66 protein-coding genes and 3 tRNA genes (2 of these 69 only partly in view) are annotated in these 54,319 nt (G+C 70.1%); 10 read left to right on the top strand and 59 right to left on the bottom strand.

Annotated features, from left to right (window positions below):
* Positions 1-246: the 3' portion of a hypothetical protein gene (locus RM445_RS03830; protein ID WP_311554571.1), read on the top strand. The gene continues 423 nt to the left of window position 1, outside the view; the window shows 246 of its 669 coding nt (coding positions 424-669); its start codon lies beyond the left edge, outside the window; its stop codon occupies positions 244-246.
* On the opposite strand, the gene truA is transcribed toward RM445_RS03830, so the two are convergent.
* From truA to infA, 8 genes are all read right to left on the bottom strand, one after another.
* A complete protein-coding gene (gene truA, locus RM445_RS03825; RefSeq protein WP_311554570.1) occupies positions 174-1,064 on the bottom strand; it encodes a tRNA pseudouridine(38-40) synthase TruA in 891 nt (296 codons plus the stop codon). The two genes, RM445_RS03830 and truA, sit on opposite strands and share 73 nt — an antisense overlap.
* A gap of 14 nt (positions 1,065-1,078) precedes the next feature.
* The gene (gene rplQ, locus RM445_RS03820) at positions 1,079-1,780 is read right to left on the bottom strand and encodes a 50S ribosomal protein L17 (protein WP_311554569.1); all 702 of its coding nucleotides are present in this window, start codon (positions 1,778-1,780) and stop codon (positions 1,079-1,081) included.
* A 2-nt stretch (positions 1,781-1,782) separates the two neighbouring features.
* A complete protein-coding gene (locus RM445_RS03815) occupies positions 1,783-2,829 on the bottom strand; it encodes a DNA-directed RNA polymerase subunit alpha (protein WP_311554568.1) in 1,047 nt (348 codons plus the stop codon).
* Positions 2,830-2,925: 96 nt separating this feature from the next.
* The gene (rpsD, locus tag RM445_RS03810) at positions 2,926-3,531 is read right to left on the bottom strand and encodes a 30S ribosomal protein S4 (protein ID WP_311554567.1); all 606 of its coding nucleotides are present in this window, start codon (positions 3,529-3,531) and stop codon (positions 2,926-2,928) included.
* A gap of 19 nt (positions 3,532-3,550) precedes the next feature.
* Positions 3,551-3,958 (bottom strand): 30S ribosomal protein S11, encoded by a 408-nt coding sequence (gene rpsK / locus RM445_RS03805; protein ID WP_311554566.1) that lies wholly within the window; start codon positions 3,956-3,958, stop codon positions 3,551-3,553.
* Entirely contained in the window at positions 3,958-4,338 is a 381-nt protein-coding gene (rpsM, locus tag RM445_RS03800) for a 30S ribosomal protein S13 (protein WP_311554565.1), read from the bottom strand. The genes rpsK and rpsM overlap by 1 nt, the downstream gene beginning before the upstream one ends.
* Before the next feature lie 194 nt (positions 4,339-4,532).
* Entirely contained in the window at positions 4,533-4,646 is a 114-nt protein-coding gene (gene rpmJ / locus RM445_RS03795) for a 50S ribosomal protein L36 (RefSeq protein WP_018682809.1), read from the bottom strand.
* A gap of 67 nt (positions 4,647-4,713) precedes the next feature.
* Positions 4,714-4,935 carry a translation initiation factor IF-1 gene (infA, locus tag RM445_RS03790; RefSeq protein ID WP_028929190.1) on the bottom strand — a complete coding sequence of 74 codons (222 nt, stop codon included), beginning with the start codon at positions 4,933-4,935 and terminating at the stop codon, positions 4,714-4,716.
* Positions 4,936-5,203: 268 nt separating this feature from the next.
* Between infA and RM445_RS03785 the strand changes: the two genes are divergently transcribed.
* From RM445_RS03785 to RM445_RS03775, 3 genes are all read left to right on the top strand, one after another.
* Positions 5,204-6,532, top strand: coding sequence for an MFS transporter (locus tag RM445_RS03785; RefSeq protein ID WP_311554564.1), 1,329 nt, complete (start codon positions 5,204-5,206; stop codon positions 6,530-6,532).
* Positions 6,533-6,782: 250 nt separating this feature from the next.
* Positions 6,783-7,886: a glycosyltransferase gene (locus tag RM445_RS03780; protein ID WP_311554563.1), complete on the top strand. Its 1,104-nt coding sequence runs from the start codon at positions 6,783-6,785 to the stop codon at positions 7,884-7,886.
* Positions 7,887-7,926: 40 nt separating this feature from the next.
* On the top strand, positions 7,927-9,207 hold the full coding sequence (locus RM445_RS03775) for a polysaccharide biosynthesis C-terminal domain-containing protein (protein WP_311554562.1): 1,281 nt from the start codon (positions 7,927-7,929) through the stop codon (positions 9,205-9,207).
* On the opposite strand, the gene RM445_RS03770 is transcribed toward RM445_RS03775, so the two are convergent.
* From RM445_RS03770 to rpsL, 32 genes are all read right to left on the bottom strand, one after another.
* Complete coding sequence (locus tag RM445_RS03770) at positions 9,189-10,328, bottom strand: carboxylate--amine ligase (protein WP_311554561.1); 1,140 nt, start codon at positions 10,326-10,328, stop codon at positions 9,189-9,191. The two genes, RM445_RS03775 and RM445_RS03770, sit on opposite strands and share 19 nt — an antisense overlap.
* A gap of 276 nt (positions 10,329-10,604) precedes the next feature.
* Positions 10,605-11,984, bottom strand: coding sequence for an NAD(P)(+) transhydrogenase (Re/Si-specific) subunit beta (locus RM445_RS03765; protein ID WP_311554560.1), 1,380 nt, complete (start codon positions 11,982-11,984; stop codon positions 10,605-10,607).
* Positions 11,981-12,340, bottom strand: a complete 360-nt coding sequence (locus RM445_RS03760) for an NAD(P) transhydrogenase subunit alpha (RefSeq protein ID WP_311554559.1) — start codon at positions 12,338-12,340, stop codon at positions 11,981-11,983. Before RM445_RS03760 ends, RM445_RS03765 begins: the two co-directional genes overlap by 4 nt.
* On the bottom strand, positions 12,340-13,482 hold the full coding sequence (locus tag RM445_RS03755; RefSeq protein ID WP_311554558.1) for an NAD(P) transhydrogenase subunit alpha: 1,143 nt from the start codon (positions 13,480-13,482) through the stop codon (positions 12,340-12,342). The genes RM445_RS03760 and RM445_RS03755 overlap by 1 nt, the downstream gene beginning before the upstream one ends.
* Before the next feature lie 51 nt (positions 13,483-13,533).
* On the bottom strand, positions 13,534-14,364 hold the full coding sequence (map, locus tag RM445_RS03750) for a type I methionyl aminopeptidase (RefSeq protein ID WP_311554557.1): 831 nt from the start codon (positions 14,362-14,364) through the stop codon (positions 13,534-13,536).
* Between the two features lie 30 nt (positions 14,365-14,394).
* Complete coding sequence (locus RM445_RS03745; protein ID WP_311554556.1) at positions 14,395-14,982, bottom strand: adenylate kinase; 588 nt, start codon at positions 14,980-14,982, stop codon at positions 14,395-14,397.
* 39 nt (positions 14,983-15,021) lie between these two features.
* A complete protein-coding gene (gene secY, locus RM445_RS03740; RefSeq protein ID WP_311554555.1) occupies positions 15,022-16,332 on the bottom strand; it encodes a preprotein translocase subunit SecY in 1,311 nt (436 codons plus the stop codon).
* Between the two features lie 174 nt (positions 16,333-16,506).
* Positions 16,507-16,950, bottom strand: coding sequence for a 50S ribosomal protein L15 (rplO, locus tag RM445_RS03735; protein ID WP_449619173.1), 444 nt, complete (start codon positions 16,948-16,950; stop codon positions 16,507-16,509).
* On the bottom strand, positions 16,950-17,147 hold the full coding sequence (gene rpmD, locus RM445_RS03730) for a 50S ribosomal protein L30 (protein ID WP_311554908.1): 198 nt from the start codon (positions 17,145-17,147) through the stop codon (positions 16,950-16,952). Before rpmD ends, rplO begins: the two co-directional genes overlap by 1 nt.
* A gap of 5 nt (positions 17,148-17,152) precedes the next feature.
* Complete coding sequence (gene rpsE / locus RM445_RS03725; protein WP_311554554.1) at positions 17,153-17,785, bottom strand: 30S ribosomal protein S5; 633 nt, start codon at positions 17,783-17,785, stop codon at positions 17,153-17,155.
* Between the two features lie 28 nt (positions 17,786-17,813).
* The gene (gene rplR, locus RM445_RS03720; RefSeq protein WP_311554553.1) at positions 17,814-18,218 is read right to left on the bottom strand and encodes a 50S ribosomal protein L18; all 405 of its coding nucleotides are present in this window, start codon (positions 18,216-18,218) and stop codon (positions 17,814-17,816) included.
* A gap of 2 nt (positions 18,219-18,220) precedes the next feature.
* A complete protein-coding gene (rplF, locus tag RM445_RS03715) occupies positions 18,221-18,760 on the bottom strand; it encodes a 50S ribosomal protein L6 (RefSeq protein ID WP_311554552.1) in 540 nt (179 codons plus the stop codon).
* 13 nt (positions 18,761-18,773) lie between these two features.
* Positions 18,774-19,172, bottom strand: coding sequence for a 30S ribosomal protein S8 (gene rpsH / locus RM445_RS03710; protein WP_311554550.1), 399 nt, complete (start codon positions 19,170-19,172; stop codon positions 18,774-18,776).
* A gap of 58 nt (positions 19,173-19,230) precedes the next feature.
* The gene (locus tag RM445_RS03705) at positions 19,231-19,416 is read right to left on the bottom strand and encodes a type Z 30S ribosomal protein S14 (protein WP_311554549.1); all 186 of its coding nucleotides are present in this window, start codon (positions 19,414-19,416) and stop codon (positions 19,231-19,233) included.
* A gap of 1 nt (position 19,417) precedes the next feature.
* Positions 19,418-19,981 carry a 50S ribosomal protein L5 gene (rplE, locus tag RM445_RS03700; protein WP_311554548.1) on the bottom strand — a complete coding sequence of 188 codons (564 nt, stop codon included), beginning with the start codon at positions 19,979-19,981 and terminating at the stop codon, positions 19,418-19,420.
* Positions 19,981-20,295, bottom strand: coding sequence for a 50S ribosomal protein L24 (gene rplX / locus RM445_RS03695; RefSeq protein WP_311554547.1), 315 nt, complete (start codon positions 20,293-20,295; stop codon positions 19,981-19,983). Before rplX ends, rplE begins: the two co-directional genes overlap by 1 nt.
* 3 nt (positions 20,296-20,298) lie before the next feature.
* Complete coding sequence (gene rplN, locus RM445_RS03690; RefSeq protein ID WP_311554546.1) at positions 20,299-20,667, bottom strand: 50S ribosomal protein L14; 369 nt, start codon at positions 20,665-20,667, stop codon at positions 20,299-20,301.
* Positions 20,664-20,933 carry a 30S ribosomal protein S17 gene (gene rpsQ / locus RM445_RS03685; protein ID WP_311554545.1) on the bottom strand — a complete coding sequence of 90 codons (270 nt, stop codon included), beginning with the start codon at positions 20,931-20,933 and terminating at the stop codon, positions 20,664-20,666. The genes rplN and rpsQ overlap by 4 nt, the downstream gene beginning before the upstream one ends.
* Positions 20,930-21,178, bottom strand: coding sequence for a 50S ribosomal protein L29 (gene rpmC, locus RM445_RS03680; protein ID WP_311554544.1), 249 nt, complete (start codon positions 21,176-21,178; stop codon positions 20,930-20,932). The genes rpsQ and rpmC overlap by 4 nt, the downstream gene beginning before the upstream one ends.
* Positions 21,178-21,597: a 50S ribosomal protein L16 gene (gene rplP, locus RM445_RS03675; protein WP_311554543.1), complete on the bottom strand. Its 420-nt coding sequence runs from the start codon at positions 21,595-21,597 to the stop codon at positions 21,178-21,180. Before rplP ends, rpmC begins: the two co-directional genes overlap by 1 nt.
* A 2-nt stretch (positions 21,598-21,599) precedes the next feature.
* Complete coding sequence (gene rpsC / locus RM445_RS03670; RefSeq protein WP_311554542.1) at positions 21,600-22,460, bottom strand: 30S ribosomal protein S3; 861 nt, start codon at positions 22,458-22,460, stop codon at positions 21,600-21,602.
* Entirely contained in the window at positions 22,460-22,888 is a 429-nt protein-coding gene (gene rplV / locus RM445_RS03665) for a 50S ribosomal protein L22 (protein ID WP_311554541.1), read from the bottom strand. The genes rpsC and rplV overlap by 1 nt, the downstream gene beginning before the upstream one ends.
* 28 nt (positions 22,889-22,916) lie before the next feature.
* A complete protein-coding gene (gene rpsS, locus RM445_RS03660; RefSeq protein WP_062397841.1) occupies positions 22,917-23,198 on the bottom strand; it encodes a 30S ribosomal protein S19 in 282 nt (93 codons plus the stop codon).
* 15 nt (positions 23,199-23,213) lie between these two features.
* Positions 23,214-24,047 carry a 50S ribosomal protein L2 gene (rplB, locus tag RM445_RS03655; protein WP_311554540.1) on the bottom strand — a complete coding sequence of 278 codons (834 nt, stop codon included), beginning with the start codon at positions 24,045-24,047 and terminating at the stop codon, positions 23,214-23,216.
* Between the two features lie 13 nt (positions 24,048-24,060).
* Positions 24,061-24,360, bottom strand: a complete 300-nt coding sequence (gene rplW, locus RM445_RS03650; protein WP_311554539.1) for a 50S ribosomal protein L23 — start codon at positions 24,358-24,360, stop codon at positions 24,061-24,063.
* Complete coding sequence (gene rplD / locus RM445_RS03645) at positions 24,357-25,043, bottom strand: 50S ribosomal protein L4 (RefSeq protein ID WP_311554538.1); 687 nt, start codon at positions 25,041-25,043, stop codon at positions 24,357-24,359. Before rplD ends, rplW begins: the two co-directional genes overlap by 4 nt.
* Positions 25,040-25,699: a 50S ribosomal protein L3 gene (rplC, locus tag RM445_RS03640; protein ID WP_311554536.1), complete on the bottom strand. Its 660-nt coding sequence runs from the start codon at positions 25,697-25,699 to the stop codon at positions 25,040-25,042. Before rplC ends, rplD begins: the two co-directional genes overlap by 4 nt.
* A gap of 13 nt (positions 25,700-25,712) precedes the next feature.
* Positions 25,713-26,018 (bottom strand): 30S ribosomal protein S10, encoded by a 306-nt coding sequence (rpsJ, locus tag RM445_RS03635; RefSeq protein WP_003938093.1) that lies wholly within the window; start codon positions 26,016-26,018, stop codon positions 25,713-25,715.
* A gap of 395 nt (positions 26,019-26,413) precedes the next feature.
* A complete protein-coding gene (gene tuf, locus RM445_RS03630; RefSeq protein WP_311554534.1) occupies positions 26,414-27,607 on the bottom strand; it encodes an elongation factor Tu in 1,194 nt (397 codons plus the stop codon).
* 107 nt (positions 27,608-27,714) lie between these two features.
* Positions 27,715-29,814, bottom strand: a complete 2,100-nt coding sequence (fusA, locus tag RM445_RS03625; protein WP_311554533.1) for an elongation factor G — start codon at positions 29,812-29,814, stop codon at positions 27,715-27,717.
* A 38-nt stretch (positions 29,815-29,852) separates the two neighbouring features.
* On the bottom strand, positions 29,853-30,323 hold the full coding sequence (rpsG, locus tag RM445_RS03620; RefSeq protein WP_311554532.1) for a 30S ribosomal protein S7: 471 nt from the start codon (positions 30,321-30,323) through the stop codon (positions 29,853-29,855).
* On the bottom strand, positions 30,323-30,697 hold the full coding sequence (gene rpsL, locus RM445_RS03615) for a 30S ribosomal protein S12 (protein WP_311554531.1): 375 nt from the start codon (positions 30,695-30,697) through the stop codon (positions 30,323-30,325). Before rpsL ends, rpsG begins: the two co-directional genes overlap by 1 nt.
* Before the next feature lie 611 nt (positions 30,698-31,308).
* Between rpsL and RM445_RS03610 the strand changes: the two genes are divergently transcribed.
* Entirely contained in the window at positions 31,309-32,706 is a 1,398-nt protein-coding gene (locus tag RM445_RS03610) for a flavin-containing monooxygenase (protein WP_311554530.1), read from the top strand.
* A gap of 176 nt (positions 32,707-32,882) precedes the next feature.
* On the opposite strand, the gene RM445_RS03605 is transcribed toward RM445_RS03610, so the two are convergent.
* From RM445_RS03605 to RM445_RS03585, 5 genes are all read right to left on the bottom strand, one after another.
* Positions 32,883-36,806 (bottom strand): DNA-directed RNA polymerase subunit beta', encoded by a 3,924-nt coding sequence (locus RM445_RS03605; protein ID WP_311554529.1) that lies wholly within the window; start codon positions 36,804-36,806, stop codon positions 32,883-32,885.
* A 61-nt stretch (positions 36,807-36,867) separates the two neighbouring features.
* Positions 36,868-40,383, bottom strand: a complete 3,516-nt coding sequence (gene rpoB / locus RM445_RS03600; RefSeq protein WP_311554528.1) for a DNA-directed RNA polymerase subunit beta — start codon at positions 40,381-40,383, stop codon at positions 36,868-36,870.
* A 673-nt stretch (positions 40,384-41,056) separates the two neighbouring features.
* A complete protein-coding gene (gene rplL / locus RM445_RS03595; RefSeq protein WP_311554526.1) occupies positions 41,057-41,443 on the bottom strand; it encodes a 50S ribosomal protein L7/L12 in 387 nt (128 codons plus the stop codon).
* 53 nt (positions 41,444-41,496) lie between these two features.
* Positions 41,497-42,132, bottom strand: a complete 636-nt coding sequence (gene rplJ, locus RM445_RS03590) for a 50S ribosomal protein L10 (RefSeq protein WP_311554524.1) — start codon at positions 42,130-42,132, stop codon at positions 41,497-41,499.
* A gap of 600 nt (positions 42,133-42,732) precedes the next feature.
* Positions 42,733-42,993 carry a hypothetical protein gene (locus RM445_RS03585; RefSeq protein WP_311554523.1) on the bottom strand — a complete coding sequence of 87 codons (261 nt, stop codon included), beginning with the start codon at positions 42,991-42,993 and terminating at the stop codon, positions 42,733-42,735.
* A 62-nt stretch (positions 42,994-43,055) separates the two neighbouring features.
* On the opposite strand from RM445_RS03585, the gene yczR reads away from it, so the two are divergent.
* Together yczR and RM445_RS03575 are read left to right on the top strand one after the other, a co-directional pair.
* Positions 43,056-44,531 (top strand): MocR-like transcription factor YczR, encoded by a 1,476-nt coding sequence (gene yczR, locus RM445_RS03580; RefSeq protein ID WP_311554522.1) that lies wholly within the window; start codon positions 43,056-43,058, stop codon positions 44,529-44,531.
* A gap of 32 nt (positions 44,532-44,563) precedes the next feature.
* On the top strand, positions 44,564-45,667 hold the full coding sequence (locus RM445_RS03575) for a CaiB/BaiF CoA transferase family protein (RefSeq protein ID WP_311554907.1): 1,104 nt from the start codon (positions 44,564-44,566) through the stop codon (positions 45,665-45,667).
* Positions 45,668-45,860: 193 nt separating this feature from the next.
* On the opposite strand, the gene rplA is transcribed toward RM445_RS03575, so the two are convergent.
* From rplA to RM445_RS03550, 5 genes are all read right to left on the bottom strand, one after another.
* Positions 45,861-46,583, bottom strand: a complete 723-nt coding sequence (rplA, locus tag RM445_RS03570) for a 50S ribosomal protein L1 (protein WP_311554521.1) — start codon at positions 46,581-46,583, stop codon at positions 45,861-45,863.
* Positions 46,584-46,671: 88 nt separating this feature from the next.
* Complete coding sequence (gene rplK / locus RM445_RS03565; RefSeq protein ID WP_311554520.1) at positions 46,672-47,106, bottom strand: 50S ribosomal protein L11; 435 nt, start codon at positions 47,104-47,106, stop codon at positions 46,672-46,674.
* Positions 47,107-47,160: 54 nt separating this feature from the next.
* A complete protein-coding gene (gene nusG / locus RM445_RS03560; RefSeq protein ID WP_311554519.1) occupies positions 47,161-48,042 on the bottom strand; it encodes a transcription termination/antitermination protein NusG in 882 nt (293 codons plus the stop codon).
* Positions 48,043-48,090: 48 nt separating this feature from the next.
* On the bottom strand, positions 48,091-48,432 hold the full coding sequence (gene secE, locus RM445_RS03555; protein WP_311554906.1) for a preprotein translocase subunit SecE: 342 nt from the start codon (positions 48,430-48,432) through the stop codon (positions 48,091-48,093).
* A gap of 63 nt (positions 48,433-48,495) precedes the next feature.
* Positions 48,496-48,568, bottom strand: a tRNA-Trp gene (locus tag RM445_RS03550).
* Between the two features lie 161 nt (positions 48,569-48,729).
* Here RM445_RS03550 and RM445_RS03545 point away from each other — a divergent pair.
* A complete protein-coding gene (locus RM445_RS03545) occupies positions 48,730-49,971 on the top strand; it encodes a pyridoxal phosphate-dependent aminotransferase (RefSeq protein WP_311554518.1) in 1,242 nt (413 codons plus the stop codon).
* Positions 49,972-50,054: 83 nt separating this feature from the next.
* Here the strand turns inward: RM445_RS03545 and RM445_RS03540 are convergent, their stop codons facing one another.
* The 6 genes from RM445_RS03540 to rpsR all read right to left on the bottom strand — a co-directional run bounded on the left by RM445_RS03540 (position 50,055) and on the right by rpsR (position 51,674).
* Positions 50,055-50,432, bottom strand: a complete 378-nt coding sequence (locus RM445_RS03540; RefSeq protein WP_311554905.1) for a MaoC/PaaZ C-terminal domain-containing protein — start codon at positions 50,430-50,432, stop codon at positions 50,055-50,057.
* A 59-nt stretch (positions 50,433-50,491) separates the two neighbouring features.
* On the bottom strand, positions 50,492-50,941 hold the full coding sequence (locus RM445_RS03535) for an FAS1-like dehydratase domain-containing protein (protein WP_311554517.1): 450 nt from the start codon (positions 50,939-50,941) through the stop codon (positions 50,492-50,494).
* A complete protein-coding gene (gene rpmG, locus RM445_RS03530) occupies positions 50,938-51,105 on the bottom strand; it encodes a 50S ribosomal protein L33 (protein WP_311554516.1) in 168 nt (55 codons plus the stop codon). The genes RM445_RS03535 and rpmG overlap by 4 nt, the downstream gene beginning before the upstream one ends.
* 39 nt (positions 51,106-51,144) lie before the next feature.
* Positions 51,145-51,220: transfer RNA gene (locus RM445_RS03525), tRNA-Met, on the bottom strand.
* Between the two features lie 40 nt (positions 51,221-51,260).
* Positions 51,261-51,333 (bottom strand) — tRNA-Thr (locus RM445_RS03520).
* A 101-nt stretch (positions 51,334-51,434) separates the two neighbouring features.
* Positions 51,435-51,674, bottom strand: a complete 240-nt coding sequence (rpsR, locus tag RM445_RS03515) for a 30S ribosomal protein S18 (protein WP_311554515.1) — start codon at positions 51,672-51,674, stop codon at positions 51,435-51,437.
* Positions 51,675-51,852: 178 nt separating this feature from the next.
* Here rpsR and RM445_RS03510 point away from each other — a divergent pair, with 178 nt between their 5' ends.
* Positions 51,853-52,170: a hypothetical protein gene (locus RM445_RS03510; protein WP_311554514.1), complete on the top strand. Its 318-nt coding sequence runs from the start codon at positions 51,853-51,855 to the stop codon at positions 52,168-52,170.
* 13 nt (positions 52,171-52,183) lie between these two features.
* On the opposite strand, the gene RM445_RS03505 is transcribed toward RM445_RS03510, so the two are convergent.
* A complete protein-coding gene (locus RM445_RS03505; RefSeq protein ID WP_311554513.1) occupies positions 52,184-52,399 on the bottom strand; it encodes a hypothetical protein in 216 nt (71 codons plus the stop codon).
* A gap of 197 nt (positions 52,400-52,596) precedes the next feature.
* Between RM445_RS03505 and tenA the strand changes: the two genes are divergently transcribed.
* Positions 52,597-53,289, top strand: a complete 693-nt coding sequence (gene tenA, locus RM445_RS03500) for a thiaminase II (RefSeq protein ID WP_311554512.1) — start codon at positions 52,597-52,599, stop codon at positions 53,287-53,289.
* 5 nt (positions 53,290-53,294) lie between these two features.
* Here the strand turns inward: tenA and RM445_RS03495 are convergent, their stop codons facing one another.
* On the bottom strand, positions 53,295-53,687 hold the full coding sequence (locus RM445_RS03495) for a phage holin family protein (RefSeq protein WP_311554511.1): 393 nt from the start codon (positions 53,685-53,687) through the stop codon (positions 53,295-53,297).
* On the bottom strand, positions 53,687-54,319 hold the 3' portion of the coding sequence (locus tag RM445_RS03490; protein WP_311554510.1) for a serine hydrolase domain-containing protein. It continues 597 nt past the right edge of the window; the window shows 633 of its 1,230 coding nt (coding positions 598-1,230); the start codon falls outside the window, past its right edge — the gene reads right to left on this strand; the stop codon is at positions 53,687-53,689. Before RM445_RS03490 ends, RM445_RS03495 begins: the two co-directional genes overlap by 1 nt.

The raw sequence follows: 54,319 nt of genomic DNA, 5'->3' as shown, positions 1-54,319 counted from the left end.
CTCGCGGCGGTGGCGGTGCTGCGGTCGGGGGTCCTGCCCCGCGGGGGAGGTGCCGCGTTCGCCGTCGGGTTCGCGCTGTATCTGCCGCAGTTCTTCGCCGCCCCGGAGCTACGCATCGCGCACGGCGTGCTGGTCGCGGCCGGCTGCGTGCTGCTCGCCGCAGCGGTCGCCGCCTACGCGCCGCCGGGCACCCGCAGCCGACGGGTGACCTCCGCCCGCGCCGCCAGCTCGTCGTCCGGCGGGTAGTCGACGCCGACGAGCGTGAGCCCGTGGGCGGGAGCCACGCCCACGTCCGAGGCCCGCTCAGCGCGGCTGAGGAGCGCGGCGGGCCAGGTGACGGCCCGCCGGCCGCGGCCCACGTCGAGCAGCGCCCCGACGAGACTGCGCACCATCGAGTGGCAGAACGCGTCGGCCGACACCGCCGCCTCGACGACGCCGTCCGGCCCACGCGTCCAGTCCAGGCGCTGCAGGGCTCGCACGGTCGTCGCGCCCTCCCGGCGCTTGCAGAAGGCGGCGAAGTCGTGCTCACCGAGCAGGCCGGCGGACGCGGCGGCGACGGCGTCGAGGTCCAACGGATGCGGCCAGGCCAGCGTGTCGCGGGCGCGCAGCGGGTCGGCACCCCACGGCGCGGTGGCGATGCGGTAGCGGTAGTGGCGGCGGAGCGCCGCGAACCGGGCGTCGAACTCCGCCGGAACGGGCCTGACCGCGGTGATCCGGACGTCCGACGGCAGCAGCCGGGCCAGCCTGCGCACGAGCCGGGTGGGGTCGACCTCGGCGGGCAGGTCCGTGGAGGCGACCTGCCCCGTGGCGTGCACGCCGGCGTCGGTCCGCCCCGCGACGGTCAGCGCGACGGACTCACGCAGCACGACCGCCAGCGCATCGGTGAGCACCCCGGCGACGGTGCGGCGTCCGGGCTGGGCCGCCCAGCCGGAGAAGTCGGTGCCGTCGTAGGCGATGTCGAGCCGGAACCGGGCGGTGCGGCGTCGCTCGGGCACCGGAGCCTCGGGGAACGGGGCCGGAACGGCGACGAGCCCGCCGTCCGGGGGGACGGCGGGCTCGCGCATGTCGTGCAGTGGGGTCAGGACTCGCGTCCGGGCCCCACGGGCCCCGAAGAGCCCTCCTCGGAGTCCGTGCGGGCCGCCGCCGAACCGGGTGCCGACGCCGTGGTCGGCGCCGACTCCTGCTCGTCGGCAGGCTCCGCCGCCGACCCCTCGGCCTCGTCGACCGCGTTGCGGTCGGCGGTGACCTCGGTCGTCGACCCCGCGGTGGAGTCGGCGCTCGACGTGTCGTCAGCGGCCGGGGCCGCCTCCGTCGCGGTGTCGTCCGCGGCAGGAGCCGTCTCCGCCGGAGCCGCCGTGGCGGCCGGCCGACGGCTCTGCGACCCGGCGACGCGCCGAGCCCGGTCCGCCTCGTCCGTGACGGTCTTCTGCGACACCAATTCGATCACTGCCATGGGAGCGTTGTCGCCCTGGCGTGACAGCGTCTTGGTGATGCGCGTGTAGCCGCCGTTGCGGTCGGCGAAGAACGGGCCGATCTCGTGCATCAGACGGTGCACGGTCTCCCGGTCCCGGATCAGCTTCTGGATCTCGCGCCGGTTGTGCAGATCGCCGCGCTTGGCCTTGGTGATCAGGCGCTCGGCGTACGGCCGCAGGCGCTTGGCCTTGGCCGCCGTCGTGGTGATCTTGCCGTGCTGGAACAGCGAGGTCGCCAGGTTGGCCAGGATCAGCCGCTGGTGCGCGGGCGAGCCGCCGAGGCGGGCACCCTTGGTGGGCTGGGGCATGGCTAGAGCTGCTCCGTCTCTGCGTAGTCCTGGCCGTCGTCACCGAACGGCTGGTCCGGGTCGAACGTGTCCGTGGTGTAGTCCGCCGCCGCGACGGACGGGTCGAACCCGGGCGGGCTGTCCTTGAGCGCGAGGCCGAGGCCGACGAGCTTCATCTTGACCTCGTCGATCGACTTCGCACCGAAGTTGCGGATGTCGAGCAGGTCGGCCTCGCTGCGGCCCACGAGCTCACCCACGGTGTGGATGCCCTCGCGCTTGAGGCAGTTGTACGAGCGGACGGTGAGGTCCAGCTCCTCGATCGGCATCGCGAAGGCCGCGATGGTGTCGGCCTCCTGCGGCGACGGGCCGATCTCGATGCCCTCGGCGTCGACGTTCAGCTCGCGGGCGAGCCCGAACAGCTCGACCAGGGTCTTGCCGGCCGAGGCCAGGGCGTCCCGCGGGGTGATCGAGGGCTTGGACTCGACGTCCAGGACCAGCCGGTCGAAGTCCGTGCGCTGCTCGACACGGGTGGCCTCGACCTTGTAGGTCACCTTCAGCACCGGCGAGTAGATCGAGTCGACCGGGATGCGGCCGATCTCGGCGCCGGTGGTCTTGTTCTGCTGGGCGGGCACGTAGCCACGGCCCCGCTCGACGACCAGCTCGACCTCGAGGCGGCCCTTGTCGTTCAGGGTGGCGATGTGCAGGTCCGGGTTGTGCACGGTGACGCCGGCCGGAGGCACGATGTCGCCGGCGGTGACCGGGCCGGGGCCCTGCTTGCGCAGGTACATGGTCACCGGCTCATCCTCCTCGGAGCTCACGACGAGCTCCTTGAGGTTGAGGATGATGTCGGTGACGTCCTCCTTGACACCCGGCACGGTGGTGAACTCGTGCAGCACGCCGTCGATCCGGATGCTGGTCACGGCCGCGCCGGGGATGGACGACAGGAGGGTGCGCCGGAGCGAGTTGCCCAGCGTGTAGCCGAAGCCGGGCTCGAGCGGCTCGATGACGAACCTGGACCGCGTGTCGGTGACCGTGTCCTCGGCCAGAGCAGGGCGCTGAGAGATCAGCACAGGTGTTTCTCCATTCGGTTTGCCGCGGCACCCACTATTTGATGCCGCAGTGAGCCCCCGACCCCACTGCAGGGCCGGGGGATCGAGCACTACCCCTTACTTGGAGTAGAGCTCGACGATCAGCTGCTCGGTGACCTGCGTGTCGATCTGCGCCCGCTCAGGGAGCTGGTGCACGAGGATGCGCAGGTTGCTCGGGACGACCTGCAGCCACGCCGGGACGGGCCGGTCGCCGACCAGCTCCTTGGCGATGATGAACGGGTCGGTCGCCATCGACTTCGGCTTGACGTCGATGACGTCGTACTGCGAGACGCGGAAGCTGGGGATGTCGACCTTCTTCCCGTTGACCAGGAAGTGGCCGTGGTTCACCAGCTGGCGCGCCATGCGCCGCGTGCGGGCGAGGCCCGCGCGGTACACGACGTTGTCCAGGCGCGACTCGAGGATCTGCAGCAGGTTGTCGCCGGTCTTGCCCTGGCGACGGTTGGCCTCCTCGTAGTAGCGGCGGAACTGACGCTCCAGCACGCCGTACCCGAAGCGGGCCTTCTGCTTCTCCTGCATCTGCAGGAGGTACTCGGTCTCCTTGATCCGGATCCGGCCGTGCTGGCCGGGCGGATACGGGCGACGCTCGAACGCCTGGTCGCCGCCGACGAGGTCGACCTTGAGTCGGCGGGACTTGCGGGTCATGGGGCCGGTGTAACGAGCCATGAGTTGTTACTCCCTTTCCCTAGACCCGGCGCCGCTTGGGCGGACGGCAGCCGTTGTGCGGCTGGGGGGTGACGTCGGAGATGGTGCCGACCTCGAGGCCGGCGGCCTGGAGGGAACGGATCGCGGTCTCCCGGCCGGAGCCGGGGCCCTTCACGAACACGTCGACCTTCTTCATGCCGTGCTCAGCGGCCTTGCGGGCGGCGCTCTCGGCGGCCATCTGCGCGGCGAACGGCGTCGACTTGCGCGAGCCCTTGAAACCGACGTGACCTGCGGAGGCCCACGCGATCACCGCACCGGTCGGGTCCGTGATGGACACGATGGTGTTGTTAAAGGTGCTCTTGATGTGCGCGTGGCCGTGCGCGACGTTCTTCTTCTCCTTGCGGCGGACCTTCTTCGGTCCGGCCGCCGTACGGCTGCGGGGCGGCATTACTTCTTACCTGCCTTCTTCTTGCCGGCGACGGTCTTCTTCGGACCCTTGCGGCTGCGGGCGTTGGTCTTGGTCCGCTGGCCGCGCACCGGCAGGCCCCGGCGGTGCCGGATCCCCTGGTAGCAGCCGATCTCGATCTTCCGGCGGATGTCGGACTGCACCTCGCGGCGCAGGTCGCCCTCGACCCGGAAGTTGGTCTCGATGTACTCGCGCAGTGCGACGAGGTCTTCGTCGGTGAGATCCTTGGTCCGCTGGTCGTAGCCGATCCCCGTGGCGTTGAGGATCTCCTTCGACCGGGTGCGTCCGATCCCGTAGATGTAGGTGAGCGCGACCTCCATCCGCTTGTCGCGGGGGAGGTCGACGCCGGCGAGACGTGCCATGCGGCGGGGTGCTCCTGTCGTGTGCCGGGTACTCCCGACGACCGTCCCGGCCGCACGAGCGGCCGGGCCCCGGCCCGGTTCCGGGAGAGAGCCGCGCCCGTGTGGCGCGGCAGGTTCGTCGGGTTCCGCGGTGGTTCTTGTCGTGCTGTGCTGCGGTCAGATGACCGCGACGTGCAGGCTGCTGTGAGAGGAGCTCAGCCCTGGCGCTGCTTGTGGCGCAGGTTCTCGCAGATCACCATGACCCGGCCGTGACGGCGGATCACCTTGCACTTGTCGCAGATCTTCTTGACGCTCGGGTTGACCTTCACGTCGTCGATCCCGTCTTGGTTGTCGCTGTGTAGGTGGTGCTCCCGGAAAGTGCGGGGAGCGTCGGCGTCACTTGTAGCGGTAGACGATGCGGCCGCGGGTCAGGTCGTACGGCGACAGCTCCACCACCACCCGGTCCTCGGGGAGGATCCGGATGTAGTGCTGCCGCATCTTCCCGCTGATGTGGGCCAGAACCCGGTGTCCGTTCTCCAGCTCCACGCGGAACATCGCGTTCGGCAGGGGTTCGACGACCCGGCCCTCGACCTCGATCGCCCCGTCCTTCTTGGCCATGTCCTCCGCGTTCCGTGACAGATGGTGTGTCGGTACTGGCTCTCGGGCACGCCACGAACCGATCCGTGAAGTGCGGGAGGCACGACAGGACGAGCCCAGAGGGCGCGCGCGAAACACCAGTGTACGTCGCTTGCACGACCTGCTGCGCGTGGGGTAGGAGCCGTGCGCGACCGCGACCGTCGACGGCCTGTCCGGTCGGGATCCAGCGTAATCCCGGCGAGTTCTGTCGGGGTTCCCGGCTAGCTTGTCGGCGGAGGAGAGGCGAGCGATGTCCGACGAGCGGGTTCCCCCGGACGGCAGCACCCGGAAGGCGGAGCGGCACGGGCCGCGGGCGCTGCGGCCGTTGCGGCACCGCGAGTACCGCCTGCTGATCGCCTCGGGCTCAGGGTCCCTGCTCGCCGACGGCCTCTGGCTCGTCGCGCTCGTCTGGCAGGTCATCGAGATGGGTGGGGGCCCGTCGGACCTGTCGGTGGTGGCGACGGCGACCAGTCTCGGGCTGGTCGTCGCCGTGCTGATGGGCGGAGTGGCGGCCGACCGCTTCCCCAAGCGGGCGGTGCTGGTGGGCGTCGAGGTGGTGCGCACGGTCGTCCCGCTCGCCACCGGTGTCCTCGCCCTCGTCGGTGCACTGCAGATGTGGCAGCTCGCGGCGCTGGCGTTCGTCGTCGGCGCCGCGGGAGGCTTCTACTACCCCACGTGGTCGGCCGTGGTGCCGGTTCTGCTCCCCGCCGACGAACTGCTGGCCGCGAACGGTATCGAGGGGATGCTGCGCCCGCTCGCCCAGCAGGCCGCAGGCCCGGCGCTGGCCGGACTGCTGGTGGCCGCGTTCTCCCCGGAGGTCGCGCTGCTCGGGGCCGGGGTCGCGTACCTGGGTGCGCTGCTGCCGCTGACGGCGATGCGGGCCGTGGCGCGGACGCTCCCGGGCGGCGGCCCGGAAGCTCTCGCGCCGTCGGTACGCCGCCAGCTCGCCGAGGGCTTCGCCTACCTGTTCCGCACCGGCTGGCTGTTCGCCACGCTGGCCTTCGCCATCCTCTACGTGCTGGTGGTCATGGGCCCGATCGAGGTGCTCCTGCCGTTCGCGATCCGCGACCGGGTGGGCGCCGGACCCGCCGCGCTGTCGCTGGTGCTCGCGGCCTACGGAGTCGGCAGCGCAGTGGGTGCACTGCTCGTGTCGTCGGCGCGCCTGCCCCGCCGGTACCTGACGGTGATGCTGCTGTGCTGGGGCCTGGGCGCGCTGCCGATGGTCGCGTTCGGGCTGTCGACCCTGCTCTGGGTGATGGTCCTGGCGAGCCTCGCCGTGGGTCTGACCGACGCCGCCGCGATGGTCATCTGGGGCACCCTGCTGCAGCGCCGGGTGCCGGCCCACCTGATGGGGCGGGTGTCGAGCCTCGACTTCTTCGTCTCGCTCGCGCTCATGCCCGTGTCGATGGCCCTGGCCGGCCCGGTGGGCGAGCGGATCGGGATACCCGTGACGTTCGTCGTCGCCGCGATCGTGCCCCCGGTGCTCGCGGTGATCGCACTCGTCGCCTGGCGGCTCCCCCGCGACGAGCTCGCCCATCCGCTCGACGTCGATCGGCGGGCGCCGGTCGCCGCGTCGTGACCCGGCACCGCTCCCACCGGTTCGTCGGTGCTGTGGGGGCGCCCGGTACCGTCGGATTCCGACGAGCCGACATCCGGCACGAACAGGTGGCGTCGGCACATTCGGAGGGGGCGGGATGGTTCGGCCGTGGAGACGTGGGCGACGCCCGGAGCGCCTCGATGACGCCTCGACCGGCGCAGCGGCGGGTGACGCACCGCGTGCCGGCGAGATCGACCGCCTGATAGTCCAGCAGCACGACCCGAACCGCGCCGTGACCATCGGGGGCATCGACACCTGCCTGCGGGGCGTCCTCAACTACGCCCCACCCGGCGTCGCGCTGGGTGTCGTGGGTATCGACACGTCGGGCTCGACGGATCGTCCGCTCGGGCGCTGGCAGCGGGTGCAGCGCGGCGAGCGGCAGATCTGGTTCCTGCCCGTCGCCCGCATCGACACCACCCGCCCCAAGGGCTACATCCCCTATTCCGCGCGCCTCATCGCGGGGTTGCTGCGCTACCGGTCCCGGATCCCGCGCGCCGCATCCGTGCAGGCGCACCGGGTGGACGTCGGCCTCTTCGCCCGCCTGCTGTTCCGTGGCCCGCTCGTCTACTGCATCCACACCCAGGAGCGCGGCCTGCTCGGACCGACGTCCGACTCCTTCTGGCGCCTCCTCGGCGACCTGCACGAGCGGCTGGACCGGTCGATCGTGCGGCGCGCGGTGCGGGTGATCGTGTTCAACCCGGCGTACGCCGAGAAGGTGCAGCGGTGGAACCCGCGCACGGTCTCCGCGCCCACCTGGTTCGACCCCGCCATCTCGGCGGCCCCCGCGGAGGAGCCCAATCCGTACGGCGTCGTGTGGGTCGGCCGGCTCGAGGTGCCCAAGGACCCCGAGCTGGCCGTCAGCGCCTTCGCGGCCCTGGCCCGCGACGAGGCCGCGGAACCGTGGACGCTCGAAGTGGTCGGCTCCGGGACCCTGCGTCCTGCGGTCGAGGCGCAGATCGCGGCGCTCCCGCCCGACGTGAGCCGCCGGATCACCCTCCGGGGCCGCCTCGCCCCCGTGGACGTCGCCGAGGCCCGGAGCCGCTCCGCGGTGTTCCTCATGACCTCCCACGCCGGCTACGAGGGCTTCCCCCGTGTGCTGGTGGAGGCCATGGCGGCCGGGCTGCCCGCGGTCGTGACCGACGGCAGCGACACCGGCGGCCTGATCCAGCAGGGCGTGTCGGGTTTCGTGTGCGGACGCGACCCGGAGGAACTCGCCCGGGCCATCTCCGACGCCCGGGGCCTCGACCGCGCGAAGGTGGTCGAGGCCGTGGCCGCGCTGAGTGCGCCGCGCGTGGTGCGGGAAGTCTTCTTCCCGGACGCCCGTTCCGCAGGATGAGCGGCCGCGGCGAGCCCTTCTCCCACCGTGACGGGCGCCGGTGAAGAAGGACCTGTCGAGCGCGGTGGCGGCGATCATCGGATCGCTCCCCGGCTTCACGCTCCCGTTCGTCGCCGCGCTGGTGCTGAGCCCGCGCGCCTCCGACCTCCTGCTGCTGGCCCTGTCGGTCGCGATCACCCAGTCGGTGATCGTCAGCTCGGCCGTCGACCTCACCACGATCGCCGAGTACGGCCGGCAGTTCGGCCGTGGCGCCGAACCCGGCCCGGCGGCGGTGCGCGCGTTCCGGTGGCGCGTCCTGCGGTTCGCGCTGCTGCTGACCCTGCTGGTCACTCCGGCGCTCGCCTTCGCCTACGCGAGCGGGTCGTCGGACCGCGGGGAGTTCCTCGCGCTCGTCGCCGTGGTCGCGGTGTCGCCCGTGCTGGCCGCGGTGGCCAGCATGCTGTCCGGGGAGTGTGTGGCCCGCGGTGCTCCGGTCGTCCCCGTCGCGGTCCAGGCCATGCGCTCGCTGGTGCCCGCCATGCTCCTCCTCGCCTGGCCGAGCGCCCCGCTGTGGCTGGTGGCGGCGGCGCTGCCGGCGGGTGAGGTGATCCGCGGCGTCATCCTCACGATCTCCTGCCGCCGGCTGCGCCGGATACAGACCCGTGAGGCTCAGGAGCAGGCGGAGGTCCTCCCCGCGCACGGACTGATCGCCCAGGCGGCCTCGTCGGGGGTCACGCAGCTCGGACCGGCCGTCGACCGGCTGTTCCTGACGTCGTCGGGCACGGGCTACATCTCCGCGTACGAGATGGCGGACCGGCTGATGTACGCGGCGGCGCAGTTCTTCTCCCTGACGTTCGTCTACCGCCGGGTCGCCACGTGGGCACGGCTGCCCACGATGGAGGCCGACCGGGCGGAGCGGATGCTGCGTCGCGACGCCCGGACGCTCGGCGTGGCGTCGGCGGTGCTCACCGTCGCCGGAGTGCTGGGGTGCGCGGCCGCACTGGCCTCCGGCCTGCTTCCCGCCGACTGGACCCAGGGGTTCTGGTGGGGTGCCCTGGTGATGCTGTCGGTGCCCGCGCACGGGTTCAACGTGGTGGGCACCCGGATGCTGGTGGTGAGCCGCAAGCAGCACTTCATGGTGTGGATCGCCATCGCCACCGCCGTGCTCAACGCCGCGCTCGACGCCGCCTTCTACCTCTGGATCGGGCCGATCGGGATCGTCGTGGCGACCGTGGCCGTCCGGTGGATCATGGCGGGGGTGTACCTGGTCCTGCTACGCAAGATCGTCCCGCGGACGATCGGCCAGGACCTCGACGACGTCCGTCACGCCACCGGTTCGTAGGCGGCGCGTCCACGCCTCCCCCGGCGGAGCCTGCTCCGGATCCTGTCCGCCGCGACCCGCACCGTGTCGACCCCCCGTGCCGCCGCCGGGCCAACATCACGACGGTCCATCACCGCGAACACACAACCCCGCCGATACGGCTCCGCGAACTCCGCCCACGAATAACCCGGGCGGCCCAGATAGTGCCGCAGGTTCTGCAGATCCCGGGTCACATCCACCCAGTACACGCCCTGCTCATAGCCACCCGGCTCGTAGCCGACCGGCTCGACCCCCTCGACGAGATGCCGGTACTGGATCCACGGGAAGTTCACCCCGCACCGGGTCGCCAGCAACGACGACAGGTTGTGCCGGGCGTTGACCTCCATCACCTTGTACGTGCCGTCACGCGGATCCCGCTTGAACTCCGTGCACGAGTACCCCGAGAACTTCGCCGCCCGCAACAACCGCCGGCCCTGCTCGGCGACCTCCGGCATCCATTCCGAGACCACCACCGACGGCGATCCCGTGTCCGGCGGAGAGTTCCGAATCTTTCGCGACGTGAACTCCACCAACGGCTCACCGTCACAGAAATAGGAGTTGTAGACCGCACCGCACCGCTCGTCACCCGGAATCAGCTCCTGGAGAACCACCTCCAGGCCGTGTGACCGCGCCACCCGGTACGCCTCCACCGCGTCGCGCGTGCTGTCCACCCGCGACCACTTCACCCCCACCAACTCGCGGTAGACGTGACTGAGCTCGGGTTTGAGCACCGCAGGGAACTCCGCGGACGCGCAGAACCGGCGCACGTCGTCCTCGTCGGCCACGGCGAAGGTCACCGGGGCGGGCACCCCCGCCGAGCGGGCCAGCGCGAACGTCGACGCCTTGTTCAGCAACGTCTCGGTCACCGGAGCGTCGTCGCTGGCGACCACCAGCCCGGCCACCTCCAGTGCCGGCTTGTGCCGGGCCACCGCCCCCAACGCCGCATCCGAGGCGGGAATCAACAACGCCCCCGGGAACCGGCGGGCCGCCTCCAGCAGGACCTGCACGAACCGCGGCTCGTCCCGGTCCGGGTGCGGAGCCCCGATCACCTGCCGCGCATACCGCGAACTCGACGCGATGTCGCGCTTGTCGTAGCTGACCACGACAACGCGAACACCCTGACGACCCAGACTCCGCACCACGCCCAAACCGTGGGTCGCTCCGGACACCACAATCGCCGTGGCCGTCACCGCGGCGCCGGCTTGCAGTGCAGATTGTCACGTCTCAGGTCGGACATGGGCGGAATGTTACCGCGACGAGGAATGGCTCAAACCCGCAGACCCTCCACCATTCGGCGTGTCGTGCATTTCGCAACGCCGTTTTGTCCGATTTACCGACTACCGACCGTGATCAGCCGCATCCGGAAACACGTTTCAGCTTTACAAGGCCTTGAGCTCCTCGGTGACCTCCATCACGGAGCTCTTGGCGTCGCCGAAGAGCATGACGGTGTTCGGGGCGTAGAACAGCGGGTTGTCGATGCCGGCGAACCCGCTGTTCATGGAGCGCTTGAGCACGATCACCGAGCGGCTGCGGTCGACGTCGAGGATGGGCATGCCGTGGATCGGCGAGCCGGGGTCGGTGCGGGCAGCGGGGTTGGTGACGTCGTTCGCCCCGATGACCAGGGCGACGTCGGTCCGCGGGAACTCGTCGTTGATCTCGTCCATCTCGCGGAGCGCGTCGTAGGGCACGTCGGCTTCGGCGAGCAGCACGTTCATGTGTCCGGGCATGCGGCCGGCCACGGGGTGAATCGCGTACTTGACCTCGACGCCGCGCTCCTCCAGGAGGCTGGCCATGTCCTTGACCGCGTGCTGCGCCTGCGCGACGGCCATGCCGTACCCGGGCACCACGATCACCTGCGAGGCGTAGGCCATGCGGATGGCGGCATCTGCCGCGGTGGTCGCCGTCACCTGGCGGTCCGCCGCACCCTCAACGCTGGGCGCCGTCGACGTCCCGCCGAAGCCACCCGCGACGATCGCCGGGATCGAGCGGTTCATGGCGGTGGCCATGAGGTTGGTGAGGATCGTGCCGGACGCCCCGACGATCATCCCGGCGACGATCATCGCGGTGTTGCCCAGCGCCAGGCCGGCCGCGGCGGCCGAGAGCCCGGTGAGCGCGTTCAGCAACGAGATCACCACGGGCATGTCGGCGCCACCGATGGGCAGCACCACCATCACGCCGAGCACCGCGGCGAGCACCAGCAAGCCGATCATCCACAGCTCTGCGCCACCGATCGCCGCCGACGTTGCGCAGGCCGCGGCGCCGGCGAGCAGCAGCAGGTTCACCACCTGCTGCGCGCGGCCGAGCCCGAGCGGGCGTCCGGGCAGGATCTCCTGGAGCTTGCCGAACGCCACCAGGGAGCCCCAGAACGACACCGAGCCGACGATGGCGCCGAACAGCGACGCGATCACCACGTAGAGCGGCTCACCGGCGAACGCGTCCGTCGTGCGGAACTCCGACCACGCGATCAGCGCGACCGCACCGCCACCGACGCCGTTGAACAGCGCCACCATCTGCGGCATCGCCGTCATCCGCACCCGCCGGGCCGACGGCACACCCAGCGCCCCGCCGATCACCAGCCCGACGAGGATCAGCAACCAGTTGTGGCGCACCGTGAGCAGCGTGGCGACGACGGCGACGACCATTCCGACAGCGGCGACCTTGTTGCCGCGCACCGCCGTCCGCGGTCCGGTGAGTCCGGACAGGCCGAGGATGAACAGCCCGAACGCGACGATGTAGAGCAGCGGGACGACGACGGTCACCGCCCGCCCTCCTTGGGCCCCGTGACGTCCCGCTCGAGCGACTTCTTGGGTTTGAACATCGCCAGCATCCGGTCGGTGACCAGGAACCCGCCCACCACGTTGATCATGCCGAAGACGATCGCCACCACGAGGATCACCACGTCGAGGAACGACGGGTTCTCCAGCCGCCCGAGCACGACGATGCCGCCGAGCAGGACGATCCCGTGGATCGCGTTCGTCCCCGACATCAGCGGCGTGTGCAGCGTGTTGGGCACCTTGGAGATCACCGCGAACCCGACGAACCCGGCCAGCACCAGGATCGCGAGGTCCGCCAGCAGGTCTCCGGTCGTGTCGCCGACCGACTGCCCCGGAATCATCAGGTCCGTCCCTCTCGCGTCACGCACGACCCCACCAGCACCTCGTCGTCGCCGCCCGCGATCCGCTCGGGCACGAGCGCACCCGAGTCGTCGAGCATCAGCTCCAGCAGGGCCACGACGTTGCGGGCGTACAGCTCGGATGCGTGCTCGGGCATGGATGCGGGCAGGTTCAGCGGCGACGTGACCGTCACGTCGTGGTGCACCACGGTCGCCCCCGGTGTCGTGAGCGCGCAGTTGCCGCCGCTCTCCCCCGCGAGGTCGACGACCACACTGCCCGGGCGCATCCCGGCGACGGCCGCGGCGGTCACCAGGGTGGGCGCCCGCCGTCCCGGAACGTTCGCGGTGGTGATCACCACGTCGAACCCGGTGATCGCCTCCTCCAGGCGCTTCTGCTGCTCTGTCCGCTCGTCCTCGGTCAGCTCGCGGGCGTACCCGCCCTCGCCAGCTGCCTCGATGCCCAGGTCGAGCCACTGCGCGCCCAGTGAGCGGACCTGCTCGGCCACCTCGGGACGGACGTCGTAGCCGGTGGTGCGGGCACCGAGCCGCTTGGCCGTCGCCAACGCCTGCAGGCCCGCGACCCCCACACCGAGCACGAGCACCGTGGCCGGCTTCACCGTGCCCGCCGCGGTGGTGAGCATCGGGAAGTAGCGGGTGAGGTACTCGGCCGCGACCAGCACGGAGCGGTAACCGGCGACGTTGGCCTGCGACGACAACGCGTCCATGCTCTGCGCACGCGAGATCCGCGGCACGGCCTCCATCGCGAAACCGTGCACGCCTGCCGCCCGCAGGTCGGCGACGGTCTCCGGTGCGGTGAGCGGTGCGAGGAAGCCGATGAGCACGGTGCCGGGCCGCAGCCGCGGCACCTGCTCGGACGTCGGCGGGGTGACGGTCAGGATGACATCGGTCGTCCAGGGATCACCAAGAACGGCACCGGCGGCGGCGTACGCCTCGTCCGGGATCAGCGCGCCGAGCCCGGCGCCCGGCTCCACCACCACGGTCAGTCCCCGCGACCGCAGCCGCCCCACGACCTGGGGGACGAGCGCGACGCGCCGCTCCCCCTCGGCGATCTCCCGCGGCACGCCGACGGTGACAGGCCGCTGCTTCCCGATCTGGCCGCTCTCGGCCTCGGCATCTGCGCCCATGAGCCGAAACCTAGCCCAGAGCAACCGGTGCGCGCGGGACGACGGGCGCGATCAACCGAGCGGGAGGGTGAGGATCCGCGGGCCGTCGTCGGTCACCGCGACCGAGTGCTCCCAGTGCGCCGCCCGGCTGCCGTCCGCCGTGACGACCGTCCACCCGTCGTCGAGCTCGCGCGTCTCCGCATCACCGCCCGTCAGCATCGGCTCGACGGCCAGCGCCATGCCCACGACGAGCCGCGGGCCGTGCCCGGGGGCACCGTGGTTGGGCAGGAACGGGTCCATGTGCATGGACGTGCCGATGCCGTGCCCGCCGTACTCCTCGACGATGCCGTACGGGGAGCCGTCGCGGCGCCCGGCGGCCTCCGCAGCGGCCTGCACGGCGTGCGAGACGTCGGTGAGGCGTGCGTCGGGCCGGACGGCCGCGATCCCGGCGTCCAGGGCCTCCCGGCACGCCGCCGACAGCGCCAGGTCGGCCGGCGCGACGGTGCCGACGGCGAGCGTGACGGCGGCGTCGCCGTGCCAGCCCTCGACGATCGCCCCGCAGTCGACCGACAGGAGGTCGCCGTCGGCGAGGACCTGCGTGCCTGCGGGGATGCCGTGCACGATCTGCTCGTTCAGCGATGCGCAGATCGACGCCGGATAGCCGTGGTAGCCGAGGAACGAGGGCACGCCGCCGCCGTCGCGGATGACCTGCTCGGCGATCGCATCGAGTTCCCCCGTGCTCACGCCGGGCCGGGCAGCCGCGGTGACGGCGGCCAGGGCCTGCGCCACGAGGCCGCCGGCGACCCGCATGGCGTCGATCTCGCCGGGACTCTTGAGCTCGATGTCGCGGCCACGCCAGCGCGCGAGTACCGCACGCACACCGGTCCGCGTGCCCTTGTTCACGAGTGGGTCCTGCTCACCGGACGAGGAGACTCACCGGCGCGGCAGCGCGTCCGCGAGCCGATCGGTGATCTCCTCGACCGAGCCGACGGCGTCGACGCTCACGAGCTTGTCGCGATAGTGCTCGAGCAGCGGTGCGGTCTCGTCGCGGTAGACCTTCTGCCGGTTGCGGATGACCTCTTCGGTGTCGTCGCTGCGGCCGCGGCCGAGCAGCCGCTGGACCACGACCTCGTCGGCCACCGCGAACTCCACGACGGCGTCCAGGTTCACGCCGAGTTCGTCCAGCATGATGTCGAGGGTGTCGGCCTGCGGGAGGGTGCGCGGGAAGCCGTCGAGGATGAAGCCCTTGGCGGCGTCCGGCTCGGCCAGGCGGGCGCGGACCATGTTGCTGGTGACCTCGTCCGGCACCAGGTTGCCCGCGTCCATGTAGCGCTTGGCCTCGACGCCCAGCGGCGTCATCTCCTTGAGATTCGCGCGGAACAGGTCTCCGGTGGAGATGTGGGGCACGTCCAACCGCTGTGCCAACCGCTCCGCCTGTGTGCCCTTGCCCGCACCCGGCGGACCCACCAGAACCAATCGCACGTTTCCTCCACACCTTCGACGCGACAGGAGCCTCGACATGACCCGACGGCTCGAACGCCGACGGTGGCCGTGCCGACGTTAGCGCAGGAACCCCTCGTAATTGCGCTGCATGAGCTGGCTCTCGATCTGCTTGACGGTGTCGAGCCCGACGCCGACCATGATCAAAACCGCCGTGCCGCCGAACGGGAAGTTCTGGTTCTGCCCACTGCCGGTGATGCCGAGGAAGAAGTTGGGCAGCACGGCGATGAGACCCAGGTACAGCGAGCCGGGCAACGTGATGCGGGAGAGCACGAAGTTCAGGTACTCGGCCGTCGGCCTACCGGGCCGGATGCCGGGGATGAACCCGCCGAACTTCTTCATCTCGTCGGCGCGCTCGTCCGGGTTGAACGTGATGCCGACGTAGAAGTACGTGAAGAAGATGATCAGGCCGATGTACAGGATGATGTGCAACCAGTTCGACTGGTCGACGAGATAGGTCTGGACGAACCGCTGGAAGGCCCCACCCTCCGTGCCCGCCAGCCGGGAGATCAGGTCGGGCAGGTACAGCAGCGACGACCCGAAGATCACCGGGATGACGCCGGCCTGGTTCACCTTGAGCGGCAGGTACGTCGAGGTGCCGCCGTACATCCGCCGTCCGACCATGCGCTTCGCGTACTGGACGGGGATGCGCCGCTGGCCCTGCTCGACGAACACGACGCTCGCGATGATGGCCAGACCGAACACGCAGACGCCCGCGAAGACCAGCCCGCCGGAGTTCTGCAGGATGTTGCGGCCCTCCGCGGGGATCCGGGCCGCGATCGAGGAGAAGATCAGGAGCGACATGCCGTTGCCGATGCCGCGCTCGGTAACCTGCTCGCCCAGCCACATGATCACCGCGGTGCCCGCCGTCATGGTGATCACGATGATCGACAGCATGAAGATGCTGGATTCGGGGATGACCGGCTGGGTGCAGTTGCCGAACAGCTGCCCGCGGTCCGCCAGCGCCACGATGCCCGTGGACTGCAGGATCGCCAAGGCGATCGTCAGGTACCGGGTGTACTGGGTCAGCTTGTTCTGACCCGACTGCCCTTCCTTCTTCAGCTGCTCGAACCGCGGGATGACGACGGTGAGCAGCTGGACGATGATGCTGGCGGTGATGTACGGCATGATGCCCAGCGCGAAGATCGACAGCTGGAGCAGCGCACCGCCGGAGAACAGGTTGATCAGCGAGTAGACGCTGGAGTTCTCGCCGCCCTCGACCTGCCGGATGCACTCCTGCACGTTCGGGTACGACACGCCGGGCGCCGGAATGGCCGCCCCTGCACGGTAGACCGCGACCATCGCGAGGGTGAAGAGAATCTTCTTCCGGAGGTCCGGCGTGGTCAGGGCCGACCGGAAAGCGCTGAGCACGGACATCCTCCTGTACTGACTCCGGGCAAAAGGCCCGTCGACCGGCGAGAAAGCCGGCGCACACCGGCGGGCCGACGGCCCGACCGACGGAAGCGACTCTAACAGCGGCTCCGGGGCCGATACGCCACGGACCGGCACTCCTGATGAAGTGCCGGTCCGGGCGGTGGTGACGGACTACAGCTCGGTGACCGAGCCGCCCGCACCCGTGATCTTGTCGCGGGCACTGCCCGAGAACGCGTGCGCGCTGATGGTCAGCGCGACGCCGATGTCGCCGTTGCCGAGGACCTTGACCGGCTTGTTGCGCCGGACGGCACCGGCCTCGGCCAGCTCCTCCGGGCCCACCGTGCCGCCGTCGGGGAACAGCGTTCCGAGGTCGCCGACGTTCACGACCTGGAACTCCACCCGGAAGCGGTTGCGGAAGCCCTTGAGCTTGGGCAGCCGCATGTGCAGCGGCATCTGCCCGCCCTCGAAGCCGGCCGGGACGTTCTTGCGAGCGCCCGTGCCCTTGGTACCGCGACCGGCGGTCTTGCCGCCCTTGCCGCCCTCGCCACGGCCGACGCGCCTCTTGGCCTTGTTGGCCCCGGCCGCCGGACGCAGGTCGTGGATTTTGATCGTCATCAGGACACCTCCTCCACGGTCACGAGGTGCCGGACCGTGCGGATCATGCCGCGGATCTGCGGAGTGTCGTCGCGCTCCACGGACTGGCGGATCTTGCGCAGGCCCAGGGAGAGCAGCGTGGCCCGCTGGTTCTGCTTGCCGCCGATCGTGCTGCGCACCTGGGTGATCTTCAGCCGTGTCGAATTCGTCTGGGCCAACGGGATCACCTCGAACCCTGCGCGGCCGCAGCACGGTCGCGCAGCATCTTGGCCGGGGCGACGTCCTCGAGCGGCAGGCCACGGCGGGCCGCGACCTCCTCCGGACGCTGGATCTGCTTCAGCGCGGCCACCGTGGCGTGCACGATGTTGATCGCGTTGTCGCTGCCCAGGGACTTGCTCAGGATGTCGTGGACGCCGGCGCACTCCAGCACGGCGCGCACCGGGCCACCGGCGATGACGCCGGTACCGGGGCTCGCCGGGCGCAGCATGACCACGCCCGCGGCGGCCTCGCCCTGCACGCGGTGCACGATCGTGCCGCCGATGCGCGGGACGCGGAAGAAGTTCTTCTTCGCCTCCTCGACACCCTTGGCGATCGCCGCAGGCACCTCCTTGGCCTTGCCGTAGCCGACGCCCACCAGGCCGTCGCCGTCGCCGACGATCATCAGCGCGGTGAAGCTGAAGCGGCGGCCACCCTTGACCACCTTGGCGACGCGGTTGATCGTCACCAGGCGCTCGATGTACGGGGTCTTGTCCTGGGCCGCCCCGCCACGGCCCCCGTCGCGGCGGTCCCGGCGGTCGCGGTTGTCACCGCTGCCGCCCGCGGGGCCCCCGCCGTCACGCCGTGCACGTCCCGGCATCAGGCGTTCCCTTCCATCTCGATACCCATCAGAACTCCAGGCCGCCCTCGCGGGCGGCATCGGCGAGCGCGGCGACCCGGCCGTGGTAGACGAAGCCACCCCGGTCGAACACCACCGCGGTCACGCCGGCTTCGCGGGCCCGGGCGGCGATCAGCTCGCCGACCTTGGCCGCCTTCGCCTTCTTGTCGCCCTCCAGCCCGCGCACGTCGGCCTCGAGCGTCGACGCCGAGGCGAGCGTGTGGCCCGCAACGTCGTCGATCAGCTGGACGACCATGTGCCGTGAGCTGCGGTTGACCACCAGACGCGGTCGCGCCGGCGTGCCGTTGACCTTCTTGCGCAGTCGGGCGTGGCGGCGGGTCCGCGACCGGCGGCGCTCCAGTGAGACGCGCGGCGCGGTGCGCTTCTTCGCGTTGGCGGAAATCGTGTCAGCCATGCTCACTTACCCGTCTTCCCGACCTTGCGGCGGACGTTCTCGCCGGCGTACCGCACGCCCTTGCCCTTGTAGGGCTCGGGCTTGCGGATCTTGCGGATGTTCGCGGCGGTCTCGCCGACCAGCTGCTTGTCGATGCCCGACACCGAGAACCGGGTGGGGGCCTCGACGGCGAAGGTGATGCCCTCCGGCGGCTCGACGACGACCGGGTGGCTGAAGCCGAGCGCGAACTCGAGCCTTCCGTCGCGCAACGCGACGCGGTAACCGACGCCGACGATCTCCAGCTTCTTCTCGTACCCGGCGGTGACGCCGGTGACGAGGTTCTGGACCAGCGAGCGGGACAGACCGTGCATGGCCTTGCTGCGGCGCTCGTCGTCCGGACGGCGCAGCTGCACCGTGCCGTCGTCGGCGCGTTCGACCGTGATCGGCTCGACCACGGTGTGCGACAGGGTGCCCTTCGGCCCCTTGACCGTCACCATGCGGCCCTCGATGGCCACGTCGACCCCGGACGGCACGGTGATCGGAAGCTTCCCGATGCGGGACATGATTTCTAACCCCTCACCAGACGTAGGCGAGGACTTCGCCGCCCACGCCGTTCTTGTGCGCCTGCCGCTCGGTCTGGAGACCGTTCGACGTCGAGATGATCGCGACGCCCAGGCCGCCAAGGACGCGAGGCAGGTTGGTCGACTTCGCGTAGACCCGCAGGCCGGGCTTGGAGACCCGGCGCAGGCCCGCGATGCTGCGCTCGCGGTTGCGGCCGTACTTGAGCTCGATCACCAGGACCTTGCCGACCTCGGCGTCCTCGGTGCGGTGGCCCGCGATGTAGCCCTCGCGCTGCAGGATCTCGGCGATCGAGACCTTGAGCTTCGAATGCGGCATCACGACCTGGTCGTGATAGGCCGAGTTCGCGTTGCGCAGACGCGTGAGCATGTCTGCGATCGGATCGGTCATCGTCATGGCGAACTACTTTCCCGCCGCGGTTCCCCGGCTCGGGGCCTACGGCGATCAGGGGGTGTTACCAGCTGCTCTTGCTGACGCCGGGCAGCTCACCGCGGTGCGCCATCTGACGCACGCAGATGCGGCACAACCCAAACTTGCGCAGCACGGCGCGGGGTCGCCCGCACTTCTGGCAGCGCGTGTATCCGCGGACCTTGAACTTCGGCTTGGCCGCGGCCTTGATGACGAGGGCCTTCTTGGCCATCTCACGCCTCCTTGAACGGGAATCCCAGACGGCGCAGTAGCGCCCGGCCTTCCTCGTCCGTCGTCGCCGTCGTGACGACGGTGATGTCCATGCCGCGTGGGCGGTCGATGCTGTCGGGGTCGATCTCGTGGAACATCGACTGCTCGTTGAGCCCGAACGTGTAGTTGCCCCGGCCGTCGAACTGGTTCGGCGACAGGCCGCGGAAGTCGCGGATACGCGGCAGCGCGATGGTCAGCAGCCGGTCCAGGAACTCCCACATCCGGTCGCCGCGCAGCGTGACCTTCGCGCCGATCGGCATGCCCTCACGCAGCTTGAACTGCGCGATGGACTTGGTCGCCCGACGGACCTGCGGCTTCTGCCCGGTGATCGTGGCCAGGTCGCGGACCGCGCCGTCGATCAGCTTCGCGTCGCGGGCGGCGTCGCCGACACCCATGTTGACGACGACCTTCACGACGCCCGGGATCTGCATGACGTTCCCGTAGCCGAACTGCTCCTGCAGTCCGCCCCGGATCTCGTCGCGGTAGCGCTGCTTGAGCCGCGGCGCGACCGTTTCTGCCGTGGTCATCAGATCTCCTTCCCGTTGCGCCGGGAGATCCGCACGCGCTTGCCGTCGTCGGTGGTCGTCTTGCCCACGCGAGCCGGCTTGCCGTCGGAGTCGACCACCATCACGTTGGACACGTGGATCGGCGCCTCCTGGGTGACGATCCCGCCCGACTGCGCCCCACGCTGGTTCTGGCTCACCCGGGTGTGCTTCTTGATCCGGTTGACGCCCTCGACCAGCACGCGGTCGCGCGTCGGGTAGGCCTGGATGACCTTGCCCTTGGCGCCCTTGTCCTTGCCTGCGATCACCACGACGGTGTCGCCCTTCTTGACCTTCATCAGCTACAACACCTCCGGCGCGAGGGAGATGATCTTCATGAACCGCTTGTCGCGGAGCTCACGGCCGACCGGTCCGAAGATGCGCGTCCCTCGCGGCTCGCCATCGGGCTTGATCAGCACGGCGGCGTTCTCGTCGAACCGGATGTACGAGCCGTCCGGCCGGCGCTTCTCCTTGACGGTGCGCACGATGACCGCCTTGACGACGTCACCGCGCTTCACCCCGGCGGCCGGGATGGCCTCCTTCACCGTGGCGACGATGACGTCGCCGATCCCGGCGTAACGCCGCCCCGAACCGCCCAGCACCCGGATGCAGAGGATCTCCTTGGCACCGGTGTTGTCCGCGACGCGCAGCCGCGACTCCTGCTGGATCACTTCGCCTTCTCCAGGATCTCGACCAGCCGCCAGCGCTTCGTCGCCGACAGCGGTCGCGTCTCCATCAGGCGGACCCGGTCGCCGACGCCGGCCGTGTTGGCCTCGTCGTGCGCCTTGACCTTGCTCGTCCGCCGGATGACCTTGCCGTACAGCGGGTGCTTCACCCGGTCCTCGAGGCTGACCACGATCGTCTTGTCCATCTTGTCGGACACGACCAGTCCCTCGCGGACCTTGCGCTCCCCGCGCGTGCTCGTTGTCTCACTCATGCCGCGCCCTCGTTGTCGCTCGGTGCGGCCGAGAGGCCCAGCTCGCGCTCGCGCATGACCGTGTAGATCCGCGCGATGTCGTGCCGGACGGTACGCAGCCGCCGGTTGTTGTCCAGCTGCCCGGTCGCCATCTGGAAGCGGAGGTTGAACAGCTCCTCCTTGGACTCCCGGACACGCAGCACGAGCTCCTCGTCGGTCAGCTCGCGCAGATCGGCGGCCGTCGTCGTCCCGGTACCGCGCGCCATCAGATGTCACCACCCTCACGGGTCACGATGCGGCACTTCATCGGCAGCTTGTGGATCGCGCGGCGCAGCGCCTCACGCGCGGTCTGCTCGTTCGGGTAGCTCATCTCGAACAGCACGCGCCCGGGCTTGACGTTCGCGATCCAGAACTCCGGCGAGCCCTTGCCGGAACCCATCCGGGTCTCGGCCGGCTTCTTGGTGAGCGGACGGTCCGGGAAGATGTTGATCCAGACCTTGCCGCCACGGCGGATGTGCCGGTTGATCGCGATACGCGCCGACTCGATCTGCCGGTTCGTCACGTACGCGGGCTCGAGCGCCTGGATGCCGAACTCGCCGAAGGTGACACGGGTGCCACCGGTGGCCGCACCGGTGCGGTGCGGACGGTGCTGCTTGCGGTGCTTGACCCTGCGGGGGATCAGCATGACTACGCCTCCCCACCCTGCTGCGGCTGCTCGGTGATCTGCTGAGCAGCCTGGTCCGCCTCGAGCGTCGCGATGCCGCCCTGGTTGTCCGGGGCGTCCGCGCGCTCGGCAGCGGCGCGACCGGCCTCGGTACCGCCGGACGTGGTGCCCGAGGCACCCGACCGACGGCGCTGCGGCCGCTCACGACGCGGAGCACGGTCCGCACTCGGTGCGGCGGGCGCGCCCTCGCGGCGACCGCCGACGACGTCGCCCTTGTAGATCCACACCTTCACGCCGATCCGGCCGAAGGTGGTGCGGGCCTCGAAGAGGCCGTAGTCGATGTCGGCACGCAGCGTGTGCAGCGGGACCCGACCCTCGCGGTAGAACTCCGAACGCGACATCTCCGCACCGCCGAGGCGCCCCGAGCACTGCACTCGGATGCCCTTGACCTGCGGGCTGCGCATCGCCGACTGGATCGCCTTGCGCATCGCGCGGCGGAAGGCCACGCGGTTGCTCAGCTGCTCGGCGACGCCCTGCGCGACGAGCTGCGCGTCGGACTCGCTGTTCTTGACCTCGAGGATGTTGAGCTGGACCTGCTTCTTGGTCAGCTTCTCGAGCTGGCCCCGGATGCGGTCCGCCTCGGCTCCACGCCGGCCGATCACGATGCCCGGACGCGCGGTGTGGATGTCCACCCGCACGCGGTCACGGGTGCGCTCGATCTCGACCTTGGAGATGCCGGCCCGCTCCATGCCCTTGGAGAGCATCTTGCGGATCTCGACGTCTTCCTTCACGTACTCCGCGTACTGCTTGTCTGCGAACCAGCGCGACTTCCAGTCGGTGGTAATCCCCAGCCGGAACCCGTGCGGGTTGATCTTCTGACCCATCAGCGGGCCCTCCCCTTCGCACCGCCGCGGCCGCCGCGCCCTGTCCTGGCGGGCACGGACTCGACCTCGACGGTGATGTGGCTCGTACGCTTGCGGATCCGGTAGGCGCGGCCCTGGGCACGCGGCCGGATGCGCTTGAGCGTCGGACCCTCGTCGGCGTAGGCCGCGGCCACCACGAGGGTGTCGCGGTCCAGGTCCAGGTTGTTCTCCGCGTTCGCGGCCGCACTGGCGACGACCTTGAACAGCGGGCGGGCCGCGGCGTGCGGGGTGAACCGCAGGATGTCGAGGGCCTCCTGCAGGGGGAGACCCTTGATCATCGCAACGACCCGTCGCACCTTCGTCGGCGACATGTGGACGTACTTCGCGGTCGCGCGGGCCCGAGCGGGCTCGAGCACCGCGGCGGGGGCGGTTTCGGCTGCTGCCGTCATGACTTCCCTCTCCTTCGTCTGCTCGGGCTCAGCGCCTGCGCGCCTTGCGGTCGTCCTTGATATGGCCCCGGAAGGTCCGGGTGGGAGCGAACTCCCCCAGCTTGTGGCCGACCATCGAGTCGGACACGAAGACCGGCACGTGCTTGCGGCCGTCGTGCACCGCGATCGTGTGGCCGATCATGTCCGGGATGATGGTGGACCGGCGGGACCAGGTCCGGATCACGGTCTTCTTGCCCGACTCGTTGAGGACATCCACCTTCTTGAGCAGGTGGTCGTCCACGAACGGGCCCTTCTTCAGGCTGCGCGGCATTGGTTACCTCCCTGCTCAGCGCTTCTTGCCGGTACGGCGCCGGCGGACGATCAGCTTGTCGGACGGCTTGGTGCGGCGGGTGCGGCCCTCGGGCTTGCCTGCCGGGTTCACCGGGTGGCGACCACCGGAGGTCTTGCCCTCACCACCACCATGCGGGTGGTCGACCGGGTTCATGGCGACACCGCGGACGGTCGGGCGCTTGCCCTTCCAGCGCATGCGGCCCGCCTTGCCCCAGTTGATGTTGCTGTGCTCGGCGTTGCCCACCTCGCCGACCGTCGCGCGACAGCGGACGTCGACGTTGCGGATCTCGCCCGACGGCAGACGGAGCTGGGCGTACGGCCCGTCCTTCGCTACGAGCTGCACACCCGAACCGGCCGAGCGGGCGATCTTCGCGCCGCCACCGGGGCGGAGCTCGATCGCGTGCACCACGGTGCCGGTGGGGATGTTGCGGAGCGGCAGGTTGTTGCCGACCTTGATGTCGGCCCGGGGGCCGGCCTCGACCTTGTCGCCCTGCCGCAGCCGCGCCGGCGCGACGATGTAGCGCTTCTCGCCGTCGGCGTAGTGCAGCAGCGCGATCCGCGAGGTGCGGTTCGGGTCGTACTCGATGTGCGCGACGGTGGCCGGCACGCCGTCCTTGTCGTTGCGACGGAAGTCGATCAGCCGGTACGCCCGCTTGTGGCCGCCGCCCTGGTGCCGGGTGGTGACCTTGCCGTGGACGTTACGCCCGCCCTTGGAGTGCAGCGGACGGACCAGCGACTTCTCCGGCGTGGAACGCGTGATCTCGGCGAAGTCCGACACGCTCGAACCGCGGCGGCCGGGGGTCGTCGGCTTGTACTTGCGAATACCCATTCTTGTCAGCCCCTCAGCTCGCCGGGCCACCGAACACGTCGATCGTCCGGCTCTCCTGCGAGAGCGTGACGATCGCGCGCTTGGTGTCCTTGCGCTTGCCGTAGCCGGTGCGGGTGCGCTTGCGCTTGCCCGGGCGGTTCAGCGTGTTGACGCTGAGCACCTTGACACCGAACACCTTCTCCACGGCGATCTTGATCTGGGTCTTGTTGGCGTCCGGCCGCACGACGAAGGTGTACTGGCGCTCTTCGAGCAGCCCGTAGCTCTTCTCCGAGACGACCGGCGCGAGCAGGATGTCCCGCGGATCGGCGATCACTTCGCAGCCTCCTTCTCGGCCTGGAGCGAGCGCCGTGTCGGCGCGGCGATCGGGCCGGCGAGGAACGTCTCCAGTGCGTCGCTGGTGAACAGCACGACGTCGTTGACCAGCACGTCGTAGGTGTTCAGCTGGTCCGGCCACAGGATGTGCACGTGCGGCAGGTTCCGCAGGCTCAGCAGGCCCACGCCGTCGTCGCGGCCGATGACCGCGAGCACGCGCGTGCGCTCCGCGGTGAACAGGCCCTCGACGACCTTGCGGGCCGCCTTCGTGGACGGCGCGTCGCCGTCGACGATCGAAGAGACGACCTGCACCGCGCCGGCGCGGGCCCGGTCCGACAGCGCACCGCGGAGGGCGGCCGCCTTCATCTTCTTCGGGGTCTTCTGCGTGTAGTCGCGCGGCACGGGGCCGTGCGAGATGCCGCCGCCTGCGAACTGCGGGGACCGCGTCGAGCCCTGACGGGCCCGGCCGGTGCCCTTCTGCCGGTACGGCTTCTTGCCGCCGCCCCGGACCTCGCCGCGGGTCTTCGTGGAGTGCGTGCCCTGCCGGGCCGCGGCCAGCTGGCCCACGACGACCTGGTGCATCAGCGCGATGTTCGCGGGCACGTCGAAGACGTGCGCCGGGAGCTCGACGGTGGTGCCCGCGGCACTGCCGTCGGCGTTCTTCACCTCGAGGCTGCTGGTCACTGCACACCGCCCTTCTTGGCTGCGGTCTTCACCAGCAGCAGGCCGCCGCGGGGACCGGGAACCGCGCCCTTGATGAGCAGCAGCCCGTTCTCCTCGTCGACACGGTGCACGGTGAGGTTCTGGGTGGTCACACGGGCGTTGCCCATGCGGCCGGCCATGCGCAGGCCCTTGAAGACACGGCCCGGGGTGGCGCAGCCGCCGATGGAGCCCGGCGAGCGGTGCTTGCGCTGGGTGCCGTGGCTGGCGCCGAGGCCCTTGAAGCCGTGGCGCTTCATGACACCCGCGGTGCCCTTGCCCTTGCTGGTGCCGACCACGTCGACCACCGAGCCGGCCGCGAACACCGTCGCGCTGATCTCCTGGCCGACGGTGTACTCGCCGGCGTCGCTGGTGCGCAGCTCCACGAGGTGGCGCCGCGGCGTGGTGCCGGCCTTGGTGAAGTGCCCCGTGGCCGGCTTGTTCACCTTGCGCGGGTCGATCGCGCCGAAGGCGAGCTGCACCGCGGGGTAGCCGTCCTTGTCCGGGGTGCGCACCTGCGTCACCACGTTCGGGCCCGCCTGGACCACCGTGACCGGGACGATCCGGTTGTTCTCGTCGAAGACCTGGGTCATCCCGAGCTTGGTGCCCAGGATCCCGGTTACCTGCCTGTCAGTCGTCATCGTCTCGTCAGCCTTACTGGATGTTGACGTCGACGGACGCCGGCAGGTCGATGCGCATGAGCGCGTCGACCGTCTTCGGCGTCGGGTCGAGGATGTCGATGAGCCGCTTGTGGGTGCGCATCTCGAAGTGCTCGCGCGAGTCCTTGTACTTGTGCGGCGAGCGGATGACGCAGTACACGTTCTTCTCGGTCGGCAGCGGCACCGGCCCGACGACCCGGGCTCCGGTGCGCGTCACCGTCTCGACGATCTTCCGAGCGGATGCGTCGATCGCCTCGTGGTCGTAGGCCTTCAGCCTGATGCGGATCTTTTGTCCCGCCATGGTCGTCGGTCGTCCTTCTCTTCCTGCCGCTTGGTACGCGTGTCCGGGTGGGACCTGCGCGAGGAGCCCTCGGCCAGATCCTGCAGTGCGAGAACCTGCAGGTCCTTGCCGGTGCGGTCTCACCCGCCGGCGGGCCTCCGGTCCACGAGGTCGGGCGTGTCGCCGTGTGGAGACATACGACACCGCTTCGCAGACTCGTCCCCGGACACCGGCACCCACGAGGGGAGCCCGTAGTTCGGGGGGCTGACGTGGATCCGGCGCACGCGGTGGCAGTGACATACCTGCACCGCGCGCGCCGGAATCCGACGTCCAACCCGTCAAGGATGCCACACGAAAGTGCAGCGCCCTCAACCGGGGGGTGCGACCCCCTTCCGGGGGCCGCACCAGTGGTATTGCTACTTGTTGATCTTGGTGACCTGGCCGGCGCCGACGGTCCGACCACCCTCGCGGATGGCGAACTGCAGGCCCTCCTCCATGGCGATCGGCTGGATCAGCGCGACGCTCATCGAGGTGTTGTCGCCCGGCATGACCATCTCGGTCCCGCTGGGCAGGGTCACCACACCGGTCACGTCCGTGGTACGGAAGTAGAACTGCGGCCGGTAGTTGTTGAAGAACGGCGTGTGCCGTCCGCCCTCGTCCTTGGACAGGATGTAGACCTGGCCCTCGAACTCGGTGTGCGGGGTGATGGAGCCCGGCTTGCAGACGACCTGGCCGCGCTCGACGTCCTCGCGCTTGATGCCGCGGAGCAGCAGGCCGACGTTCTCGCCGGCACGCCCCTCGTCGAGGATCTTGCGGAACATCTCGACACCGGTGACGGTGGTCGTGGTGTTCTTCTCGCGGATGCCGACGATCTCGACCGTCTCGCTGACCTTGACGATGCCGCGCTCGATGCGACCGGTGACCACGGTGCCGCGGCCCGTGATCGTGAAGACGTCCTCGACCGGCATGAGGAACGGCTTCTCGATGTCGCGCTCGGGCTGCGGGATCGCCTCGTCGACGGCGTCCATCAGGCCGAGCAGCTTCTCGCTCCACTCGGGGTCGCCCTCGAGCGCCTTGAGCGCCGAGACCTGGACGACCGGCAGGTCGTCACCCGGGTAGTCCTGCGCCGAGAGCAGCTCGCGGACCTCCAGCTCGACGAGCTCGAGGATCTCCTCGTCGTCGACCATGTCGGCCTTGTTGAGCGCCACCACGATGTAGGGCACGCCGACCTGGCGGGCGAGCAGCACGTGCTCGCGCGTCTGCGGCATGGGGCCGTCCGTGGCGGCGACCACCAGGATGGCGCCGTCCATCTGCGCCGCACCGGTGATCATGTTCTTGATGTAGTCGGCGTGCCCGGGGCAGTCGACGTGCGCGTAGTGGCGCTTCTCGGTCTGGTACTCGACGTGCGCGATCGAGATGGTGATGCCGCGCTGACGCTCCTCGGGAGCCTTGTCGATCTGGTCGAACGCCGAAGCCTCGTTGAGGTTCGGGTACTTGTCGTGCAGGACCTTCGTGATGGCCGCCGTCAGCGTGGTCTTGCCGTGGTCGATATGACCGATGGTGCCGATGTTGACGTGCGGCTTGGTCCGCTCGAACTTCGCCTTCGCCACTGGGGAATCCTCCTGGACTGAATTTTCTCCGCCGTGCTGACGGCAGGTCTGTGGGTGGTGCGAGTCTGCCGCGGGCCCGTTGAGGGGCCCGCGGCAGGGTGGGTCTTTTATTCGCCGGTGGCCTTGGCGATGATCTCCTTGGCCACGTTGGTCGGGACCTCCGCGTAGGAGTCGAAGACCATGGTGTAGTTCGCCCGGCCCTGGGTCCGCGACCGGAGGTCGCCGACGTAGCCGAACATCTCCGACAACGGCACCAGCGCCTTGACGATGCGGGCACCGGCCCGCTCCTCCATGGCCTGGATCTGGCCGCGGCGGGAGTTCAGGTCGCCGATCACCTCACCCATGTAGTCCTCGGGCGTGGTGACCTCGACGGCCATCATCGGCTCGAGCAGGGCCGGGTCGGCCTTGCGCGCAGCCTCCTTGAGGGCGATCGAGCCGGCGACCTTGAACGCCATCTCCGACGAGTCCACCTCGTGGTACTGGCCGTCGAGCAGCGTCAGCTTGATTCCCGTGAGCGGGTAGCCCGCGAGCACGCCGTACTGCATGGCGTCCTGCGCACCGGCGTCCACCGACGGGATGTACTCCCGCGGGATACGGCCGCCGGACACCTTGTTGTCGAACTCGTAGAGCGCCCCGTCCGCGGTGTCGAGCGGCTCGAGCTTGATGATCACGCGGGCGAACTGGCCCGAGCCACCCGTCTGCTTCTTGTGGGTGTACTCGTACTTGTCCACCGTGCGGCGGATCGTCTCGCGGTAGGCCACCTGCGGCTTGCCGATGTTGGCCTCGACCTTGTAGTCGCTCTTCATCCGGTTGACGAGCACCTCGAGGTGGAGCTCGCCCATGCCGGCGAGGATCGTCTGGCCGGACTCCTGGTCCAGGTGGACCTGGAAGGTCGGGTCCTCCTCGGCGAGGCGCTGGATCGCGATGCCCAGCTTCTCCTGGTCCGCCTTGGTCTTCGGCTCGACCGCCACCTGGATGACGGGGTCCGGGAAGGTCATCGACTCCAGGACGATCGGCGCCTGCGGGTCGCTCAGCGTCTCGCCCGTGGTCGTGTCCTTGAGACCGATCACCGCGTAGATGTGGCCCACCAGGGCCTCGTCGACGGGGTTCTCCTTGTTGGCGTGCATCTGGAAGATCTTCCCGATGCGCTCCTTGCGGTCCTTGGTCGAGTTGATGACCTGGGAACCCGAGGCGACCCGACCCGAGTAGACCCGGATGTAGGTCAGCTTGCCGAAGAACGGATGAGCGGCGATCTTGAACGCCAGCGCGGAGAACGGCTCGTCCTTGCTGGGCTTGCGGAACGCCGGGGTCTCCCCGTCCGGCAGCGTGCCCTCGACCGGGGGCAGGTCGTACGGCGACGGCAGGTAGTCGATCACGGCGTCGAGCATGGGCTGGACGCCCTTGTTCTTGAACGCCGAGCCGCAGAGCACCGGGTAGGCCAGGCGCTCGTTGACGATCCGCCGGATGCCCAGCTTGATCTGCTCGGTGGTCAGCTCCTCGCCGCCGAGGTAGGACTCCATGAGGTCGTCGTCGGTCTCCGCGACGGCCTCGACCAGCTTCTCCCGGTACTCGGCGACCACGTCGGCCATGTCGGCCGGGATCTCCTCGACGGTGTAGTCCTCGCCCTTCTGGACCTCCCCGCGCCAGGTCAGCGCGCGCATCTCGACCAGGTCGACGACTCCGATGAAGTCGTTCTCCGTGCCGATGGGCAGCTGGATCGGCAGCGGCTTGGCGCCGAGCCGGTCCTGGATCGTCCGCACGGTGAAGTAGAAGTCCGCGCCGAGCTTGTCCATCTTGTTGACGAAGCAGATACGCGGGACGTCGTACTTGGTGGCCTGCCGCCAGACCTGCTCGGACTGGGGCTCGACGCCTTCCTTGCCGTCGAAGACTGCGACCGCGCCGTCGAGCACCCGCAGGTTCCGCTCCACCTCGACGGTGAAGTCGACGTGCCCCGGGGTGTCGATGATGTTGATCTGGTGGTCTTTCCAGAAGCAGGTCGTCGCGGCGGACGTGATCGTGATGCCGCGCTTCTGCTCCTCCTCCATCCAGTCCATCGTGGCGGCGCCGTCGTGCACCTCACCGATCTTGTAGTTGATCCCGGTGTAGTACAGGATCCGCTCGGTGGTGGTGGTCTTGCCGGCGTCGATGTGCGCCATGATGCCGATGTTGCGGACCCGCGTCAGGTCCGTCAGCACGTCCCGTGCCACGTCTCAGCTCTCCTCGGTTGGCGCCGACGGTCGGCCGGTCACCAGCGGTAGTGGGCGAAGGCCTTGTTGGACTCCGCCATCTTGTGCATGTCCTCGCGCCGCTTCACGGCGGCGCCGAGGCCGTTGCTCGCGTCGAGCAGCTCGTTCATCAGCCGCTCGACCATGGTCTTCTCGCGGCGCTGGCCGGCGTAGCTGACCAGCCAGCGCAGGGCCAGCGTGGTCTGCCGCGGCGCACGCACCTCGACGGGAACCTGGTAGGTCGCGCCACCGACGCGGCGGCTCTTGACCTCCAGGGCGGGGCGCACGTTGTCCATCGCCCGCTTGAGCGTGACGACCGGGTCCGTGCCGGTCTTGTCGCGCGTGCCCTCGAGGGCCGCGTAGACGATGCGCTCGGCGAGACTGCGCTTGCCGTCCTTGAGCACCTTGTTCACCAGCTGGGTGACCAGCGGGGAACCGAAGACCGGGTCGTTGACCAACGGCCGCTTGGGAGCAGGGCCCTTGCGAGGCATCAGCTCTTCTCCTTCTTCGCACCGTAGCGGCTGCGGGACTGCTTGCGGTTCTTCACACCCTGCGTGTCCAGCGAGCCGCGGATGACCTTGTAGCGGACGCCCGGCAGGTCCTTCACCCGGCCGCCGCGCACGAGCACGATGGAGTGCTCCTGCAGGTTGTGGCCCTCACCGGGAATGTAGGCCGTGACCTCGATCTGGCTCGACAGCTTCACGCGGGCGACCTTGCGGAGCGCCGAGTTCGGCTTCTTGGGCGTCGTGGTGTACACGCGCGTGCACACCCCGCGGCGCTGCGGGCTGCCCTTGAGCGCCGCGGTCTTGGTCTTGGAGACCTTGTCCTGACGGCCCTTGCGGACCAGCTGCTGGATCGTGGGCATGGACCGTTTACTTCTTCCCTCTGTGCAGTCGAAACCGCGTGCTGTCGTGAACCGTTGGTACTCGGGTTGGTCGGTGCTCGACCTGGTCAGGAGGTCGGCTTCACCGGCCACCCTCCCCCGAGGTCGGGCGTGTCGCGCCCCTGCACACCGTACGGACCGGATCGGGGAACCTTCCCGAGGTGGCAGGACCTACGCGTCCACCGGCCTGCCGTTCCCACGCGAAGCGGGTGCAGTGGCCATCGGGCACGCAGATCGGCCCGACCAGGTCGAGCGCAAGACCACAGAGTACCCGTCCCTCGAAAGGGGGGTCAAAGCGGGTCCGGGGAGGCCTGGTCGGTGTGTGCACGCAGAGTGCCGCAGACCCGCGCCGCTTGCAAGGAACACGTCCGCTCGCCGCTCGTCGCCACCCGCTCGCCGCTGCCCCGTCCCGTTCCGTTCCGTTCCGCTCGAGTCACCGAACGCAGAACGGCCCCCACGGGAGCAGCTGGCTACGGGCTCTGGTCACGTCGTGTACAACACGGGCCTCCACAGGGGCATTCCCCGACGTCGGAGTGGCGGAGTCGACGTCGTCGAGACCTGCCGTGTGTCGATGCGCCCGTTACGGTCGATATATGACGACCAGGCCGAAGGTCGCGGTGATCGGAGCCGGCTTCGGTGGCATCGCCGCGGCCGTCGCCGTCCGGGACGACGGCGACCCCGTCGTGCTCGAACGCGGCTCGGACGTCGGCGGGGTCTGGCGGGAGAACAGCTACCCGGGTGCCGCCTGCGACATCCCGTCGCACCTCTACTCGTTCTCCTTCGCCCTCGAGCACCGCTGGAGCAGGCGGTTCGCCCCGCAGCCAGACATCCTGCGCTACCTGCGCCGCATCACCGACGAGTTCGGGCTGCGGCCGCGCCTGCGCCTGCGCACCGAGGTCACCGAGGCCCGCTACGACGACGACCGGTCCGTCTGGCGGCTGACGACGGCCACCGGCGACGCCCTGGAGGCCCAGATGCTGGTGGCGGCCTGCGGGCAGCTGACCCGGCCGACCCGGCCGGACGTGCCCGGCCTCGCCACCTTCCACGGCCCCGTTCTGCACTCGGCCCGCTGGGACCCCGACGTCGACCTGCGTGGGCGGCGCGTGGCCGTGGTCGGGACCGGGGCGAGCGCGGTGCAGATCGTGCCGGCGGTCGCCGACGACGTCGCGCACCTGACCGTGTTCCAGCGCTCGGCCGCCCATCTCGTCCCGAAGCCGGACCGTCGCTACTCCGCGCTGCACCACGCGCTGTTCCGGCGGGTGCCCGTATGGCGCCGCGGCGCCAGGGCGCTGCTGATGGCGGTGTTCGAACGCGCGGGTGCGGCACCGGTCGGGCCCGCCTCCGCCGCGGTGCGCCGGGCGTGGGAGCTCCTGCTGCGGGTCCAGGTCCCGGACGCGGGGCTGCGGGCACGCCTGCGCCCGGCCCATGCGCTCGGGAGCAGGCGGGTGCTCGTGTCGTCGGACTGGTACCGGGCCCTCCGGAAACCGCACGTCGACCTCGTGACGGCGGCGGTCGACGAGGTGACTCCCTGCGGCGTGCGCACCGTCGACGGTGCCCTGCACCCGGCGGACGTCATCGTCCTCGCCACCGGTTTCGAGTCCGACGTGTTCGTCACGCCGATGAAGGTGTTCGGCCGCGACGGGCGGGAGCTCTCCGACGAGTGGCGCGACGGCGCCGCCGCCCACCTCGGCATGGCCGTGCCCGGCTTCCCCAACCTGTTCCTGGTGCACGGGCCGCACACCGCGCTGCGGGCGGGCTCGGTGGTGCACATGATCGAGTGTCAGGCGCGCTACGTGCTGCAGGCGGTCCGCCGGATCGCCGGCGGCACCCACACGCTCGAGGTCCGCCGCGAGGTGGCGGACGCCTTCGCCGCCGAGATGGCGGAGCGCTCGGAACCCGGAACCCGGAACGCGCACGAGTGGCCCGGCACGATGCGCGAGTACGAGCGCCGCACCGCGCGGTTCGCGGACACGGACTTCCTGGCCACCTGACGCCGAACGGGGCCGGCCACCGCCACGGGAGAGCGGTGTCCGGCCCCGTCCGGACGAGGGTGTGAGGCGGCGGCCTTCGTCTTACAGGACCGTCAGCGCCGAGCTCCGCTGCCTCACACCCTCGGTGGTGCTGGTCCCGGCCCGCCGCCGTCGCGACGGGTCGGGACAGGACGTGACTAGCGGTAGTCCCTACCGAAGTCGTAGTCGTCCAGCGGCACCGCGGCACCGGTGCCCGTGCCAAACACGTCCGGGCTGTAGTAGCCGTCGTCGTAGCTCGGCAGCGCGTAGGCGGCCGCGCGGGCCTCCTCCGTCGGCTGCACCTGGATGTTGCGGTACCGGCTGATGCCCGTACCTGCCGGGATCAGCTTGCCGATGATCACGTTCTCCTTGAGCCCGACGAGCTTGTCGCGCTTTCCGTTGATCGCGGCATCGGTGAGGATCCGGGTGGTCTCCTGGAACGACGCCGCGGACAGCCACGACTCCGTCGCCAGCGAGGCCTTCGTGATCCCCATGAGCACCGGGCGACCCGAAGCCGGCTCGCCACCCTCGGCCACCACGCGGCGGTTCGAGGTTTCGAAGTCCATCCGGTCGATCAGGCCGCCCGGCAGGAACTCCGTGGAGCCCGAGTCGATGATCGTGACCCGGCGGACCATCTGCCGGACGATCACCTCGATGTGCTTGTCGTGGATGTCCACGCTCTGCGTGCGGTACACCTTCTGCACCTCACGCACCAGGTGCAGCTGCACCTCGCGCGGGCCCATGACGCGCAGCACCTCGTGCGGGTCCGCCGTGCCCTCGAGCAGCAGCTGGCCCACGTGCACGTGGTCGCCGTCCGCCAGCGGCCGCTCCTGACCGTCCACGACGGTCATCGCCAGCCACTGCCGCTTCGACAGCTTCTCGTAGACGATCTCCTCGCTCCCGTCGTCCGGGATCAGGGTGATCTTCCAGAAGCGGTCGCCGTCCTCGATCCGGATGCGGCCGTCGACGTCCGCGATGGGCGCCTTGCCGCGCGGCACGCGGGCCTCGAACAGCTCCTGGACACGGGGCAGACCCGTGGTGATGTCGTCGCCCGCCACACCACCGGTGTGGAAGGTACGCATCGTCAGCTGCGTGCCCGGCTCGCCGATCGACTGGGCCGCGACGATACCGACCGCCTCGCCGACGTCCACCAGCTTGCCGGTGGCCATCGAACGGCCGTAGCACATGCCGCAGATGCCGGTGGTCGAGGTGCAGGTCAGGGCGCTGCGCACCCGGATCTGCCGAACGCCGGCCTCGACCAGGGCGTCGAGTGCAGGATCGCCGAGGTCGTCGCCTCGGGACACCACGAGCTCGCCGTCCGGGCCGACCACGTCCTCCGCCGACGTACGGGCGTAGACGCTCGTCCGGATGTAGCGGTGCGGGATGAGCCGGCCGTCGCTGGTCTCCTCGGTGACCGGCATCGAGATCGCCCGCTCGGTGCCGCAGTCGACCTCGCGCACGATGACGTCCTGGGAGACGTCGACCAGGCGCCGGGTCAGGTACCCCGAGTCGGCCGTCCGCAGCGCGGTGTCGGCCAGACCCTTACGGGTGCCGTGCGTGGAGATGAAGTACTCCAGCACCGACAGGCCCTCGCGGAAGTTGGCCTTGATCGGACGAGGGATGTACTCGCCCTTCGGGTTGGCCACCAGACCACGCATACCGGCGAGCTGCCGGACCTGGGTCATGTTGCCCGCCGCGCCCGACTGCACGATCAGCGGGATCGGGTTGTCCGCCGGGAAGTTCTCCTCCATCGCCTTGGCGACCTCTTCGGACGCCTGGCTCCAGATCTTGACCATCTCGTCGTTGCGCTCCTGGTGCGAGAGCGCACCGCGCTGGTACCGGCGGTTGACCTGGTCGGCCTTGGCCTCGTACCCGTCGAGGATCGTCTGCTTGTTCGGCGGGACCACGACGTCGTCGATCGCGATGGTGACACCGGACCGGGTGGCCCAGTAGAAACCGGCGTCCTTCAGACGGTCGAGGACCTGCGCGACCTCCGTCATCGAGTAGCGCTCGGCCAGGTCGTTGATGATCGCGGCCTGGCGCTTCTTCGGCAGCGCGTCGTTGACGAACGGGTAGTCCGTCGGGAGCAGCTCGTTGAACAGCACCCGACCCAGCGTGGTCTCCGCCGTCCAGGTCTCGCCCGGCTCCCAGCCCTTCTCGCGCAGCGCCGGGTAGAGCTCGGCCGGCGGGACGACGCCCGACAGCCGGATCTTCACCGGTGCCTGCAGGTGGAGCACCTTCCGGTCGTAGGCCATGATCGCCTCGGCCGGGTTGGCGTAGGAGTGCCCCTCGCCCATCGCGCCGGGTCGCACGCGGGTGAGGTGGTACAGGCCGGTGACCATGTCCAGACGCGGCATGGCCAGCGGACGGCCCGACGCCGGCGACAGGATGTTGTTGCTCGAGAGCATCAGCACCCGTGCCTCGGACTGCGCCTCGGCCGACAGCGGCAGGTGCACCGCCATCTGGTCGCCGTCGAAGTCGGCGTTGAACGCCTCGCAGACCAGCGGGTGCAGCTGGATAGCCTTGCCCTCCACCAGCTGCGGCTCGAAGGCCTGGATGCCGAGGCGGTGCAGCGTCGGCGCCCGGTTGAGCAGCACGGGGTGCTCGGAGATGACCTCCTCGAGCACGTCCCACACCTGCGAGCGGCCGCGTTCGACCATCCGCTTGGCCGACTTGATGTTCTGCGCGTGGTTCAGGTCGACCAGGCGCTTCATCACGAACGGCTTGAACAGCTCCAGCGCCATCTGCTTGGGCAGGCCGCACTGGTGCAGCTTGAGCTGCGGGCCGACCACGATGACCGAACGGCCGGAGTAGTCGACACGCTTGCCGAGCAGGTTCTGGCGGAACCGGCCCTGCTTGCCCTTGAGCAGGTCGGACAGCGACTTGAGCGGGCGGTTGCCGGGGCCCGTGACCGGGCGTCCGCGGCGGCCGTTGTCGAACAGCGCGTCGACGGCCTCCTGCAGCATCCGCTTCTCGTTGTTGACGATGATCTCGGGCGCGCCAAGGTCGATCAGCCTCTTGAGGCGGTTGTTGCGGTTGATCACGCGGCGGTACAGGTCGTTCAGGTCGCTGGTGGCGAACCGGCCACCGTCGAGCTGCACCATCGGACGCAGGTCCGGCGGGATCACGGGCACGCAGTCGAGCACCATGCCCATCGGCGAGTTGCCGGTGGCCTGGAACGCCGCGACGACCTTGAGCCGCTTGAGCGCACGGAGCTTCTTCTGGCCCTTGCCGCTGCGGATGGTCTCCCGCAGGTTCTCGGCCTCGGCCGCGATGTCGAAGTTCCGGGCGAGCGTCTGGATCGCCTCGGCACCCATCGAACCGGTGAAGTAGTCGCCGTACCGGTCGTAGAGCTCGCGGTAGATCCCCTCGTCCGGGATCAGCTGCTGGACGTCGAGCTTGACGAACGTCGTCCAGATCTCCTCGAGCCGGTCCAGCTCGCGCTGGGCCCGGTCGCGGAGCTGGCGCATCTCGCGCTCGCCGCCCTCCTTGACCTTGCGGCGCACGTCGCTCTTCGCGCCTTCGCGCTCGAGCTCGGCGAGGTCCTGCTCCAGCTTCTGGGCACGGGCCTCGACGTCTGCGTCGCGCCGCTGCTCGACACGCTTGCGCTCGACGAGCGCCTCGTTCTCAAGCGTCGACAGGTCGGTGTGGCGCTGCTCCTTGTTGACCGACGTGATCACGTAGGCCGCGAAGTAGATGATCTTCTCGAGGTCCTTGGGAGCCAGGTCGAGCAGGTAGCCCAGCCGGCTCGGGACGCCCTTGAAGTACCAGATGTGCGTGACGGGAGCGGCCAGCTCGATGTGGCCCATCCGCTCACGACGCACCTTGGCGCGCGTGACCTCCACGCCGCAGCGCTCGCAGATGATGCCCTTGAACCGGACGCGCTTGTACTTCCCGCAGTAGCACTCCCAGTCGCGGGTCGGGCCGAAGATCTTCTCGCAGAAGAGCCCGTCCTTCTCCGGCTTGAGGGTGCGGTAGTTGATGGTCTCGGGCTTCTTGACCTCGCCGTGCGACCACTGGCGGATGTCCTCGGCGGTGGCCAGGCCGATGCGCAGCTCGTCGAAGAAGTTGACGTCGAGCACTATGTGAGTCCTCTGTTTCCCCGAAGAAATATTCTTCGTAATGCTTCAGCTACGGGCGGGGTCAGTTGACGACGTCGTCGACGGTCATCGAGTCCGTGCCGGGACGGCTGGACAGGTTGATGCCGAGGTTCGCCGCCGCGCGCTCGAGGTCCTCGTCGTCCGTGTCGCGCATCTCGATCGTGGCGCCGTCACTGGACAGCACCTCCACGTTCAGGCACAGCGACTGGAGCTCCTTGAGGAGCACCTTGAACGACTCGGGGATCCCGGGCTCGGGGATGTTCTCTCCCTTGACGATCGCCTCGTAGACCTTGACCCGGCCCACCACGTCGTCCGACTTGATCGTGAGCAGCTCCTGCAGCGTGTAGGCCGCGCCGTAGGCCTGCATCGCCCAGCACTCCATCTCACCGAAGCGCTGACCGCCGAACTGCGCCTTACCGCCCAGCGGCTGCTGGGTGATCATCGAGTACGGGCCCGTCGAGCGGGCGTGGATCTTGTCGTCCACCAGGTGCAGCAGCTTGAGGATGTACATGTAGCCCACGGCCACGGGGAACGGGTACGGCTCGCCGGAACGCCCGTCGAACAGCTGGGCCTTCCCGTCGGAGCCGACCATGCGCTCACCATCGCGGTTCGGCAGGGTCGAGCCGAGCAGACCGGTGATCTCGTTCTCCTTGGCCCCGTCGAACACCGGCGTGGCCGTGTTCGTGCCGGGAGGCGCGGAGTAGAGGTCGTCGGGCAGCGCGGACGCCCACTCGGGCCGGCCCTCGATCTCCCAGCCGGTCTTGGCGATCCACCCGAGGTGGGTCTCCAGGACCTGGCCGATGTTCATCCGTCGCGGCACACCGTGCGTGTTCAGGATGATGTCGACCGGCGTGCCGTCGGGCAGGAACGGCATGTCCTCGGCGGGCAGGATCTTGCCGATCACGCCCTTGTTGCCGTGCCGCCCGGCCAGCTTGTCGCCGTCCTGGATCTTGCGCTTCTGCGCCACGTACACGCGGACCAGCTCGTTCACGCCCGGCGCGAGCTCGTCGTCGTCGTCGCGGGAGAACACCCGGATGCCGATGACCTTGCCCGTCTCGCCGTGCGGGACCTTGAGCGAGGTGTCGCGGACCTCGCGCGCCTTCTCACCGAAGATCGCGCGGAGCAGCCGCTCCTCCGGGGTCAGCTCCGTCTCGCCCTTGGGCGTGACCTTGCCGACCAGGATGTCGCCGGGCTGGACCTCGGCGCCGATCCGGATGATGCCGCGCTCGTCGAGGTCGGCGAGGACCTCCTCGGAGACGTTCGGGATGTCCCGGGTGATCTCCTCGGCGCCCAGCTTCGTGTCGCGGGCGTCGATCTCGTGCTCCTCGATGTGGATCGACGTCAAGACGTCGTCCTGCACCAGGCGCTGCGAGAGGATGATCGCGTCCTCGTAGTTGTGGCCCTCCCACGGCATGATCGCCACGAGCAGGTTCTTGCCCAGGGCCATCTCACCGTCTTCGGTGCACGGCCCGTCGGCGAGCACCTGGCCCACCTCGACCCGCGCGCCCTCTTCCACGATCGGCTTCTGGTTCGTGCAGGTGCCCTGGTTGCTGCGGCGGAACTTGTGCAGCCGGTAGGTCTGGCGCGAACCGTCGTCCGCCATCACCGTGATGAAGTCGGCGCACAGCTCCTCGACGACGCCGGCCTTCTCGGTCACGACCACGTCGCCCGCGTCGACCGCGGCGCGCAGCTCCATACCGGTGCCGACCAGCGGCGACTCGGAGCGGAGCAGCGGCACGGCCTGACGCTGCATGTTCGCGCCCATCAGGGCGCGGTTCGCGTCGTCGTGCTCGAGGAACGGGATCATCGCCGTGGCGACCGACACCATCTGGCGCGGCGAGACGTCGATGTAGTCGACGGCCGTCGGCGGGATGTAGTCGACCTCGCCGCCCTTGCGACGCACCAGCACGCGGTCGCTGGTGAACGAACCGTCGTCGTTCAGCGGCTCGTTCGCCTGCGCGATGACGAAACGGTCTTCCTCGTCGGCGGTCAGGTAGTCGATCTGCTCCGTGGCGATGCCGTGCTCGACCTTGCGGTACGGCGTCTGGATGAAACCGAACGGGTTGACCTGCGCGAAGCTCGAGAGCGACCCGATCAGGCCGATGTTCGGGCCTTCCGGGGTCTCGATCGGGCACATGCGGCCGTAGTGGCTGTGGTGCACGTCGCGGACCTCGAAGCCCGCCCGCTCGCGGGACAGACCGCCCGGGCCCAGCGCGGACAGACGCCGCTTGTGCGTCAGGCCGGCGAGCGGGTTGGTCTGGTCCATGAACTGCGACAACTGGGAGGTCCCGAAGAACTCCTTGATCGCCGCCACGACCGGCCGGATGTTGATCAGGGTCTGCGGCGTGATCGCCTCGACGTCCTGGGTCGTCATCCGCTCGCGGACCACGCGCTCCATGCGCGAGAGTCCGACCCGGATCTGGTTCTGGATCAGCTCGCCCACGGTGCGCAGGCGCCGGTTGCCGAAGTGGTCGATGTCGTCGGTCTCGACGGGGATCTCGATCCCCGAGCCCTCCTGACCCTCGACCGCACCGGACACCATCGTCGTGTCGCCGGCGTGCAGCCGGACGAGGTACTCGATGGTGGTGGCGATGTCCTCCTCGGTCAGCGTGCCGACCTCGTTGGGGATCGTCAGCCCGAGCTTCTTGTTCGCCTTGTACCGGCCGACCTTCGCCAGGTCGTAGCGCTTGTCCTTGAAGAACAGGTTCTCCAGGAGCGTCTGGGCGCTCTCCCGCGTGGGAGGTTCGCCCGGGCGCAGCTTGCGGTAGATGTCGAGCAGGGCCTCGTCCTGGCCGGCCGTGTGGTCCTTCTCCAGGGTGGCCATCATCGTCTCGGAGAACCCGAAACGCTGCTGGACCTGCTCGTTCGTCCAACCCAGCGCCTTGAGCAGCACGGTGACCGGCTGGCGGCGCTTGCGGTCGATGCGGACGCCGACGGTGTCGCGCTTGTCGACGTCGAACTCCAGCCATGCTCCGCGGCTGGGGATGATCTTGACCGAGTAGACGTCCTTCTCGGTCGTCTTGTCGATGTTGTGGTCGAAGTAGACACCCGGCGAGCGGACGAGCTGGGACACGACGACACGCTCGGTGCCGTTGATGATGAACGTGCCCTTGTCGGTCATCACGGGGAAGTCGCCCATGAAGACCGTCTGGCTCTTGATCTCGCCGGTGGTGTTGTTGGTGAACTCCGCGGTGACGAACAGCGGAGCCGCGTACGTCATGTCCTTGTCCTTGCACTCCTCGACGGAGGCCTTGACCTCGTCGAAGCGTGGGTCGGAGAAGGACAGCGACATCGAACCGGAGAAGTCCTCGATCGGCGAGATCTCGGTGAGGATCTCCTCGAGACCGCCGGCCGGGTTCTCGTCGCCGGCCTCGATGCGACGCTGGAACCACGCCTCGTCGCCGACCAGCCACTCGAACGACTGGGTCTGCAGGTCGAGCAGGTCCGGCACCCGCAGAGGCTCGCGGATCTTCGCGAAGGAGACCCGGGTCGGCGCTCCGGGTAGCGCCAGGTGGTCCGATGTGGTCGCGGGGGTCGTGGTGGCGCGGGACGAAGCCAAGATGCGTCCTTCCGAGAACTACGCTCTCGTCTGGCGGACCGCGGAGACGCACGCTACTTTGGTCGCCTCGCCCGGTCGAGGGACCCGGGCAAGAGGCGTGGAGCGGTGCGGATCTACGTGCCTGCCGTCTGTTGTCGATACGCAGCCATCGACCAGGATTCCAGGCACACGTCGGAGCTCGACAGGCGAGAATCCCCCACACGCGCGCGCAGACCTGGACGAAGGCAGCGCAAAGAGGCAGTCTAGCCGCAAATGCAGCCGCTGTCGAGAGTGGTCGCCCGGACGATCAAACCTCGTCCGCCCAGGGAACCATCGAGACCTAAGAGTGACCTGAGCGGCGCACCGAGTCAAGACACTACGCGTCGGTAAGTGGTCCCTTTTGCGGGACGACCGGACGGTTCTCGACGTCAGGCACGGTGACAGGCAGTTCGTCGACACAGCGCGACGTCCGTTTCGTGACCTCGCCGACGACCACCGGTGGTGACCTGCGCCAACCTCCGAGGGTTCGCCGTTCGGCGCACGGACGCCGCGAGCACGCCGTCACAGCGGGTACGGCCCAGCGGGGCGTCCCCACACAAAGGCACGGCCGGGACGGCACCCTTCGTGGGCGCCGTCCCGGCCGGTGTGTCGTGCAGTGACTCCGGCCGTCGTCGCGGACGGCCGGAGCCGGCGATCAGGCCAGGCTGACCTTGGCGCCGGCGTCCTGCAGCTTGGCCTGCGCGGCCTCAGCGGCCTCCTTCGGCACGCCCTCCAGGATCGGCTTCGGGGCGGACTCGACGAGGTCCTTGGCCTCCTTGAGGCCCAGGCCCGAGACCAGCTCGCGGACGACCTTGATGACCTGGATCTTCTTGTCACCGGCGGCCTCGAGGACGACGTTGAACTCGTCCTTCTCCTCGGGAGCCTCGGCAGCGGCGGCCGCGGGGCCGGCGGCGGCCACGGCGACCGGGGCGGCCGCGGTGACCTCGAAGGTGTCCTCGAACTTCTTCACGAACTCCGAGAGCTCCAGCAGCGTCATGTCCTTGAACGCGTCGAGCAGCTCGTCGGTCGACAGCTTCGCCATCGTCTTCTCCTTCTGGTGCGCCGGAGGTACCGGCGCGAGTGGGGTGGGGTGTGTCAGCTCTCGGTAGCGTCGGACGTGGCGTCGGACGTGGCGTCGGACGTGGCGTCGGATACCTCAGCGGCGTCGGCGCCCTGGGCCGCCGCAGCGGCCTCGTCGGCCTCGGCAGGCGGGGCGTCGGCTGCACGCTTGTCGGCCAGAGCCTGAGCCAGCCGGGCGACCTGCGACGCCGGGGCGGCGAACAGGCCGGCCGCCTTGCTCAGGTTGCCCTTCATCGCGCCGGCCAGCTTGGCCAGCAGGACCTCGCGCGACTCGAGGTCCGCGATGCGGTTGACCTCGTCCACGGACAGCGCGTTGCCGTCCATGAAGCCGCCCTTGATAACCAGGGCCTTGTTGTCCTTCGCGAAGTCGCGAAGGGCCTTGGCCGCGTCGACCGGCTCGCCGGTGACGAACGCGATCGCGGTGGGACCGGTCAGCAGGCCGTCGAGGCCGTCGACGCCCGCGTCCTGCGCGGCCCGCTTCACCAGGGTGTTCTTGGCGATGCGGTACGACACGTCGGGGCCCAGTGCGCGGCGCAGATTGGTCAGCTGCGCCACGGTGAGGCCGCGGTACTCGGTCACCACCGAGGCGGACGCGCCCCGGAACTCGTCGGCGATCTCGTCGACCGCTGCGACCTTGTCGGGTCGTGCCATCCTTTGCCTCCTCTCGGGTTGCCAGAATGCTTGGCAGGGGCGAACCACCACGTCCGGACCCGGGAGAAGACGAACGCCCCGTGCGCAGGCACGGGGCGGAGGCAGGCACCGCAAGGAATGCGGCGCCCGGCAAGACCTCGTCCTCCTGCGCGGGCCGCCCGCTCGTGCGGGGCCTTCGTACATCCCTCGCGGAATGCAGACCTGCGGTCTCTGGTGGAACTGCGGACCAGTCTACGTCAGGTGAGGTGGGCGCCCTCCGGGGGGCGGAACCCGGCCGACACGATCGTGTGGCGCGGCGCGCCGGGTACGGCCGCCCCACCGATAGTCGACCCCGACAAGATCGACTAAGGGGGCGGCGCGGAGGAGGACATGGGCGTGGTCTGGATCGACGTCACGATGTCGTCGGGACTCAGCGGCGGCTTCCACCCGCTGGCCGAGGTCGCCTGCGACCTGCCGGAGCGCCGCCCACCACCATCGCCGGTTGGCAGCAGTGGGCGACGACCCAGCTGGGTGCGCTCGCCGCGCAGGAGGTCTGGCAACCCGGGCGGTACGGCTACACCGTCGAGCGCCGCGACCGCATGGGCAACACCGTGCAGCTGCTCAGCCGCGGTGTCTGGCAGCTGACTCCACTGCCGGCGCACTGACCGGGCCGCGCGAGGCCGGCCGGCGGATCAGTCGGGCGAGCGCGGCGAGGTCCGCAGCCGGGGTGGAGCGACGACGGGACGACATCGGCGGTGGCGGGTCGGGCGGACCGAAGCGTCGGTTCCAGTCGTAGCCGTCGCGGGAGTCCACCCCGTAGCGGGGTGCCGCGAGCGCGATCACGATGAGCAGGGCCGGGAGTAACCAGAGCGAGGTGTCCATGTGGCGAAGCATGCTCTCGACCGGCCTGGTCCTGTACAGCCAATTACGCAAGAGTGGACCACATGGCCCGTGACGACGTCGACCGCCGCATCGGCGCCCGCAGCTTCGCCCGGCTGCTCGGCGACTGGCGCCCACCCGGAGGGCGCGGGTTGACGGCGGCACTCGCCGACCGCGTCCGCCTGCTGGTGCTCGACGGTCGGTTGCCGCTGCAGATCCGCGTGCCGGCGGAGCGGGAGCTCGCCGTGGCCCTCGACGTCAGCCGGACGACGGTCGCAGCCGCCTACGAGGCGCTGCGGGAGGCCGGGATCCTGAACAGCCGACGCGGCGCCGGCAGCTGGACGCAGCTGCCGCCCGGGATCACGGCCTCGGGCGTGAGCTCACCGTTCTCCCCGCACGGTGACCGCACCCTCTTCGACCTCGCCCACGCCTCCCTCGCCGCACCGGCGACCGAACTCCGCGCAGCGGCGGCCGTGGCCGTCGAGGACCTCGACGCCCACCTGGGAGGGCACGGGTACGACCTGCTCGGGCTCCCCGTGCTGCGCGCGGCGATCGCCCGCCGCTTCACCGCCCGGGGCCTGCCCACCACGGCGGACCAGGTGCTGGTCACCGCGGGCGGGCAGGCGGCGATCTCGCTCGTGCTCGCCGCCCTCGTGACACCCGGCGACCGGGTGCTGGTCGAGCACCCGACCTACCCCAATGCGCTCGACGCCGTGCACGCTCGCGGTGCGCGGTGCGTTCCGGTGCCGCTCGACCTCGACACCCCCGGCGCCGACGCCTGGGACCTCGACCTGGTGACCTCGGCCGTCCGCGACGCGGCCCCGCGACTGGCCTACCTGGTGCCCGACCACCAGAACCCGACGGGCGCGCTGCTCGACGGCGCAGGGCGCGAACGGCTCGTCGCGCTGGCGCGCCGCACCGGTACTCCGCTGCTGATCGACGAGACGCTCGCCGAGCTGACGTTCGTGGGACCGGGCGAGGCGCCCGTCGCCACGCACGGTGCTCCCGACTCGGCGCTGGTCATCACCGTGGGCTCGGCTGCCAAGGTCCTGTGGGGCGGGCTCCGCATCGGCTGGATCCGCACCGCGGCCCCGACGATCCGGCGGCTGGCCGCGCTGCGCGCCGCGACCGACCTCGGCGGACCGGTGCTGGAGCAGCTCATCGCCGCGCGGCTGATCGACGACCTGGAACCGGTCGTGCTGGCGCGGCGGGCGGAGCTCGCCGCGGCCCGCGACCACCTGGTCGGCCGGCTCGGCAACGCCTTCCCGAGCTGGCGCCCGTCCCACCCGACCGGCGGCCTGAGCCTCTGGGTCGACCTCGGCGCGCCGGTGTCGAGCCGGCTGGTCGGCGCGGCCCGCCGGCAGGGCGTCCTGCTCGCGGCCGGCCCACGGTTCGGTCTGGCCGGCGCGTTCGAGCGCTACCTGCGGGTGCCCTACACCCTGCGGCACGACCGCGTGGAGCCCGCACTCGAGCGCCTCGTCACGGCCTGGCACACCCTCGACGAGGCGCACATCGAGACCGAGCCGGTCGCCGTCGCCTGACCGATCCCGAACACCGGAGGACGTTGATCGTGATGGGAACAGGGGCGGGGCCGCTGCGCGGGCTGCGGGTCGTGGAGCTGGCCGGCATCGGGCCCGGGCCGCACGCGGCGATGGTGCTCGCCGACCTCGGCGCGGACGTCGTGCGCGTGGACCGGCCGTCCGGCGCGCTGCAACTCGGCGACCCAGACCGGCCCGACCCCACCCTGCGAGGACGTCGCCGGGTCGCGGCCGACCTCAAGGAACCCGCCGGGCGGGAGGCGGTGTTGCGCCTGGTCGACCACGCGGACGTGCTGATCGAAGGCTACCGGCCGGGAGTGGCCGAACGTCTCGGGGTCGGGCCGGCCGACTGCCACGCCCGCAACCCCCGGCTGGTCTATGGCCGGATGACGGGGTGGGGGCAGGACGGCCCGATGGCGCAGCAGGCCGGGCACGACATCAACTACATCTCGCTGACCGGGGCCCTGCACGCGATCGGCCGGGCGGACGACCGGCCCGTGCTGCCGGTGAACCTCGTCGGCGACTTCGGCGGCGGCTCGATGCTGCTGCTCGTCGGCGTGCTCGCGGCGCTGCTGGAGGCCCGCTCCTCGGGCCGCGGGCAGGTCGTCGACGCGGCGATGGTCGACGGCGCGAGCCTGCTCATGCAGATGACGTGGGCGCTGTACGGCCAGGACCGGTGGACGGATGCCCGGGAGGCCAACCTGCTCGACGGCGGCACGCCGTACTACGACACGTATACGTGCGCGGACGGCAGGCACGTCGCCGTCGGCCCGCTGGAGCCGCGGTTCTACGCCCAACTGCTCGACGGGCTCGGCCTCGACCCGTCGACGTTGCCCGCCCAGGACGACGTCGCGGGCCATCCGGTGCTCCGGGAGCGGTTCACCGCAGCCTTCGCGACCCGCACGCGCGACGAGTGGGTGGCCGCCTTCGACGGCACCGAGGCGTGCGTGACGCCGGTGCTGGCGCTCGGGGAGGTCGCCGACCATCCGCATGTGAAGGCGCGGGGCACGGTCGTCGCGCAGGACGGCGTGCTGCAGGCCGCTCCTGCACCGCGGTTCTCGCGCACGCCCGCGACGCTGCCCGGGCCGCTGGCGGAAGCGGAGGACGTGGAGACGGTGTTGGCGGACTGGGTGCGCTGACCGACTACGGCCGGGGATGCCGGCGCACGAACCGCGGTCCGGGGGTTCGCAGCATGGTGGCTTTGCTGCGGTGCGAGTGCAGCAAAGCCACCATGCTGCACTCCGGGCACCCGCTCCCGGCACCCGCTGCGCCCCCGCAGAACGACGACACCCCGCCGCCCAGAGGGCGACGGGGTGCGGTCGGAGCGTCCGATCAGGCGGGCGGGTTCTCGTCCACCAGCAGGTTGCGGGTGCGGTTCGGGTCGACGGGGATGCCCGGGCCCGTCGTCGTCGAGACCGTGACCTTCTTCAGGTAGCGGCCCTTCGCGGCCGACGGCTTGGCCCGCAGGATCTCGTCGAGCGCCGCGCCGTAGTTCTCCACCAGCTTCTCGGTGGGGAACGACGCCTTGCCGATGACGAAGTGCAGGTTGGCCTGCTTGTCCACCCGGAAGTTGATCTTCCCGCCCTTGATGTCCTGGACGGCCTTGGTGACGTTCGGGGTGACCGTGCCAGTCTTCGGGTTCGGCATCAGGCCGCGCGGGCCGAGGATCCGGGCGATGCGCCCGACCTTGGCCATCTGGTCCGGGGTGGCGATGGCGGCGTCGAAGTCCAGCCACCCGCCCTGGATGCGCTCGATCAGGTCTTCCGCGCCGACGACGTCCGCGCCGGCGTTCTCGGCCTCAGCAGCCTTGTCGCCGGTCGCGAAGACGATCACGCGCGCGGTCTTGCCGGTGCCGTGAGGCAGGTTCACGGTGCCGCGGACCATCTGGTCCGCCTTGCGCGGGTCGACACCCAGCCGCATCGCGACCTCGACGGTGGGGTCCATCTTCGAGGTCGAGCCGGTCTCCTTCGCCAGGTTCGCGGCCTGGAGCGGGCTGTAGAGCTGCGTGCGGTCGACCAGGTCTGCGTTCTTGCGGTAGTTCTTGCTGCGCTTCATGGCTGTCCTCTGTGATTCAGGTCAGGTCGTGGTGCGAGCCGCGCCCGGCTCTTCCACGCGTTCGGGGTGGTACACGGGGTGGAACGAATCAGCCCGTGACCGTGATTCCCATGGACCGGGCGGTACCGGCGATGATCTTGGCGGCCTGGTCGATGTCGTTCGCGTTCAGGTCGGCCATCTTGGTCTGGGCGATCTGACGCACCTGATCCATGGTCACCGAGGCGACCTTGGTGCGGTGCGGCTCGCCACTGCCCTTGTCGACGCCCGCAGCCTTGAGCAGCAGGCGCGCAGCCGGGGGGGTCTTGAGCGCGAAGGTGAACGACCGGTCCTCGTACACCGAGATCTCGACCGGCACGATGTCGCCGCGCTGCGACTCGGTCGCAGCGTTGTAGGCCTTGCAGAACTCCATGATGTTCACGCCGTGCTGGCCGAGCGCGGGGCCGACCGGCGGTGCCGGGGTCGCTGCCCCGGCCTTGATCTGGAGCTTGACGATCGCGGAGAGTTTCCGCTTCTTGGGGGGCATCTCGTGATTCCTCGTGGTGTGTTCGCCGCGAACCTGCCTGCCGCGGTCGGAATGTCAGATTTTGGAGACCTGGGAGAACGCGAGCTCGACCGGGGTCTCCCGGCCGAAGATCGAGACCAGGACCTTGACCTTCTGCGCGTCGACGTTGACCTCGCTGATCGTCGCCGGCAGCGTCGCGAACGGGCCGTCCATGACGGTGACCGACTCGCCGACCTCGAAGTCGACCTCGACCGTGGGCTTGCCCGAACCGGCGGAGCCTCCGGCGGCGGCGCCCGAGCGGCCCGACCCGGCCGGCTTGGCGGCCTCGGTGCGAGGCAGCAGGAACTTCACGACCTCGTCGATCGTCAGCGCGGACGGCTTCGAGGTGGCACCGACGAAGCCGGTGACCCCCGGGGTGTTGCGCACGGCGCCCCACGACTGGTCGTTGAGCTCCATCCTGACCAGGATGTAGCCGGGCAGGACCTTGCGCTGCACCTGCTTGCGCTGGCCGTTCTTGATCTCGGTGACCTCTTCGGTCGGCACCTCGACCTGGAAGATGAAGTCTTCGACGTCCAGGGTCTGCACCCGGGTCTCGAGGTTGGTCTTCACCTTGTTCTCGTAGCCGGCGTAGGAGTGCACGACGTACCAGTCGCCAGGGGCGCGGCGCAGTGCGGCACGCATCTCCTCGGCGGGGTCGGTCTCCACGGGCTCCGCCGGCTCGTCGGCGACGGACTCCTCGGTGGCGGACTCCTCGGTGGCGGACTCCTCGGTGGCGGACTCCTCGGTGACCACGTCGTCCGCGGCCGCCGGGTCGTCGTCCGAGCCGGTGTAGGAGTGTGACGCCACGTCCGCCCCGTACGCCACCTCGACGTCGACGTCCTGCTCGGACGCGGTCGCCGCGTCGGTGTCGTCGGTCTCGATGTCGGCGGGCCGGAGGCCGCCGTCCTGGGTCGTCACGTCAATTCCTCGTTTGCACTCGTCGCGGGGTCGGTCGGTCGGGGGCCGTCAGGTACCGAACAGGAACAGCACGCCCCGCCCGAACAGGTAGTCCAGCAGTGAGACCAGCGCGACCATGAACGACACGAAGACCAGCACGACGATCGTGTACGTCACCAGCTGGTTGCGCGTCGGCCAGATGACCTTGCGCAGCTCGGCGACGACCTCACGCAGGAAGCGGACGAACCGTGCCGGCAGCGAGCCCTTGCCCTGCCGACCGCTCTCACGGACGGCGGTACCGCGGGCGCGCGTCGACCCGGCTGCAGGTGTCGCGTCCGACCGCCGGGCCCGGCGGTCCGCGGCGGTCCGTGGGCGCTCCCGCCCCGGTTCCGCCTCGCGCTCCTCGCTCACGCCGATCCCCTCGTCCACGCTGCCGTGCTGCTGCTGATGCCTACCTACCGCGCTCGTCCGATGCAGGGGCGACAGGACTTGAACCTGCAACCTGCGGTTTTGGAGACCGCTGCTCTGCCAATTGAGCTACACCCCTTGGCCGGCTCCGGCGCCCGTCGGGCGCGCGTCCGTGGACCTGGGGCCCACGTGCCACAGGAAAGTGTACGGCACCGCACAGCGCCACTTTCCGGGGCCGGTTCCCGGGTCCGGCGCCGCCCCACGACGAACCGCCGCCACCCGTTGGGGGAGGATGCCGTCATGGGCACCGCAGCACCCCCCTCCGTGACAGAACAGCACGTCCGGCACCGGATCTCCGCACGGATCGGCGGAATCGCCGAGTCGGCGACGCTGGCCGTCGACGCCAAGGCCAAGGCGCTCAAGGCGGCCGGTCGCCCCGTGATCGGCTTCGGCGCCGGCGAGCCCGACTTCCCGACGCCCGCCCCGATCGTCGCCGCCGCACAGGCCGCGTGCGCGGACCCGAAGAACCACCGCTACACCCCGGCCGCCGGGCTGCCCGAACTGCGCGCGGCGGTGGCCGAGAAGACGAAGCGCGACAGCGGCCTCGAGGTCACCGCAGGCCAGGTGCTCATCACCAACGGGGGCAAGCAGGCCGTCTACCAGGCCTTCGCAACTCTGGTCGACCCCGGCGACGAGGTGATCCTGCCCGCGCCGTACTGGACCACCTACCCCGAGGCGATCACGCTGGCGGGCGGTGTCCCGGTCGTGGTCGTGACCGGGCCGGAGGCGGACTACCTGCCGTCGGTCGAGCAGCTCGAGGCCGCCCGCACGCCGCGCACGAAGGCGCTGCTGTGGTGCTCGCCGTCGAACCCGACCGGCTCGGTCGCCTCCCGGGAGCAGACCGAGGCGGTGGGACGCTGGGCCGTCGAGCACGGCATCTGGGTCATCACCGACGAGATCTACGAGCACCTCGTGTACGACGGCGCCGAGGCCGTCTCGATGCCGGTGGCCGTGCCGGAGCTCGCCGAGACGTGCGTCGTGCTCAACGGCGTCGCGAAGACCTACGCCATGACCGGCTGGCGGGTCGGCTGGATGGCCGGCCCCGCGGACGTCATCAAGGCGGCGACGAACCTGCAGAGCCACCTCAGCTCGAACGTCTGCAACGTCGCCCAGCGCGCCGCGCTCGAGGCCGTCTCCGGGCCGTTGGACGCCGTCGCGGAGATGCGCGCGGCGTTCGACCGGCGCCGGCGCAGCATTGTCGACCTGCTCTCGGCGATCCCGGGTGTCCGGTGCCCGACCCCCCGCGGCGCGTTCTACGCCTATCCCGCCGTCCAGGAGCTGATCGGCAAGGAGCTGCGCGGCTCACGCATCGACGACACCGTCGGGCTGGCCGCTGCGATCCTGGAGCACGCCGAGGTGGCCGTGGTGCCGGGCGAGGCGTTCGGGACACCGGGCTTCCTGCGCCTGTCCTACGCCCTGGCCGACGACGACCTGCGCACGGGCGTCGAGCGGATGGGTGCACTGCTCGCCGAGGCGAAGTAGCGGCACTTCCCGCGTCACACGACAGCGGCGTCCGCCGGGGCAGACCCGGCGGACGCCGCTGTCGTTCGTCGTGGGGTGTGAGGTCAGACGGGGAGGCGGACCCGTGCGACGGCGCGACCCAGCACCGTCTTGCCCGCCACGGCGGCGGTGATCGCGACCGTGGCGATCCGGGCGCTGTCGCCCTCGTCGTCGACGGCCTTGACGGTGCCGGTGAGCTCCAGCTCGACGCCCTCGTCGTCGTCCGGGACGACGACGGGCCGCGTGAAGCGGGCCGAGTAGCCGACCACGGCCGCCGGGTCGCCGATCCAGGCCGTCACCAGTCGTCCGGCCAGCGCCATCGTCAGCATCCCGTGCGCGATCACGTTCGGCAGCCCCACACCCACCGCGATGCGCTCGCTCCAGTGGATCGGGTTGAAGTCGCCCGACGCGCCCGCGTACTTCACCAGATCCAGACGCGTCATCCGCACCACGAGGGGCGGCAGGATGTCGCCGGGAGCGGCGTCCACGGGGCCGGCGGTGGTCACGACGGCTCCACGGGCACGACGGTGACGAACAGCGCGAGTCCCGTCAGCACGGGCTCGCCCGCGGTGTCCGCCACCTCGAACCGCAGCGTGAGGAAGAGGCTTCCACCGCGGCTGCGCAGGTCGTCGACGTGCAAGGTGATGACCACCTCGTCGCCGGCGTACAGCGGCCGGTGCATGGTGAACGACTGATCACCGTGCACCATCCGGCTGTAGTCCCAGCCGACGGCCGGGTCGCGGAGGAAGGCCTCCATGGCCGGGATCGTGAAGGTGGCCGCGAAGGTGGGCGGGGCGACGAGGTCCGGGTGACCCGCGGCCCGCGCGGCGTCGAGGTCTGTACACACAAGAGCGCCCTCGCCGACGGCGAGGGCGAACTCCCGGACCTTCTCGCGTCCGACCACGTAGGGCCGGGACGACGGCAGCGCTCGGCCGACGTACTCCGCAATCACCTGGTCTCGCGGTGTTCGCGATGCAGGTTGCAGTTCGAGCAGTACTTCTTGATCGTGAGCCGGTCGGGGTCGTTCCGCCGGTTCTTCTTGGTGATGTAGTTGCGGTGCTTACACACCTCGCACGCCAGCGTGATCTTCGGCCGGACGTCGGTGGCCTTCGCCATCGCGGGTGCCTCCTGCTTGCTTTTCGGAACTGGTCAGCCTGGTAGCGGTGGCCGGACTTGAACCGGCGACACAGCGATTATGAGCCGCTTGCTCTACCGACTGAGCTACACCGCTTCGCGAGAACGGCCCGACTGAACGCGACCCGACTCACTAGAGCCCCTTTACGGAATCGAACCGTAGACCTTCTCCTTACCATGGAGACGCTCTGCCGACTGAGCTAAAGGGGCGGCACGGCCCGGCGGGTAGCGCTCCCAACGGGCGTGGACGATGCTACACAACCTCGCGACCGGCCCTGAAACGGGGCCGACGCGGGGTGGCGTGTTCGGCGTCAGCCGCGGCCTGCACGCGGGTACGGCAACAGGGCCATCTCCCGCGCGTTGCGGATCGCCGTGGCGACCTGCCGCTGCTGCTGGGGAGTCAGGCCGGTGACCCGGCGCGCACGGATCTTGCCGCGGTCGGAGATGAACGTCCGCAGCAGCGTGACGTCCTTCCAGTCGACGTCGGCGATCCGCTTGGCGTGCAGCGGATTGACCTTGCGCTTCGGGGTCCGGCGGGGGGGCGGTGGCACAGCTCGACACTCCTCGGACTGACTTGGTTTCGTGCCAGCCTACCCCGTGCCGATACGGACCTGCGACGGTCGGCGAACGGCGCTAACGTCGAGCGCTCCGGGAACGATCATCGAGGCGTACCGGAGCCGGCTCCGTCCGGTGCCCGCTCCCCGCCCGTCCGAGCACTCGGTGGTCCCCATGTCCGCGCCGACGCCCTCGTCGCGCCCGCAGTACGTCCCGTCCGTCCGACCGGTCGATCCGCTCTTGCGGGTGTCGGCCGACGCCCGGACGATGCGGATCGCGCCGTGCCTCCCGGACGATCACCTCGTCGGGACACCGCGCAACGCGCAACGCCTCGTGCTCAGGGCCCGCTCGCCGCTGGGATCAGCGGTCGACGTGGTCGCCAGGCTGGGCACGGCCGTCACCCTCGCCGCCCTACTGGTGGTGACGGCGACGGCGCTCGGCGCCGTCGACGGCGAACCGATGCCGACAGGAGCCGCGACGACGGGCCGCTAGACCGGTGTGAGGGTCACGCCACTTCGCCTTGGGCGAGCGGAGCCTTGAGGACGTCGTCCACCAGCCGCATGACGAGCTGGCTGCCCCCGAGGCGGTAACCGAACTCCTCCCAGGTCAGCAGCTCCCGTGACAGGAGCTCGCCGACCGGGCCGGGGTAGAGCCGGGTGACGCGGAACGCGGCGGCGCGCAGTCGCATCTTCTCGTGGTGATCCATGGGTACGGGGGTCATCCCGTTCACCTCCGACAGGCCGGTGCGGTTCGGCGCGCTCTCAGCGCTGAGTCGCCACCCGAGAGAACCCCATAGTGACGGGAGTATGCCTGGCACATGTCCGCAGAGTGACGGGAATCTCACTCTACGAACACATGCCGTAGGTATCCGGTCACGGCGCCGCCCGTCGCGGCGCGGTCGCCGCTACCGTCCCGTCCGTGACCGCCGTCGAACGCACTGCGCCGTCGAGCCGGACGCGGGACCTGCTCTGGTCGGACATGGACGACATCTACGCGGCGATCCTGCGCCATCCGTTCGTCGCCGGGCTGACCGACGGCACGCTGCCGCGCGAGGCCTTCCGCCACTACATCGTCCAGGACGCCCACTACCTCCGCGGCTACGCCCGCGCGCTGGCCCTGTGCGGAGCCCGGGCCGAGGAACCGCGCGACACCGTGATGTTCGGCGCCCACGCGGGCGGGGCGATCGCCGCGGAGCAGAGCCTGCACGCGGACCTGCTGGCCGACCTCGGCCTGACCCCCGAGGCCGCAGCCGCGGCGCCGGTCGCCCCCACGACGCGCGCCTACATCAGCTACCTCCTCGCGACCGCGCACGCCGGCTCGTTCGCCGAGGCCGTCGCGGCCGTGCTCCCCTGCTACTGGATCTACGCCCGGGTCGGCGAGGAACTGCTCGACCGGGGCTCACCGGATCCGCTCTACGCCCGGTGGATCGCGACGTACGGCGGCGAGGAGTTCCAGGCCGTCGTCGATGCGGTGCTGGACGTGACCGACCGGGTCGGCGCCGCGGCGTCGCCACGCGAACTGGCGCTGATGCGCGAGCACGTGACCGTCACCTCGCGCTACGAGTGGATGTTCTGGGACGCCGCGTGGCGGCGCGAGACGTGGCCCGTCTGACGCCGTCAGCGGGCGTCGAGGCGGTTCGGGATCAGCAGGTGCAGCACGGCCGACACGACCGCGACCACGATCGCGCCCCAGAACGCCGCCCAGAACCCGTCGACGACGAACGGCAGGCCGAGGCGCTCCGCGAGCCACCCGACGAGGAGGAGCAGCAGGGCGTTGACCACCAGCCCGATCAGCCCGAGGGTGAGGGCGTAGAGCAGGCAGCCCAGGGTCTTGATGACCGGCTTGAGGATCTCCTCGACGACCACGAAGATCGCGGCGACGCCGACGAGCTCGGCGATCAGCAATCCCGTGCTGCTGCCGCTGATCCCGATCCCGGGGACGACCTTGGTCGCCACCCACAGCGCCACGGCGACGACCGCGATCCGGACGATCGCGAACGTGAGCCTCATCAGCTCACCACCGCCTGGGCGACCAACGCGCGCAGGCGCGAGCGGATCGGGTAGGTGCTCGACGGCAGGAACTGGGTGAAGAACATCGCGGTGACCTCCTCGACCGGGTCGACGTAGAAAGCCGTGCTGGCCATCCCGCCCCAGGCGTACTCCCCCGGGCTGGTGAGCACCTTCCCCGCCGCCACGTCCACGACCGTGGAGAAGCCCAGCCCGAAGCCGACGCCGCGGAACGCCGACTCGGCGAAGATGGGGCGCCCGATCTGCTCGAGGTCCGCGCCACCCGGCAGGTGGTTGCGGGTCATGAAGGCGACGGTGCGCGGGCCGAGCAGCCGGACACCGTCGAGCTCGCCGCCGCGCAGCAGCATCTGGGTGAACCGGTGGTAGTCGCCGGCCGTCGAGACCAGCCCCGCGCCTCCGGCGTGCAGCAGCGGCGGCCGCGTGGCGTCCTCGCCGAGGCCGTTCGCCACGAGCCTGCCGTCCGACCCCCGCATGTAGAGCGTGGCGAGCCGGTCGAGGTCGTCCTCCGCGACCGACCACGCCGTCTCGTCCATGCCCAGCGGGCCGAGGACCTGCTCGGCGAGGAAGGTCTCGAACGGCTGGCCCGAGGCGACCTCGACGACGCGACCGAGCAC

Source organism: Pseudonocardia charpentierae (assembly GCF_031845345.1).
GTDB classification, from domain to species: Bacteria; Actinomycetota; Actinomycetes; order Mycobacteriales; family Pseudonocardiaceae; genus Pseudonocardia; species Pseudonocardia charpentierae.
Note: the sequence above shows the minus strand (reverse complement) of the source record. Positions and strands in the feature narration are given on the sequence as shown.

Bases quoted from the DNA above. Each gene is read 5' to 3' on its own strand.
- truA (WP_311554570.1), bottom strand. From the start codon at position 1,064: ATGCGCGAGCCCGCCGTCCCCCCGGACGGCGGGCTCGTCGCCGTTCCG.
- rplQ (WP_311554569.1), bottom strand. From the start codon at position 1,780: ATGCCCCAGCCCACCAAGGGTGCCCGCCTCGGCGGCTCGCCCGCGCAC.
- rpsD (WP_311554567.1), bottom strand. From the start codon at position 3,531: ATGGCTCGTTACACCGGCCCCATGACCCGCAAGTCCCGCCGACTCAAG.
- rpsK (WP_311554566.1), bottom strand. From the start codon at position 3,958: ATGCCGCCCCGCAGCCGTACGGCGGCCGGACCGAAGAAGGTCCGCCGC.
- rpsM (WP_311554565.1), bottom strand. From the start codon at position 4,338: ATGGCACGTCTCGCCGGCGTCGACCTCCCCCGCGACAAGCGGATGGAG.
- infA (WP_028929190.1), bottom strand. From the start codon at position 4,935: ATGGCCAAGAAGGACGGGGCGATCGAGGTCGAGGGCCGGGTCGTCGAA.
- RM445_RS03785 (WP_311554564.1), top strand. From the start codon at position 5,204: ATGTCCGACGAGCGGGTTCCCCCGGACGGCAGCACCCGGAAGGCGGAG.
- RM445_RS03760 (WP_311554559.1), bottom strand. From the start codon at position 12,340: ATGATTCCGGGGCAGTCGGTCGGCGACACGACCGGAGACCTGCTGGCG.
- RM445_RS03755 (WP_311554558.1), bottom strand. From the start codon at position 13,482: ATGGGCGCAGATGCCGAGGCCGAGAGCGGCCAGATCGGGAAGCAGCGG.
- RM445_RS03745 (WP_311554556.1), bottom strand. From the start codon at position 14,982: ATGTCGAGGCTCCTGTCGCGTCGAAGGTGTGGAGGAAACGTGCGATTG.
- rplO (WP_449619173.1), bottom strand. From the start codon at position 16,950: ATGACGATCAAAATCCACGACCTGCGTCCGGCGGCCGGGGCCAACAAG.
- rpsE (WP_311554554.1), bottom strand. From the start codon at position 17,785: ATGCCGGGACGTGCACGGCGTGACGGCGGGGGCCCCGCGGGCGGCAGC.
- rplR (WP_311554553.1), bottom strand. From the start codon at position 18,218: ATGGCTGACACGATTTCCGCCAACGCGAAGAAGCGCACCGCGCCGCGC.
- rplF (WP_311554552.1), bottom strand. From the start codon at position 18,760: ATGTCCCGCATCGGGAAGCTTCCGATCACCGTGCCGTCCGGGGTCGAC.
- rpsH (WP_311554550.1), bottom strand. From the start codon at position 19,172: ATGACGATGACCGATCCGATCGCAGACATGCTCACGCGTCTGCGCAAC.
- RM445_RS03705 (WP_311554549.1), bottom strand. From the start codon at position 19,416: ATGGCCAAGAAGGCCCTCGTCATCAAGGCCGCGGCCAAGCCGAAGTTC.
- rplE (WP_311554548.1), bottom strand. From the start codon at position 19,981: ATGACCACGGCAGAAACGGTCGCGCCGCGGCTCAAGCAGCGCTACCGC.
- rplX (WP_311554547.1), bottom strand. From the start codon at position 20,295: ATGAAGGTCAAGAAGGGCGACACCGTCGTGGTGATCGCAGGCAAGGAC.
- rpsQ (WP_311554545.1), bottom strand. From the start codon at position 20,933: ATGAGTGAGACAACGAGCACGCGCGGGGAGCGCAAGGTCCGCGAGGGA.
- rpmC (WP_311554544.1), bottom strand. From the start codon at position 21,178: ATGGCGCGCGGTACCGGGACGACGACGGCCGCCGATCTGCGCGAGCTG.
- rplP (WP_311554543.1), bottom strand. From the start codon at position 21,597: ATGCTGATCCCCCGCAGGGTCAAGCACCGCAAGCAGCACCGTCCGCAC.
- rpsC (WP_311554542.1), bottom strand. From the start codon at position 22,460: ATGGGTCAGAAGATCAACCCGCACGGGTTCCGGCTGGGGATTACCACC.
- rplV (WP_311554541.1), bottom strand. From the start codon at position 22,888: ATGACGGCAGCAGCCGAAACCGCCCCCGCCGCGGTGCTCGAGCCCGCT.
- rpsS (WP_062397841.1), bottom strand. From the start codon at position 23,198: ATGCCGCGCAGCCTGAAGAAGGGCCCGTTCGTGGACGACCACCTGCTC.
- rplB (WP_311554540.1), bottom strand. From the start codon at position 24,047: ATGGGTATTCGCAAGTACAAGCCGACGACCCCCGGCCGCCGCGGTTCG.
- rplC (WP_311554536.1), bottom strand. From the start codon at position 25,699: ATGACGACTGACAGGCAGGTAACCGGGATCCTGGGCACCAAGCTCGGG.
- rpsJ (WP_003938093.1), bottom strand. From the start codon at position 26,018: ATGGCGGGACAAAAGATCCGCATCAGGCTGAAGGCCTACGACCACGAG.
- rpsG (WP_311554532.1), bottom strand. From the start codon at position 30,323: ATGCCTCGCAAGGGCCCTGCTCCCAAGCGGCCGTTGGTCAACGACCCG.
- rpsL (WP_311554531.1), bottom strand. From the start codon at position 30,697: ATGCCCACGATCCAGCAGCTGGTCCGCAAGGGCCGTCAGGACAAGGTC.
- RM445_RS03610 (WP_311554530.1), top strand. From the start codon at position 31,309: ATGACGACCAGGCCGAAGGTCGCGGTGATCGGAGCCGGCTTCGGTGGC.
- rplL (WP_311554526.1), bottom strand. From the start codon at position 41,443: ATGGCGAAGCTGTCGACCGACGAGCTGCTCGACGCGTTCAAGGACATG.
- rplJ (WP_311554524.1), bottom strand. From the start codon at position 42,132: ATGGCACGACCCGACAAGGTCGCAGCGGTCGACGAGATCGCCGACGAG.
- RM445_RS03585 (WP_311554523.1), bottom strand. From the start codon at position 42,993: ATGGACACCTCGCTCTGGTTACTCCCGGCCCTGCTCATCGTGATCGCG.
- yczR (WP_311554522.1), top strand. From the start codon at position 43,056: ATGGCCCGTGACGACGTCGACCGCCGCATCGGCGCCCGCAGCTTCGCC.
- RM445_RS03575 (WP_311554907.1), top strand. From the start codon at position 44,564: ATGGGAACAGGGGCGGGGCCGCTGCGCGGGCTGCGGGTCGTGGAGCTG.
- rplA (WP_311554521.1), bottom strand. From the start codon at position 46,583: ATGAAGCGCAGCAAGAACTACCGCAAGAACGCAGACCTGGTCGACCGC.
- rplK (WP_311554520.1), bottom strand. From the start codon at position 47,106: ATGCCCCCCAAGAAGCGGAAACTCTCCGCGATCGTCAAGCTCCAGATC.
- RM445_RS03545 (WP_311554518.1), top strand. From the start codon at position 48,730: ATGGGCACCGCAGCACCCCCCTCCGTGACAGAACAGCACGTCCGGCAC.
- RM445_RS03540 (WP_311554905.1), bottom strand. From the start codon at position 50,432: ATGACGCGTCTGGATCTGGTGAAGTACGCGGGCGCGTCGGGCGACTTC.
- rpmG (WP_311554516.1), bottom strand. From the start codon at position 51,105: ATGGCGAAGGCCACCGACGTCCGGCCGAAGATCACGCTGGCGTGCGAG.
- RM445_RS03510 (WP_311554514.1), top strand. From the start codon at position 51,853: ATGTCCGCGCCGACGCCCTCGTCGCGCCCGCAGTACGTCCCGTCCGTC.
- RM445_RS03505 (WP_311554513.1), bottom strand. From the start codon at position 52,399: ATGACCCCCGTACCCATGGATCACCACGAGAAGATGCGACTGCGCGCC.
- RM445_RS03495 (WP_311554511.1), bottom strand. From the start codon at position 53,687: ATGAGGCTCACGTTCGCGATCGTCCGGATCGCGGTCGTCGCCGTGGCG.